The sequence below is a fragment of the Micromonospora sp. NPDC049900 genome, assembly GCF_044461025.1.
Taxonomy (GTDB): domain Bacteria; phylum Actinomycetota; class Actinomycetes; order Mycobacteriales; family Micromonosporaceae; genus Micromonospora.
Genome location: NZ_JBITKM010000008.1, coordinates 112,060 through 168,888, shown reverse-complemented (window position 1 = coordinate 168,888; position 56,829 = coordinate 112,060). Strand labels below are relative to the sequence as shown.

Annotated in this window: 54 protein-coding genes (2 of these 54 cut by a window edge); 38 read left to right on the top strand and 16 right to left on the bottom strand. The window is 72.1% G+C overall.

Annotation, left to right across the window (positions count from 1 at the left end; all coding sequences use genetic code 11):
• Window positions 1–365: the start of an ATP-binding cassette domain-containing protein gene (locus ACIBMZ_RS19590; RefSeq protein WP_396695656.1), read on the bottom strand. Its footprint begins 1,909 nt before the window's first position; 365 of the gene's 2,274 nt are visible here — the first part of the coding sequence; its start codon is at window positions 363–365; its stop codon lies beyond the left edge, outside the window.
• A gap of 181 nt (window positions 366–546) precedes the next feature.
• Here ACIBMZ_RS19590 and ACIBMZ_RS19585 point away from each other — a divergent pair, with 181 nt between their 5' ends.
• Window positions 547–1,275 (top strand): MerR family transcriptional regulator, encoded by a 729-nt coding sequence (locus ACIBMZ_RS19585; RefSeq protein WP_396695654.1) that lies wholly within the window; start codon window positions 547–549, stop codon window positions 1,273–1,275.
• Window positions 1,276–1,309: 34 nt separating this feature from the next.
• Here ACIBMZ_RS19585 and ACIBMZ_RS19580 read toward each other — a convergent pair whose 3' ends face one another.
• Window positions 1,310–2,041 (bottom strand): class I SAM-dependent methyltransferase, encoded by a 732-nt coding sequence (locus ACIBMZ_RS19580; RefSeq protein ID WP_396695652.1) that lies wholly within the window; start codon window positions 2,039–2,041, stop codon window positions 1,310–1,312.
• 161 nt (window positions 2,042–2,202) lie between these two features.
• On the bottom strand, window positions 2,203–3,411 hold the full coding sequence (locus ACIBMZ_RS19575) for a hypothetical protein (protein ID WP_396695650.1): 1,209 nt from the start codon (window positions 3,409–3,411) through the stop codon (window positions 2,203–2,205).
• Between the two features lie 313 nt (window positions 3,412–3,724).
• Between ACIBMZ_RS19575 and ACIBMZ_RS19570 the strand changes: the two genes are divergently transcribed.
• The 15 genes from ACIBMZ_RS19570 to ACIBMZ_RS19500 all read left to right on the top strand — a co-directional run bounded on the left by ACIBMZ_RS19570 (window position 3,725) and on the right by ACIBMZ_RS19500 (window position 20,463).
• Window positions 3,725–5,002: a D-alanyl-D-alanine carboxypeptidase family protein gene (locus ACIBMZ_RS19570; protein ID WP_396695648.1), complete on the top strand. Its 1,278-nt coding sequence runs from the start codon at window positions 3,725–3,727 to the stop codon at window positions 5,000–5,002.
• Window positions 5,003–5,104: 102 nt separating this feature from the next.
• Window positions 5,105–6,322, top strand: coding sequence for a D-alanyl-D-alanine carboxypeptidase family protein (locus ACIBMZ_RS19565; protein WP_396695646.1), 1,218 nt, complete (start codon window positions 5,105–5,107; stop codon window positions 6,320–6,322).
• Between the two features lie 16 nt (window positions 6,323–6,338).
• Window positions 6,339–7,187: a M15 family metallopeptidase gene (locus ACIBMZ_RS19560; RefSeq protein ID WP_396695644.1), complete on the top strand. Its 849-nt coding sequence runs from the start codon at window positions 6,339–6,341 to the stop codon at window positions 7,185–7,187.
• A gap of 365 nt (window positions 7,188–7,552) precedes the next feature.
• Entirely contained in the window at window positions 7,553–8,482 is a 930-nt protein-coding gene (locus tag ACIBMZ_RS19555) for an ion transporter (protein WP_396695642.1), read from the top strand.
• A 202-nt stretch (window positions 8,483–8,684) separates the two neighbouring features.
• On the top strand, window positions 8,685–11,507 hold the full coding sequence (locus ACIBMZ_RS19550) for a Na+/H+ antiporter subunit A (RefSeq protein ID WP_396695640.1): 2,823 nt from the start codon (window positions 8,685–8,687) through the stop codon (window positions 11,505–11,507).
• Window positions 11,504–11,974: a Na(+)/H(+) antiporter subunit C gene (locus ACIBMZ_RS19545; protein ID WP_396695638.1), complete on the top strand. Its 471-nt coding sequence runs from the start codon at window positions 11,504–11,506 to the stop codon at window positions 11,972–11,974. The genes ACIBMZ_RS19550 and ACIBMZ_RS19545 overlap by 4 nt, the downstream gene beginning before the upstream one ends.
• On the top strand, window positions 11,971–13,545 hold the full coding sequence (locus ACIBMZ_RS19540) for a Na+/H+ antiporter subunit D (RefSeq protein ID WP_396695636.1): 1,575 nt from the start codon (window positions 11,971–11,973) through the stop codon (window positions 13,543–13,545). Before ACIBMZ_RS19545 ends, ACIBMZ_RS19540 begins: the two co-directional genes overlap by 4 nt.
• Window positions 13,542–14,171 carry a Na+/H+ antiporter subunit E gene (locus ACIBMZ_RS19535; protein WP_396695634.1) on the top strand — a complete coding sequence of 210 codons (630 nt, stop codon included), beginning with the start codon at window positions 13,542–13,544 and terminating at the stop codon, window positions 14,169–14,171. The genes ACIBMZ_RS19540 and ACIBMZ_RS19535 overlap by 4 nt, the downstream gene beginning before the upstream one ends.
• The gene (locus ACIBMZ_RS19530) at window positions 14,168–14,431 is read left to right on the top strand and encodes a monovalent cation/H+ antiporter complex subunit F (protein WP_396695632.1); all 264 of its coding nucleotides are present in this window, start codon (window positions 14,168–14,170) and stop codon (window positions 14,429–14,431) included. The genes ACIBMZ_RS19535 and ACIBMZ_RS19530 overlap by 4 nt, the downstream gene beginning before the upstream one ends.
• A complete protein-coding gene (mnhG, locus tag ACIBMZ_RS19525) occupies window positions 14,428–14,805 on the top strand; it encodes a monovalent cation/H(+) antiporter subunit G (protein ID WP_396695630.1) in 378 nt (125 codons plus the stop codon). The genes ACIBMZ_RS19530 and mnhG overlap by 4 nt, the downstream gene beginning before the upstream one ends.
• A gap of 403 nt (window positions 14,806–15,208) precedes the next feature.
• Window positions 15,209–16,408 carry an RtcB family protein gene (locus tag ACIBMZ_RS19520; RefSeq protein ID WP_396695628.1) on the top strand — a complete coding sequence of 400 codons (1,200 nt, stop codon included), beginning with the start codon at window positions 15,209–15,211 and terminating at the stop codon, window positions 16,406–16,408.
• Between the two features lie 135 nt (window positions 16,409–16,543).
• The gene (locus tag ACIBMZ_RS19515; protein WP_396695626.1) at window positions 16,544–17,770 is read left to right on the top strand and encodes a glycosyltransferase 87 family protein; all 1,227 of its coding nucleotides are present in this window, start codon (window positions 16,544–16,546) and stop codon (window positions 17,768–17,770) included.
• Window positions 17,767–18,792: a glycosyltransferase family 2 protein gene (locus ACIBMZ_RS19510; protein ID WP_396695624.1), complete on the top strand. Its 1,026-nt coding sequence runs from the start codon at window positions 17,767–17,769 to the stop codon at window positions 18,790–18,792. Before ACIBMZ_RS19515 ends, ACIBMZ_RS19510 begins: the two co-directional genes overlap by 4 nt.
• The gene (locus ACIBMZ_RS19505) at window positions 18,789–19,784 is read left to right on the top strand and encodes a lysylphosphatidylglycerol synthase domain-containing protein (protein WP_396695622.1); all 996 of its coding nucleotides are present in this window, start codon (window positions 18,789–18,791) and stop codon (window positions 19,782–19,784) included. Before ACIBMZ_RS19510 ends, ACIBMZ_RS19505 begins: the two co-directional genes overlap by 4 nt.
• Window positions 19,785–19,839: 55 nt before the next feature.
• A complete protein-coding gene (locus tag ACIBMZ_RS19500; protein ID WP_396695620.1) occupies window positions 19,840–20,463 on the top strand; it encodes a class I SAM-dependent methyltransferase in 624 nt (207 codons plus the stop codon).
• A 14-nt stretch (window positions 20,464–20,477) separates the two neighbouring features.
• On the opposite strand, the gene ACIBMZ_RS19495 is transcribed toward ACIBMZ_RS19500, so the two are convergent.
• Genes ACIBMZ_RS19495 through ACIBMZ_RS19485 form a run of 3 tightly spaced genes read right to left on the bottom strand, consistent with a single transcriptional unit; the run spans window position 20,478 to window position 23,031 of the window.
• The gene (locus tag ACIBMZ_RS19495; RefSeq protein WP_396695618.1) at window positions 20,478–21,284 is read right to left on the bottom strand and encodes a BTAD domain-containing putative transcriptional regulator; all 807 of its coding nucleotides are present in this window, start codon (window positions 21,282–21,284) and stop codon (window positions 20,478–20,480) included.
• Complete coding sequence (locus ACIBMZ_RS19490; protein ID WP_396695616.1) at window positions 21,284–22,033, bottom strand: polysaccharide deacetylase family protein; 750 nt, start codon at window positions 22,031–22,033, stop codon at window positions 21,284–21,286. Before ACIBMZ_RS19490 ends, ACIBMZ_RS19495 begins: the two co-directional genes overlap by 1 nt.
• On the bottom strand, window positions 22,030–23,031 hold the full coding sequence (locus tag ACIBMZ_RS19485; RefSeq protein WP_396695614.1) for a glycosyltransferase: 1,002 nt from the start codon (window positions 23,029–23,031) through the stop codon (window positions 22,030–22,032). Before ACIBMZ_RS19485 ends, ACIBMZ_RS19490 begins: the two co-directional genes overlap by 4 nt.
• Window positions 23,032–23,308: 277 nt before the next feature.
• Between ACIBMZ_RS19485 and ACIBMZ_RS19480 the strand changes: the two genes are divergently transcribed.
• From ACIBMZ_RS19480 to ACIBMZ_RS19455, 6 genes are read left to right on the top strand one after another with little or no spacing between them, the layout of a single operon-like run.
• Complete coding sequence (locus ACIBMZ_RS19480) at window positions 23,309–24,619, top strand: aspartate aminotransferase family protein (RefSeq protein WP_396695864.1); 1,311 nt, start codon at window positions 23,309–23,311, stop codon at window positions 24,617–24,619.
• Window positions 24,613–25,632, top strand: coding sequence for an NAD-dependent epimerase/dehydratase family protein (locus ACIBMZ_RS19475; RefSeq protein ID WP_396695612.1), 1,020 nt, complete (start codon window positions 24,613–24,615; stop codon window positions 25,630–25,632). Before ACIBMZ_RS19480 ends, ACIBMZ_RS19475 begins: the two co-directional genes overlap by 7 nt.
• 9 nt (window positions 25,633–25,641) lie before the next feature.
• A complete protein-coding gene (locus ACIBMZ_RS19470) occupies window positions 25,642–26,607 on the top strand; it encodes a UbiA prenyltransferase family protein (protein ID WP_350694181.1) in 966 nt (321 codons plus the stop codon).
• A complete protein-coding gene (locus ACIBMZ_RS19465; RefSeq protein WP_396695610.1) occupies window positions 26,607–27,620 on the top strand; it encodes a glycosyltransferase family 2 protein in 1,014 nt (337 codons plus the stop codon). Before ACIBMZ_RS19470 ends, ACIBMZ_RS19465 begins: the two co-directional genes overlap by 1 nt.
• Window positions 27,617–28,654, top strand: a complete 1,038-nt coding sequence (locus ACIBMZ_RS19460; protein ID WP_396695608.1) for a glycosyltransferase family 2 protein — start codon at window positions 27,617–27,619, stop codon at window positions 28,652–28,654. Before ACIBMZ_RS19465 ends, ACIBMZ_RS19460 begins: the two co-directional genes overlap by 4 nt.
• Complete coding sequence (locus ACIBMZ_RS19455) at window positions 28,651–29,754, top strand: endonuclease/exonuclease/phosphatase family protein (RefSeq protein WP_396695606.1); 1,104 nt, start codon at window positions 28,651–28,653, stop codon at window positions 29,752–29,754. Before ACIBMZ_RS19460 ends, ACIBMZ_RS19455 begins: the two co-directional genes overlap by 4 nt.
• A gap of 6 nt (window positions 29,755–29,760) precedes the next feature.
• Here the strand turns inward: ACIBMZ_RS19455 and ACIBMZ_RS19450 are convergent, their stop codons facing one another.
• Both ACIBMZ_RS19450 and ACIBMZ_RS19445 read right to left on the bottom strand, forming a co-directional pair.
• Window positions 29,761–30,555: an NPP1 family protein gene (locus ACIBMZ_RS19450; RefSeq protein WP_396695604.1), complete on the bottom strand. Its 795-nt coding sequence runs from the start codon at window positions 30,553–30,555 to the stop codon at window positions 29,761–29,763.
• A gap of 143 nt (window positions 30,556–30,698) precedes the next feature.
• Entirely contained in the window at window positions 30,699–31,325 is a 627-nt protein-coding gene (locus ACIBMZ_RS19445) for a hypothetical protein (RefSeq protein ID WP_396695602.1), read from the bottom strand.
• A 263-nt stretch (window positions 31,326–31,588) separates the two neighbouring features.
• On the opposite strand from ACIBMZ_RS19445, the gene ACIBMZ_RS19440 reads away from it, so the two are divergent.
• On the top strand, window positions 31,589–32,623 hold the full coding sequence (locus ACIBMZ_RS19440) for an ion transporter (protein WP_396695600.1): 1,035 nt from the start codon (window positions 31,589–31,591) through the stop codon (window positions 32,621–32,623).
• Between the two features lie 65 nt (window positions 32,624–32,688).
• On the opposite strand, the gene ACIBMZ_RS19435 is transcribed toward ACIBMZ_RS19440, so the two are convergent.
• Together ACIBMZ_RS19435 and ACIBMZ_RS19430 are read right to left on the bottom strand one after the other, a co-directional pair.
• Window positions 32,689–33,453, bottom strand: coding sequence for an ABC transporter permease (locus ACIBMZ_RS19435; protein WP_396695598.1), 765 nt, complete (start codon window positions 33,451–33,453; stop codon window positions 32,689–32,691).
• A complete protein-coding gene (locus ACIBMZ_RS19430) occupies window positions 33,450–34,193 on the bottom strand; it encodes an ABC transporter ATP-binding protein (RefSeq protein WP_396695596.1) in 744 nt (247 codons plus the stop codon). Before ACIBMZ_RS19430 ends, ACIBMZ_RS19435 begins: the two co-directional genes overlap by 4 nt.
• A 110-nt stretch (window positions 34,194–34,303) precedes the next feature.
• Here ACIBMZ_RS19430 and ACIBMZ_RS19425 point away from each other — a divergent pair, with 110 nt between their 5' ends.
• From ACIBMZ_RS19425 to ACIBMZ_RS19410, 4 genes are all read left to right on the top strand, one after another.
• Entirely contained in the window at window positions 34,304–35,407 is a 1,104-nt protein-coding gene (locus tag ACIBMZ_RS19425) for a sensor histidine kinase (protein ID WP_396695594.1), read from the top strand.
• On the top strand, window positions 35,404–36,048 hold the full coding sequence (locus ACIBMZ_RS19420) for a response regulator (protein ID WP_396695592.1): 645 nt from the start codon (window positions 35,404–35,406) through the stop codon (window positions 36,046–36,048). Before ACIBMZ_RS19425 ends, ACIBMZ_RS19420 begins: the two co-directional genes overlap by 4 nt.
• A 194-nt stretch (window positions 36,049–36,242) precedes the next feature.
• On the top strand, window positions 36,243–37,427 hold the full coding sequence (locus tag ACIBMZ_RS19415) for a snapalysin family zinc-dependent metalloprotease (RefSeq protein WP_396695590.1): 1,185 nt from the start codon (window positions 36,243–36,245) through the stop codon (window positions 37,425–37,427).
• Between the two features lie 151 nt (window positions 37,428–37,578).
• A complete protein-coding gene (locus ACIBMZ_RS19410; protein ID WP_396695588.1) occupies window positions 37,579–38,607 on the top strand; it encodes a TRM11 family SAM-dependent methyltransferase in 1,029 nt (342 codons plus the stop codon).
• A 50-nt stretch (window positions 38,608–38,657) separates the two neighbouring features.
• Here ACIBMZ_RS19410 and ACIBMZ_RS19405 read toward each other — a convergent pair whose 3' ends face one another.
• Window positions 38,658–40,415 (bottom strand): sulfatase-like hydrolase/transferase, encoded by a 1,758-nt coding sequence (locus ACIBMZ_RS19405; protein ID WP_396695586.1) that lies wholly within the window; start codon window positions 40,413–40,415, stop codon window positions 38,658–38,660.
• Between the two features lie 14 nt (window positions 40,416–40,429).
• Window positions 40,430–41,233, bottom strand: a complete 804-nt coding sequence (locus ACIBMZ_RS19400; RefSeq protein WP_396695584.1) for a CDP-alcohol phosphatidyltransferase family protein — start codon at window positions 41,231–41,233, stop codon at window positions 40,430–40,432.
• A gap of 94 nt (window positions 41,234–41,327) precedes the next feature.
• Here ACIBMZ_RS19400 and ACIBMZ_RS19395 point away from each other — a divergent pair, with 94 nt between their 5' ends.
• The 7 genes from ACIBMZ_RS19395 (at window position 41,328) to ACIBMZ_RS19365 (ending at window position 47,133) form a co-directional block, all read left to right on the top strand.
• Window positions 41,328–42,308, top strand: a complete 981-nt coding sequence (locus ACIBMZ_RS19395) for a zinc-binding alcohol dehydrogenase (protein ID WP_396695582.1) — start codon at window positions 41,328–41,330, stop codon at window positions 42,306–42,308.
• A gap of 3 nt (window positions 42,309–42,311) precedes the next feature.
• The gene (locus tag ACIBMZ_RS19390; RefSeq protein ID WP_396695580.1) at window positions 42,312–42,737 is read left to right on the top strand and encodes a 6-pyruvoyl trahydropterin synthase family protein; all 426 of its coding nucleotides are present in this window, start codon (window positions 42,312–42,314) and stop codon (window positions 42,735–42,737) included.
• 40 nt (window positions 42,738–42,777) lie between these two features.
• Window positions 42,778–43,815 (top strand): glycosyltransferase family 4 protein, encoded by a 1,038-nt coding sequence (locus ACIBMZ_RS19385; RefSeq protein WP_396695578.1) that lies wholly within the window; start codon window positions 42,778–42,780, stop codon window positions 43,813–43,815.
• A gap of 120 nt (window positions 43,816–43,935) precedes the next feature.
• Window positions 43,936–44,760, top strand: coding sequence for an SAM-dependent methyltransferase (locus ACIBMZ_RS19380; RefSeq protein WP_396695576.1), 825 nt, complete (start codon window positions 43,936–43,938; stop codon window positions 44,758–44,760).
• 62 nt (window positions 44,761–44,822) lie between these two features.
• Window positions 44,823–45,785 carry a lysylphosphatidylglycerol synthase domain-containing protein gene (locus tag ACIBMZ_RS19375; RefSeq protein WP_396695574.1) on the top strand — a complete coding sequence of 321 codons (963 nt, stop codon included), beginning with the start codon at window positions 44,823–44,825 and terminating at the stop codon, window positions 45,783–45,785.
• An 11-nt stretch (window positions 45,786–45,796) separates the two neighbouring features.
• The gene (ribA, locus tag ACIBMZ_RS19370) at window positions 45,797–46,429 is read left to right on the top strand and encodes a GTP cyclohydrolase II (RefSeq protein ID WP_396695572.1); all 633 of its coding nucleotides are present in this window, start codon (window positions 45,797–45,799) and stop codon (window positions 46,427–46,429) included.
• A complete protein-coding gene (locus ACIBMZ_RS19365; RefSeq protein ID WP_396695570.1) occupies window positions 46,426–47,133 on the top strand; it encodes a RibD family protein in 708 nt (235 codons plus the stop codon). The genes ribA and ACIBMZ_RS19365 overlap by 4 nt, the downstream gene beginning before the upstream one ends.
• Window positions 47,134–47,253: 120 nt before the next feature.
• On the opposite strand, the gene ACIBMZ_RS19360 is transcribed toward ACIBMZ_RS19365, so the two are convergent.
• Together ACIBMZ_RS19360 and ACIBMZ_RS19355 are read right to left on the bottom strand one after the other, a co-directional pair.
• Window positions 47,254–47,817, bottom strand: a complete 564-nt coding sequence (locus tag ACIBMZ_RS19360; protein WP_396695568.1) for a GNAT family N-acetyltransferase — start codon at window positions 47,815–47,817, stop codon at window positions 47,254–47,256.
• Window positions 47,810–49,870, bottom strand: coding sequence for a penicillin acylase family protein (locus ACIBMZ_RS19355; RefSeq protein WP_396695566.1), 2,061 nt, complete (start codon window positions 49,868–49,870; stop codon window positions 47,810–47,812). Before ACIBMZ_RS19355 ends, ACIBMZ_RS19360 begins: the two co-directional genes overlap by 8 nt.
• Before the next feature lie 566 nt (window positions 49,871–50,436).
• Here ACIBMZ_RS19355 and ACIBMZ_RS19350 point away from each other — a divergent pair.
• The 4 genes from ACIBMZ_RS19350 to ACIBMZ_RS19335 are packed head-to-tail and all read left to right on the top strand — an operon-like array spanning window position 50,437 to window position 55,697.
• Window positions 50,437–51,987, top strand: coding sequence for a pyridoxal phosphate-dependent decarboxylase family protein (locus ACIBMZ_RS19350; protein WP_396695564.1), 1,551 nt, complete (start codon window positions 50,437–50,439; stop codon window positions 51,985–51,987).
• A gap of 34 nt (window positions 51,988–52,021) precedes the next feature.
• Window positions 52,022–53,302, top strand: a complete 1,281-nt coding sequence (locus ACIBMZ_RS19345; protein ID WP_396695562.1) for a lysine N(6)-hydroxylase/L-ornithine N(5)-oxygenase family protein — start codon at window positions 52,022–52,024, stop codon at window positions 53,300–53,302.
• A 5-nt stretch (window positions 53,303–53,307) separates the two neighbouring features.
• On the top strand, window positions 53,308–53,877 hold the full coding sequence (locus ACIBMZ_RS19340) for a GNAT family N-acetyltransferase (RefSeq protein WP_396695862.1): 570 nt from the start codon (window positions 53,308–53,310) through the stop codon (window positions 53,875–53,877).
• On the top strand, window positions 53,874–55,697 hold the full coding sequence (locus ACIBMZ_RS19335; protein ID WP_396695560.1) for an IucA/IucC family protein: 1,824 nt from the start codon (window positions 53,874–53,876) through the stop codon (window positions 55,695–55,697). The genes ACIBMZ_RS19340 and ACIBMZ_RS19335 overlap by 4 nt, the downstream gene beginning before the upstream one ends.
• A gap of 36 nt (window positions 55,698–55,733) precedes the next feature.
• Here ACIBMZ_RS19335 and ACIBMZ_RS19330 read toward each other — a convergent pair whose 3' ends face one another.
• A complete protein-coding gene (locus tag ACIBMZ_RS19330) occupies window positions 55,734–56,738 on the bottom strand; it encodes a phosphotransferase (RefSeq protein ID WP_396695558.1) in 1,005 nt (334 codons plus the stop codon).
• A gap of 30 nt (window positions 56,739–56,768) precedes the next feature.
• Window positions 56,769–56,829, bottom strand: partial view of a hypothetical protein gene (locus ACIBMZ_RS19325; protein ID WP_396695556.1) — the final stretch only. 2,648 nt of this gene lie beyond the right edge of the window; the window shows 61 of its 2,709 coding nt (coding positions 2,649–2,709); its start codon lies beyond the right edge, outside the window — the gene reads right to left on this strand; it ends in the stop codon at window positions 56,769–56,771.

The following is a 56,829-nucleotide window of genomic DNA, read 5'->3' as shown; positions in this document are numbered from 1 at the left end:
ACGATGCGCAGCATCGCGTACGCGTCGGTGGCGGTGCCGACGGTGGAGCGGGAGTTGGCGCCCATCCGCTCCTGGTCCACCACGATCGCCGGGGTGAGATTGCGCAGCGAGTCCACGTCCGGCCGGGAGAGGTTGGGCATGAACGACTGGAGGAACGCACTGTAGGTCTCGTTGATCATCCGTTGCGACTCGGCGGCGATGGTGCCGAAGACCAGCGACGACTTACCGGATCCGGAGACACCGGTGAAGACGGTCAGTCGACGCTTCGGGATGTCGACCGAGACGGAGTCGAGGTTGTTCTCCCGGGCTCCGCGTACCTCGATCACGTCGTGACTGTCGGCGGCGGACCGTGCTGGCTGCTGCATGCGAACCCTTTGCGAGATCGTGGACGGACTCCTGCCCCGGAAAGGAGGAGCGGGGGATGGCCTGGCCAGGTTCAAGTGTCTCATTGACCTCCTCGTGGAGACTTCTGCCGACTCCCCGCCGGTAGGCAGGGCGAAATGAGCCTTCAAGTCTCAAACGAACGTGAGGCGCTAGGGTGAACCGGTGACGGGACGGCGGTCGACCGGGCGGCTGCGCGCGGTGGACCTCGCCGCGTCGGCCGGCATCTCCGTGCAGCAGGTGCGCAACTATGTCGATCTCGGCGTGCTGCCGCCGGTGGCGCGCACGCCGAGCGGCTACCGGATCTTCACGGCGGCGCACCAGCGCGCCCTGACCGTCGCGCGGACGGTCGCCGACGGGCACGGCTGGGGGCGTACCCGCCAGATCATGGCGGCGGTGCACGCGGGTGACCTCCCGGCGGCGCTGGCCGCGCTGGACGCCGGGCACGCGGAACTGGACCGGGAACGCGCCGAGATCCGGCGGGTGCTCGGGGCCTTCGAGACCGTGGTGGCGAACCCCGGCGCACCGGTCCCGACGCCCCGTCGGGCCGCCCGGGTCGGCGCGGTCGCCGACCTGGTCGGGGTCCGCACCTCGCAGCTACGGTCCTGGGAGACGCGCGGGCTGCTGCGGCCGACCCGCGAGCCGGGCACCGGCTATCGGCGTTACGACGAGGCCGAGCTGCGGGCGGCCCAGGTGGTGGCGCTGCTGCGCCGGGGCGCCTACCCGTTCGAGATCATCACTGCGGTGCTCGACGAGTTGCGGAGCACCGGCAGCCCGCAGCGGGTCCGCGCGGAACTCGCCCGACGGGAGCAGGAACTGCACCGGCGCAGCCTGCGCCGGCTGGCCGGCTCCGCCGCGCTGTACGACTACCTGCGGTATCTCGGTCCGCGCTGACTCGCTTTCGGATTCGCTGACCGCTTCTGGATTCTCAGCGCAGCACCAGCAGGTCGAGGTGGTCGACCACCGGTGCCGGGGTGCTGCCCTCGACCGCCCGCCTCAGCCGGGCCATACCGGCCCGGAACTCGGACTCGCTGATCAGGTGCAGGGGAGTGTGCGCGCGCCGGTCGATCCGGTCGGCGTACTCGGCCAGCGAGGTGGCCACCGTCTGCGCGACCGGCTCGACGCTGCTCACCGGGAAGCCGGCGACGGCGAACGCCGAGCGCACCCGGGACAGGCTGGGAAACCGGTCGAGCACCCGGATCGCCTCGGGAAACCACTCGAACAGGGCGACGAGCTGGTGGCGGCCCGGAAAGGGCGAACGGATCAGCACCGGCGCGCCCGGACGCAGCACCCGGCGCAACTGCCGGGCCACCGCGTCGAGATCGGGTACGTGGTGCAGCATCGTCGACAACCAGGCCCCGTCCACACTGGAGGCGGCCAGTGGGAGCGCGGTCGCCTCGCCGGCCACCATCGGCCGGTGCGGGCATCGGTCGCGCATCGCCGGGGCCGGTTCCACCGCCAGCACCCGTACGCCGTACCAGCCGGTGAAGGTGGTGGCCCACGCTCCCGTACCGGCCCCGAGGTCGAGCAGCGTGGACCCGGGCCGTGGCCGCAGGTGCTCCTGGACGGCGTGCCGCCAGTGGGTCAGGCCGGCGGGCGCCAGCTCGCGGGTGGCGGCGAAGGCCGCCGCCTCGGCGTCGTCGTACGAGATCAGACCCACGGTCACCCCTCCGACCGCAGCCGGCGGATCCGGCCCAGCGCTGTAACGTGTTGTAGTCGTCCGGTGACTGAGGGGTCAACCAGTTTGTGAATGATGCCGCAAAAATAGACGGTGAGCGATGGCCAGAGCCGTCGCCCACCGTCCGTGGGGTGTCGCCGAGGTCAGCTCACCGAGCAGGGGGCCAGGTCGACCAGCTCGGCGGGCCGGTTGCCGTCGACCCGGCCGATCGCGGTGGCGATCCGGTTCAGGGCGGCGACACGTCGGTCCTTCAGCGGGCCGACGACCGTGTTCTGCACGAAGTTCGGTCCACCCTCCGGGCGTACCGCGAGCTGGGCGAGACGGGCGTTGGCGTCCGCGATCTGGTTGTCCAGGTTGGCCAGCTCACGCTGCACCTCGGCGGCGGCCTGCGCCGGTACGGTCGGCAGTCGGTCGGCGACGCTCGGGCAGTTCACCCGCTGCGCCACGCCGGCACCGGCGTTGCCGTTGTTACCCGCGTTGCCGTTGTTACCGGCGTTGCCGTTGCCCGCGTTGCCGTTGACGGCGCTCGGGGTGCCTGCGGCGTTGAGGCCGCAGGTGGCGAGGCTGGCCAGGTCGGGGCGTTGTCCGCCGGCCCGGTTGATGTTGATGCCGATCCGGTCCAGGGCAGCGGTGCGCTTGCTGGCCAGCGGGCCGAGGATGGCGTTCTGGATGAAGTTGGCGCCGCCCTGGGGGTTGGCGGCCTGTGCGGCGAGGCGGGCGTTGGCCTCCTCGATCTGCTTGTCGAGGTTGGCCAGTTCCTGCTCGACCCCGGCGACGGCGGCGGCTGGTACGCCGGAGAGCTTGTCGCGGACCGTCGGGCAGTTCGCCGTCTGCGCCGCACCGGCTCCGGTGTTGCCGCCGGTGTTGCCGTTCCCGGCCGCGATGTCACCGTTGCCCGCGCCGCCGTTGACGGCGCTCGGGGTGCCTGCGGCGTTGAGGCCGCAGGTGGCGAGGCTGGCCAGGTCGGGGCGTTGTCCGCCGGCCCGGTTGATGTTGATGCCGATCCGGTCCAGGGCAGCGGTGCGCTTGCTGGCCAGCGGGCCGAGGATGGCGAGCTGGATGAAGTTGGCGCCGCCCTGGGGGTTGGCGGCCTGTGCGGCGAGGCGGGCGTTGGCCTCCTCGATCTGCTTGTCGAGGTTGGCCAGTTCCTGTTCCACTCCGGCGACGGCGGCGGCTGGTACGCCGGAGAGCTTGTCGCGGACCGTCGGGCAGTTCGCCGTCTGCGCCGCACCGGCGCCGTCGTCGGCGGAGGCCAGCGTCAAGCCCGCGCCGAGCAGCGCCACCGCGAGGATGCCGACCCCGCCGACTTTCAGGGCGGCCTGCTTCCGCTGGTTCTGGGTACGCCTGACCATGCTCTCTCCTCATGAATGACCGCCGGGCGGGCCGACCGCGTCGGCGGCCGCCGGCTGAAGCGCCGTGGGAAGCCCGGGTGGCTCGACAGCGGCGGCCGGTCCGCGTGCCGGAGCCTGTCCCGGGATGACCGTCGGGCGAGCTTCGGGAGCGCTCCCGTCGCAGGTCCGAACGTTGTGCTGTGTTCGGCTGTGGATACGGGGGGCGCTCGGGATCGGTTCAACCGGTGCGGGTGGAAGATCGGCGCGATCGAGTCGAGTCGGCGGTCCGACCGATCGGATTCGACTGTCGATCGTGCCGTTAGTCTGCGTCTTCATGAGAGTCCGGGCCTTCTCCGTCGCCGTCGTCGTCCTCGCGATCGTGGTGGTGCCCGCGACTCCGGGTGCGGCTGCGGTCACCGAACGTGCCGCGATGCCGTCCGTGTCGACGCCGACGGTCGTACCGGTGGCGGTGCCCTGCCCGAAGGCGGTCGCGCCGAAGGTGACCCGTTCGCCGCGACCGACGCCGCCACCGTCCGATCCGGAGCATCAGGTGGTCGGCGGGGACCTGCTGGCGACCCCGGGACTCGTCGTGCCGCCGGGCGCACCGGTCCCGCCGAAGGTCACCGCGACCTCGTGGCTGGTGGCCGACCTGGACACCGGAGCGGTGCTGGGCGGTTGCGGTCCGCACGAGTACGCCACTCCGGCCAGCGTGCAGAAACTCCTGCTCGCCGCGACCATGCTGCCCCGGCTCGATCCGCAGCAGGTGATCCGGGTGACCCGGGAGGACCTGGACATCGCGCCCGGATCCTCGGCGGTCGGGCTGCTGCCCGGCGGCCGGTACCGGGTGGAGACGCTCTGGTTGGGCCTGCTGTTGCAGTCCGGCAACGAGGCGGCCAACGCGCTGGCCCGCCTCGGCGGTGGCCCGGACGGCGCGGCGGGCGGGGTGCGGGCGATGAACGAGTACGCCCGCCACCTCGGCGCGTTGCAGACCCACGCGGTCACGCCGTCCGGGTTGGACGGCCCGGGACAGTTCACCAGCGCGTACGACCTGGCGCTCATCGCCCGGGCGTGCTTCGCCGACCCGACGTTCCGCCGGTACGCGCTCACCGAACGCACCCGGATCCCGGCCCAGCGGGGGCTGGGCGCCAGGGGCTTCCAGATCCAGAACGAGAACCAGCTCGTCTACCGCTACCCGGGTGCGTTGGGCGGCAAGACCGGTTTCACCGACTACGCCCGGCACACCTACGTCGGTGCCGCCGAGCGGGACGGTCGCCGGTTGGTGGTCACCCTGCTCGGTGCCGAGCCCCGACCGCAGCGCGGCTGGGAGCAGGGGGCCGCGCTGCTCGACTGGGGTTTCCGGCTGCCCCGCGAGGCGGGCGTGGGTCGGCTGGTGGAGCCGGGGGAGTGGGACGCGGCACGTACGCCGGCTCCGCCGTCCCCGGCCGTGCCCGCGCCGGCCGGGGCACCTCCGGTGAGCAGTACCACCTCGGCCGCCGTCGACGACCGTCCGGGTGCGGGCCTGTTCGTGGCGCTGACGGTCGGCGTGGCCGCGATCGCGCTGGCGGTGGTCGCCGCCCGTCGGGTCCGCGCCTCGCGTCGCCCTCGCGGCTGACCCGACGAGCCGTACCACCTGCCGGTCGTCGGGCGCGCCGCTGGCGTACTCGATGGTCGATTTGCCGGACCAGTCGGTATTCACCCGATAGTGTCGCTGGATGTGAGAGTCCGAGCCCTCGTCGTCGCGGTGGTGACGGCGCTCATGACCACGCCGCTGCCCGCGACCGCCGCCGCGGCGGCACCGGTGCCCTGTCCACGTCCTGCGCCGCCGGCGCCCGGGCCGTCGCAGCCGGTCACACCGTCACCGGACCCGGTGCAGCGGGCGGTGGGCGGCGCGCGGCTGGCCACCCAGGGGCTGGTCGTCCCCTCGGCGGTGTCCCGACCGCCGAAGGTGGCCGCCACCTCGTGGCTGGTGGCCGACCTGGACACCGGAGCGGTGCTGGGCGGTTGCGGTCCGCACGAGTACGCCACTCCGGCCAGCGTGCAGAAACTCCTGCTGGCCGCGACCATGCTGCCCCGGCTGGACCCGTACGACCTGGTCACCATCACCGCCGGTGACCTCGACATCGAACCGGGCAGCTCGGCCGTGGGGCTGGTGGAGGGCGGCCGGTACCGGGTGGAGACGCTCTGGCTCGGGCTGCTGCTGCGCTCCGGCAACGAGGTGGCGAACGCGCTGGCCCGGGCCGGTGGGGGGCCGGACGGTCTGGCGGGTGGCCTGCGCGCGATGAACGAGCAGGCGCGGGCGCTCGGCGCCTACCAGACGCACGCGGCGAACCCGTCCGGACTGGACGGTCCGGGGCAGTTCACCAGCGCGTACGACCTGGCGCTGATCGCCCGAGCGTGCTTCGCCGACGAGCAGTTCCGCCGGTATGCGGCGACCCGGGAGGCGACCATCCCGCCCCAGCCGGGGCAGGGCGCGAAGGGCTTCACCATCGACAACGACAACCAGTTGCTCTACCACTACCCGGGGGCGCTGGGCGGCAAGACCGGGTACACCGACCTGGCCCGGCACACCTACGTGGGCGCGGCCGAGCGGGACGGGCGTCGGCTGGTGGTCACCCTGCTCGGTGCGGACGTCGTGGACAAGCGGGGCTGGGAACAGGGCGCCGCGCTGCTCGACTGGGGTTTCGGGCTGCCCCGGGACGCCTCGGTCGGGGTGCTGGTGAGTCCGGGCACCGCCACGTCCGCCGTACCGTCGGCCTCGGTGCCGCCGCAGGCGCTGCCGGGTGGGGCCGCCGGTGAGCCCGCACCGCGTACCCTCGGCGCACCGCTGCGCTGGGCCTCGCTGGCCGTACTCGTCGTCGGTGTGGCGCTGTTGGCCGGCGCGGTCGTCGCCCGGCGTCGCCGCGCAGCCCACCGTGGCCGTCCGGCCCGCTGAGCCGTCCCGAGCGGCCGTGGCGACGGTGTCGGCCCGACCCGCCCGACGCGGGCCCGGCCGGTGGGCGGTCGGCCCGGCGGTGGCGGTGGTACTGGGCGCCGGGGTGGTCGGGTGCGGGCGGGACGCGCCGACCCCCGAGCCGTCGCAGCCGCCGCCGGTCTCGGCTCCGGCGCGGCCGGGCCTGGTGCTCCTCTCCGACGTGGACGGACGCATCCTCACCGACATCCGGTACGCCACCGCGCACAACTTCGTCGGGCGTCCCGTCGACGGCTACCAGGAGCCGCTCTGCCTGCTCACCGCGCCGGCCGCGACGGCGCTGCGCCGGGTGCAGGACGCCGCCCTGGCCACCGGTCACCGCCTCAAGGTGTACGACTGCTACCGCCCGCAGCGTGCGGTGGACGACTTCGTCGCCTGGGGCGCCGACCCGGGGCGGCAGGAGACCAAGGCGGAGTTCTATCCCCGGGTTGCCAAGTCCGCGCTGTTCGACCGGGGCTACCTCGGCGCGCCGACGTCGCACAGCCGGGGCAGCACGGTCGACCTCACGCTGGTCGGCCAGCCGCCGCCCGAGCAACCCCGGCACGTACCGGGGCAGCCCTCGGCCGCCTGCACCGACCCGTACGGCCGGCGCTCTCCGGACGACAGCGTGGACATGGGGACCGGATTCGACTGCTTCGATCCGCTGTCGCACACCGACTCGACCGCGGTCGGCCCCACCGCGCGGGAGAACCGGCGGTTGTTGCGGGACCTGATGATCGACGGCGGCTTCGTCGGTTACGACCGGGAGTGGTGGCACTTCCGCTACCGCGACGAGCCCTGGCCGGACACCTACTTCGACCTGCCGGTCACCCGTTCCTCGGCGGGCTGACCGGGGCGAGGTTCTCGGCGGTGGCGGGGTCGGCGGGGTGGCCGCGAAGCTCGTCGTGCAGCGCGGAGGGCACCGCGTGGCTGGTCGTCTGGGCCTGGTGACACCGCCGTCTGAGCAGGTGGACACTCCACTGTGTCAGGTCGAGGGACGCGCGGTGCAGTGCCGTCGGGACGCAGGCTGAGCCGCGGCACGTCGACCGGTGGGTGAGCAGGCGCGCCGGTGCGACATCGCGCTCCGCGACGGCGGGACGATCCGTCCACGGCGTCCCGTACGCTGTGGGCCATGACTGCCGTACGTCGATGTCGCCGTGACGCACGGTGGCCGGCCTCGCCGGTCCCTGACCCTGAGTCGAGGTCGGTCGCGAGGTGACCGTCACGAGTGTGCCGGTGCAGCGAGGTGGCCCGGCCGACCTGCCGCCCGACTCCCGGCTCGCCCGCGCCTGCGCCGAGATCGCCGCCTCGCGGTCGTTCGAGGTCACCATCGTCGCGGTGATCCTCGCCAACGGGGTGGTGCTCGGCCTGGAGACCTACCCCGACCTCGGCACGGCGGGCACCGCGCTGCACGGCGTCGAGTGGTTCTTCCGGACGGTCTTCGTGGTCGAGATCGCCATCCGGCTGCTGGCCTACGGCCGTCGTCCGCAGGACTTCTTCCGGCACGGCTGGAACGTCTTCGACTTCCTGGTGATCGCGGCGATCTTCGTCCCGGCCCTGCACGGCGACTCGGCGCTGTTGCGGGTCGTCCGGGTGTTGCGGATGGTACGGCTGGTGCGGTTCTCACCCGGTCTGCGCATGATCGTCGCGGCGTTGTGGCGCAGTCTGCCCGGTATCGGCGGGTTCCTCGCGCTGGCGATGGTGACGCTCTACGTCTACGGCATGGCCGGATGGTTGATCTTCAAGGACGTGTACCCGGAGGAATACGGGGACATCGGGCGGTCGTTGTTGACACTGTTCGTGTTGCTCTCTCTGGAGACCCTGCCGGACCTGATCGAGCAGGGCATGGAGTTCTCGCCGTGGACCGTGCTCTACTACGTGAGCTTCGTGGTGATCACCGTCAACCTGCTGTTGAACATCCTGATCGCGGTCTTCGTCAACTCGATGGAGGAGGCCCGGCGGTTGGAGATGACCGAGGGCCTCGCCCCCGGCTACGACGAGGACGGTGACGGGGTGCCCGACGAGCTGGACCGGATCGCGGTCTCCCAGCGGCTCGACGACCTGCGCAGGCTCATCGTCGAGCTGGAACGGGAACTTCGTATCGACCGCGACGACGGGCGACTCCGACGTGCGGGACGTGACTGAACGTCCGTTAAGGTGAGAGTGGATCTCCTGGTGGGCAGCGGGTTTCGGGCGTGGGTCCGGTTGTGAACCGCACGTGAACTCGCACACGAGCCGGGGCGGTCTGTCAGGGTGACACACCTTTGATCCGGATCACGGCAGATGCGGATTGCGGTCCTTACCGGATAGGGTCGTCACACCGACGAATGATCTCTGGGGAGGGTGTGTGCTGGTACTGGTGGCGGTCCATGCGCTGACAGCCGTGATCGCCCCGGCGCTGGTGCGGACCTGGGGACGGCACGCCCTCTACCTGGTGGCACTGGTGCCTGGCGCGACGCTGGTGTGGGCGTTGACTCACACGAGCGGGGTCCGCTCCGGTGAGCCGGTGGTGGAGACCGTCTCCTGGGTACCGCAGCTGGGGCTGGAACTCGCGCTACGGATGGGCACACTGTCCTGGCTGATGGTCGTCCTGGTCGGCGGAGTGGGTGCGTTGGTGCTGGCGTACAGCGCCCGCTACTTCCGCTCCGACGACCCCAGCCTGGGACGCTTCGCCGCCGTGTTCGTCGCCTTCGCCGGCGCGATGCTCGGCCTGGTCGTCTCCGACGACCTGCTGTTGCTCTACGTGTTCTGGGAGCTGACCACGGTCTTCTCCTACCTGCTGATCGGCTACGACCCGGCCAAGCGGGCCAGCCGACGGGCGGCCATGCAGGCACTTCTGGTCACGACGCTGGGCGGCCTCGCGATGCTCGCCGGTTTCGTCATGCTCGGCCAGCACGCCGGCACCTACCGGTGGTCCGAGATCGCCGAGAACATGCCCGGCGGTGGCTACCTCGCGGTGGCCATGGTGCTGGTCCTGCTGGGCGCGCTGAGCAAGTCGGCGATCTTCCCCTTCAGCTTCTGGTTGCCCGGCGCGATGGCGGCACCGACGCCGGTCAGCGCCTACCTGCACGCCGCGGCGATGGTCAAGGCCGGCGTCTTCCTGGTCGCCCTGATGGGCCCGGCGGTCGCCGAGGCCGGGCCGTGGCGCCCGGTGCTGCTGGTGTGCGGGCTGCTCACCATGTTCTTCGGTGGCTGGGCCGCGTTGCGCCAGGCCGATCTCAAGCTGTTGCTGGCCTACGGCACGGTCAGTCAACTCGGCCTGCTGATGGTGATCCTGGGTGGCGGCACCCGGGACACCGCGCTGGCCGGGGTGGCGATGGTGCTGGCCCACGCCCTGTTCAAAGCGACGCTGTTCCTCACCGTCGGTGTGGTCGACCATGTCACCGGCACCCGTGACCTGCGCGAACTCAGCGGGCTCGGGCGTCGGGCACCCGCCCTGGCCGTGGTCGCCGGTCTCGCCGCCGCGTCGATGGCGGGTCTTCCGCCGATGGCCGGGTTCGTGGCCAAGGAGGCGGCGGTCGAGGCGCTGCTGCACGGCGGCACCGCCGACCTGGTCGTCCTCGCCGGGGTGATCCTCGGCTCGGTGCTGACCGTGGCGTACACCCTGCGGTTCATGTGGGGCGCCTTCGCCGACAAGCCCGACACCCCGGCCACCGAGTCCCGGCCGGTGTCCTGGTCCCTGCTCGCCCCGGCCGCGGTGCTGGCGGTCGTCGGTGTCACCGCCGGCCTGTTCGCCCCGGCGGTGGACCGCCTGCTCGCCCCGTACGCCGACCTCTACCGCTCCGCCGAGCCCGGCTACCACCTGGCGCTCTGGCACGGGCTGACGCCGGCACTGGGCCTGTCGGCGCTGGCCGTCGCCGCCGGTGCCGGTCTGTTCCACCTGATGCGGCGCGAACGGGTCCGGACGACGCTGCGCCTGCCGTTCGACGGCGCCTCCGTCTACAAGAAGGCCATCAGCGGCATCGACCGCCTGGCGGTCGAGCTGACCGGTGCCACCCAGCGTGGTTCGCTGCCCTTCTATCTCGGCGTCATCCTGGTGGTGCTGGTCGTCCTGCCCGGCGGCACCCTGATCGCCGGCAGCCCCTGGCCACAGCGCTTCCACCTGTGGGACACGCCGTTGCAGGGGGTCGCCGCCGCGGTCGTCGTGATCGCCGCCGTGATGGCCGCCCGCGCGCTGCGCCGGCTCACCGCGATGATCCTGGTCGGCGTCGCCGGCTACGGCATCGCGCTGCTGTTCGTCCTGCACGGCGCGCCCGACCTGGCGTTGACCCAGTTCCTGGTGGAGACCGTCACGATCGTGATGTTCGTGCTGGTGCTGCGCCGCCTGCCGGAGAAGTTCTCGGAACGGCCGATCCGGTCCAGCCGCCGGGGGCGTGTCGCCATCGGCGTCGCGGTCGGCGCGGTCACCGCCGGCATGGCGTACGTCGCCACCGGCGCCCGCCAGGCCATCCCCATCTCGGTGGACTTCCCCGACGAGGCGGTCTCCTACGGCGGCGGCAAGAACGTGGTCAACGTGACCCTGGTCGACATCCGGGCTTGGGACACCATGGGGGAGATCGCGGTGCTGGTGGTGGCCGCCACCGGTGTGGCCAGCCTGATCTTCCGGCACGCCCGTGACCTGGACCGGCGCGGTCAGATCCCCGGCGGGGACCCGACCGAGTCGGCCCGGCCCCGTTGGCTGACCACGGGGGCCACCGCGCGTTCCCAGTCGGTCATCCTCCAGGTGGTCACCCGACTGCTGTTCCACGCCATGGTGCTGTTCTCCATCTACCTGCTGTTCAGCGGCCACAACGCCCCGGGCGGCGGTTTCGCCGCCGGTCTGGTCGCCGGTCTCGCCCTGGCCGTGCGGTACCTGGCCGGTGGGCGTACCGAGCTCAACGGCGCGGCACCGGTCGACGCCGGTGCGGTCCTCGGCGCCGGACTCTTCGTCGCGGTCGGCACGGGCGTGGCCGCGATGCTGCTCGGCGGAGAGTTCCTCCAGACCGCGCTGCTCGACTTCCACCTGCCGGTGCTGGGGCACATCCACTTCGTCACCTCGGCCTTCTTCGACGTCGGTGTCTTCCTGATCGTCGTCGGGCTGGTGCTGGACATCCTGCGCAGCCTGGGTGCCGAGATGGACCGCCAACACGAGACCGAGGACGCCGAGATCCGCGAGAAGGAGCTGGTGTGACCCCCAACCTCACCTACGTCATCGTGGTGGGCGTCCTCGTCGCCGCGGGTGTGACGTTGCTGCTGGAGCGCAGCCTGACCCGGGTCCTGATGGGCGTCATCCTGCTCGGCAACGGCGCCAACATGCTGCTGCTCACCGGCGGTCGTGCCGGCACGCCGCCGATCGTCGGGGACAGCCCGCAGGAGGAGATGAGCGATCCGTTGCCGCAGGCGATGATCCTCACCGCCATCGTCATCACCCTGGGCATGACCGCCTTCCTGCTCGCCCTGGCCTACCGGAGCTGGCACCTCAACGGGCACGACGAGGTGCAGGACGACGTCGAGGACCGCCGGATCATGGATCTCGCGGAACGCGACGAGGTCCCGGACGACGACGTCGACGGCGATGACGACGATGACGACGACGACGCGAACACCGAGACGGAGCGGTCCCGGACCGCCTCGGTCGACGCGGGGAGGGCCGGATGACCTACCTCGTTCCGCTGCCGGTGGTGATGCCGCTGCTCGGCGCGGCCATCACACTGCTCCTGCTGGGCCGTCCACGTGCCCAGCGGTGGGTCAGCCTCACCGTGCTCACCGCCACCGTCGCGGTCGCCGCGATGCTGCTGGTCCGCTCCAGCATCGACGGTCCGCTCGTGGTGGAGGTGGGCGGCTGGGCCGCCCCGATGGGCATCGTGCTGGTCGCCGACCAGCTCGCCGCGCTGATGCTGGTGGTCTCCGCCTCGGTCACCCTCTGCGTGCTGGTCTACAGCATCGGGCAGGGTATGGCCGACGGCAACGAGGAGACGCCGCTGTCGGTCTACCACCCGACCTATCTCGTGCTGACCGCCGGTGTCTGCAACGCGTTCCTCTCCGGTGACCTGTTCAACCTCTACGTCGGATTCGAGATCCTGCTGGTCGCCAGCTACGTGCTGCTGACCCTGGGCAGCACCGAGACCCGGATCCGGGCCGGCACCACGTACGTCGTGGTCAGCCTGCTCTCCTCGGTGATCTTCCTGGTCGCCATCGGTCTGGTGTACTCCTCGACCGGCACGCTCAACCTGGCCCAGCTCGTCGACCGGCTGGACGCCCTGCCCGACGACATGCGCCTGGTGTTGCAGGGCATGCTCCTGTTGGCCTTCGGCATCAAGGCGGCGGTGTTCCCGCTGTCGGCCTGGTTGCCGGACAGCTATCCCACCGCCCCGGCCCCGGTCACCGCGGTCTTCGCCGGCCTGCTCACCAAGGTCGGTGTGTACGCGATCATCCGGACCGAGACGCTGCTGTTCCCCGGTGGCCGTACGGCCACCCTGCTCCTGGTGGTGGCGGTGTTGACCATGCTGGTCGGCATCCTCGGTGCGGTGGCGCAGTCCGACATCAAGCGGTTGTTGTCGTTCACCCTGATCAGCCACATCGGGTACATGCTGTTCGGCGTGGGGCTCACCTCGTCGCTGGGCCTGTCCGCGGCGATCTTCTACGTGGTGCACCACATCACCATCCAGACGACCCTGTTCCTCGCCGCCGGCCTCGTCGAACGCCGCGGCGGCAGCACCGCCATGGACCGCCTCGGCGGACTGGCACGACTGTCGCCGGTGTTGGCCATCCTCTTCTTCGTACCCGCGCTGAATCTCGCCGGCATCCCACCGTTCTCCGGGTTCCTCGGCAAGATCGGCCTGGTGCAGGCGGGTATCGCCGACGGCGGTGTGCTGGCCTGGATCCTGGTCGCCGGTGGTCTGGTGACCAGCCTGCTCACCCTCTACGCGGTGGCCCGCGTGTGGAACCTCGCGTTCTGGCGGGCACCGCACCCGGACATGCCGGACTCCGGTGACTCCGACCGGGCCTCCCGCACGGAGGGTGCGGTCCAGCCGCAGGTGAACACCACCGGGCAGAGCGGTGCCGTGCTGCCCGGCCTGATGATCGCGCCGACCGTGGCCCTGGTGGCGCTCGGGCTGGCGCTGACCGTGGTGGCCGGACCGCTCTTCGACCTCAGCACCGACGCCGCCGACGACCTGCTGCGGCGCACACCCTATGTCGAGGCCGTCTTCCCAGGGGGTACGCCGTGAGCCCCGACCAGATGACCCCAGCCCCGCCGACCGACGCGCCGAACCCGCCACTGTCCCGGGCCGCGCGACGCCGCAACCGCATCGTCGCGGTGACCGTCCTGGTCGTCGTCTGGGTGCTCCTCTGGGGCACCTTCTCCTGGGCCAACATCATCAGCGGGCTGGTGGTGGCCGCGATCCTCATCGCGGTCTTCCCGCTGCCGCCGGTGACCTTCGCCGGTCGGCTCCACCCGTTGGGGATGCTGCGGTTCTGGGCACGTTTCCTCTATGACCTGGTGGTCGCCTCCGTCCAGATCGCCTGGCTGGCGTTCCGCCCCGGGCACGTCCCGCGCAGCGCCATCATCGCGGTGCAGCTCCGGGTGAACACGGACCTCAACCTCACCCTCACCGCCGAGGCGTTGTCGCTGGTGCCGGGGAGTCTGATCCTGGAGGCCGACCGGAACACCGGCACCCTGTTCGTCCACGTCATCAACGTGAACAGCCTCGACGAGGTGGAACAGTTCCGGCGCGAGGTGCTGGCCCTCGAGGCCCGCATCATCGAGGCCATCGGCTCCGCCGACGAGCTGCGCCGCGTCCGCCAGAACCCCGACCCGACCCCACCGGCCGACCTGGAAGGGGCCGCGACATGACCGTCGTCGCCGTGACCGTCACCGTGCTGCTCGCGGTGGCGGGCGGACTCACCCTGATCCGCATCATCCGGGGCCCGTCGATCCTCGACCGGGCCGTGGCCACCGACGTCCTGCTGGCCATCATCGTGACCGCGATCGCCGCCGAGGCCGCCTACAGCCGGGACGCCACCGCACTGCCGGTGCTGGTGGTCCTCGCGGTCCTCGGCTTCGTCGGGTCGGTCAGCGTCGCCCGATTCGCCGCGCGGAGAGACACCAAATGACCTCGGACGCCATCCTCGACATCGTCGCCGCCGTCTGCCTGATCAGCGGCGCGCTGCTCAGCCTCGCCGCCGGGGTGGCGCTGGTGCGCTTCCCCGACCTGCTCACCCGGATGCACGCCGCGGCCAAGCCACAGGTCCTCGGGCTGCTGCTGGTGCTGGTCGGCTGCGCGCTGCGGCTGCGGACCGGGGTGGACATCACCACCCTGGTGCTGGTGGGCGTCTTCCAGTTGGCCACCGCGCCGGTGGCGGCACACATGGTCGGTCGGGCCGCGTACCCGCACGACGAGATCCGTGCCGATCTGCTGCTCACCGACGAACTCGCCGCGCACCTGGACCGGGTCGGCGGCGACCAGGGCGACGGCGCCCGCGTCTGAGCGCCGTTCAATATCGTTTGCGGCCCACCGGCGGTGGTCCCTACTCTTCTCGGCATCAGGTCACATCGGACCGGAGCCGAGAGGAGTACGCCGTGTCGACGAACGTCAGACCGCAGGACGGTTGGCCGCCCCGGGGTGAACCCTGTCGGTCCGGGTATTCGGCGGCGCTGAGCGGCGCCCGCCTCCGTCCGCCTCGACGACCGGCGCGCCACCACTAGCGCGTCCGCCCGTTCGTCGAGGCCGCCCACCCGTCACGGGTCCGGGCGGCCTCGTCCTGTCCACCCATTTCTCCACTCGTCGCACCGGTGCCGGACGGCACCGGTCGCGCACCCCTGCCCGGCGTCGGCCGAGGTGAGGCCGTGCCCGGACGAGGAGGCTCAGACACACACTTCGGGGGTACGTCATGGGATTCAGCCTGCTCGCGGGAACGCGGGCGCCGGTACGGGTCTGGACCGACCCGTACGCCATCGAGCCGCAGGCCGCCCGGCAGCTCCGCAACATCGGGGCGCTGCCGTGGGTGCAGGGCGTCGCGGTGATGCCGGACGTGCACTACGGCAAGGGCGCCACGGTGGGTTCGGTCATCGCCATGCGGCAGGCCGTGTCACCGGCAGCGGTCGGGGTCGACATCGGCTGCGGCATGTCGGCGGTTCGCACCTCGCTGACCGCCGCGGACCTGCCCGACGACCTGGCCGGGCTGCGCCGGGCCATCGAGGACGCCATTCCGGTCGGCTTCGCCAAGCACGACGAGCCGGTGGATCCGCGCCGGATCCGGGGCCTGGAACAGCGTGGCTGGGACGACTTCTGGCGGGGCTTCGCCGACCTGGACCGGCGGGTGCAGCAGTTGGAGTCACGCGCCCGGCGGCAGCTCGGCACGCTCGGCGGCGGCAACCACTTCATCGAGGTCTGCCTGGAGCAGGGCGGGACGGAGCCGGGCCGGGTCTGGCTGATGCTGCACTCCGGCTCGCGCAACATCGGCAAGGAACTGGCCGAACGGCACATCGCGGTGGCCCGTCGGCTGCCGCACAACGCCGACCTGCCCGACCGGGACCTGGCGGTGTTCCTCTCCGGTACGCCGGAGATGGACGCCTACCGCCGGGACCTGTGGTGGGCGCAGGAGTACGCGCGGCGCAACCGTGCGGTGATGCTCGCCGTGCTGATGAACCTGGTGCGGGACCGGTTCCCGCACGTCGGCTACGACGAGCCGATCAGTTGCCACCACAACTACGTGGCCGAGGAGCACTACGAGGGGGTGGACGTGTTGGTGACGCGGAAGGGCGCGATCCGGGCGGGACTGGGCGAGCTGGGCATCATCCCCGGTTCGATGGGCACCGGTTCCTACATCGTGCGGGGCGGCGGCAACGACTGGGGGTACTGCTCGGCCTCGCACGGCGCGGGACGGCGGATGTCCCGGGCACAGGCGAAGCGGACGTTCAGCACGGCCGACCTGGCGGCACAGACGGCGGGGGTGGAGTGCCGTAAGGACGCCGGGGTGGTGGACGAGATCCCCGGTGCGTACAAGGACATCACCGAGGTGATGGCACAGCAGCAGGACCTGGTCGAGGTGGTCGCCCACCTCAAGCAGGTGGTCTGCGTCAAGGGATGAGACGCCGGCCGGCGTCCGCGGGGGGCGGACGCCGGCCGGGGGCCGACCCGCACCGTCGGTAATCCAGATCAGTTACAGAAATCGTTCCCGCATCGATTGTTACCGTCGTCCCGCCGACCTCTGAAGGGGGATGCGGTGACGACCCTCTCGCCGACGACCGGCTCCCGGCCGGCCCGCCGACGCTCCACGGTGCTGCCGGCCGCCGCGCTGTCGGTGCTCGCGGTGCTGGTGGCCGTGGCGGCGGTCGTCGTGCACCGCGGCACCGGCCGGTTCTGGGGCGACCTCGCCGTCTACCGGGCGGGCGCGGTCGCCGCCGCCGGCGGTGACGGCGCCCTCTACGACGTGATCCACCGGGGTACCGACGGCATCGCGTTGGGCTTCACGTACCCACCGTTCGCCGCGTTGTTACTGCAACCGCTGGCGTACCTCGACGTCGCCACCGGGATCGGGCTCTGGACGCTGGCCTCCGTCGCCGCCGTGGCGGCCGTGGTCCGGATGACGCTGCGGGCCGCCGGTGTGGACACCAGCCCCGGACCGGTCCTGCTGGGCACGGTCGCGGTGCTGCCGGTCTTCCCGGTGGCCGGGCACCTCCAGGTCGGCCAGGTGGGCCTGTTCCTGGCGCTGCTGGTGATGTGGGACCTGACCGGCGATCCGGACAGCCGCTGGCGCGGCCTCGGGGTCGGCGTCGCGGCCGGTATCAAACTCACCCCGTTGCTGTTCGTGGTCTACCTGCTCTGCCTGCGTCGCTGGCGGGCCGCCGGGGTCGCGCTGGTCGCGTTCGCCGCCACCGTCGGGCTCGGTCTGGCGTGGCGGCCGGTCGACTCGATCCGCTTCTGGGGCGGCGGCATGCTCGACACCGCCCGGGTCACCGGTGATCCCCGGACTGTGCTGAACCAGTCGCTGCACGGCGCGGTGGCCCGGATCGGCGACACCGCCGACGTGCGGGCGGTCTGGCTGCCCCTGGCGGCGCTGACGACGGTGGCCGGGCTGGTCGTCGCGGTCCGCTGCGTCCGCGCCGGATCCGAACTCCTCGGGGTGCTGGCCGCCGCGACGACCGGCCTGCTCGTCTCGCCCATCTCCTGGCACCACCACTGGGTCTGGTGCGTACCGGCCCTGGTGCTGCTCGTGGTGCGTGGCCGACGCAACCGCCTCGCGGTCGCGGTCGCGGTGCTGCTCTGGACCGCGCTGGTGGCCAGCGCCGCCTGGACGGTGATCGGGCTGCTCGGCGTCGACCTGCACTTCCACGGCTGGCAACTGCTGCACAGCAACCTGTACGTGCTCGTCGGGTACGCGGCGTTGGGCTGGCTGGCGTGGCGGCCGGACGGTGCCCGGGCCGACGGCGAAGAGGGGTGGGGCCGGTGAGGGTGTCCGTGGTGGTGCCCAACTACAACAAGGAACGGACCCTCGGCGACTGCCTGTCGGCGGTCTACGCGCAGACCGAGTCGCCGGCCGAGGTGATCGTGGTCGACGACGCCAGCACCGACCGGTCCCGGCGGATCGCCGCCGGGTTCGGCTGCACCGTGCTGGCCCTGCCGGTGAACGGGGGAGTGTCGGCGGCCCGTAACGCCGGTGCCGCCCGGGCGACCGGTGACGTGCTGCTCTTCGTCGACTCGGACGTCGCCCTGGCCCCCGGCACGCTGGCCACGGCGGTACGCGTACTGCGGCAGCATCCGGACTGCGGCGTGGTGCAGGGCATCTACGACCTGCGTCCGCTCTACGACGACGGGCCGGTCGAGGCGTACAAGACGCTGTTCGAGCACTTCTGGCGACGTCGGGCCACCGGGGTCACGTCCACCACGATGTTCGCGCTGACGGCGGTGCCGAAGACGGTCTTCGAGCTGGTCGGGGGCTTCGACGAGCGGCTGCGCGACGCCGAGGACGTGGAGTTCGGCACCCGGCTGCCGGCCCGCTACGAGATCCGGGTCAGTGCCGAGATGGTCGGCCGCCACGACGACGTGGACCGGCTCCGGCCGTACCTGTCGGAACTGTTCCGCCGCGCGGTGACGTACGCCGACGCGGTCGTGGCCGCCCGCTGGGAGCCGTCGGTCGCCGACGGACGCCCGCCGCACCGGGTCGACGTCGGCGCGGTGGTCGGCATGGCCGGCACCGGACTCGCCGTGCTCACCGCGCCGCTGGTGGCGGTGGCACCCGGGCTGGTGGTGCTGCCGCTGGCCCTGCTGGTGGCCGTCGGCGTGGCCGACCGGGACCTGTTGGCGTTCGCGGCCCGGCACCGGGGTCCCCGGTTCGCGTTCTTCGCCGCCGGGATGCGCCTGCTCACCCACCTGACCGAGTTCGTCGGGATGGGCCTGGGGATCTGTGTCGCGCTGGCGCGTCGGGTACGCGCCCGTGCCTCCCGCCCGACCACCGTGGGATCGCGCCGGTGAGCGGCGGCTGGTGGCGGTGGCTCAACCGGGCCTTCACCGTCGCCTTCGTGGTGGCGCTGACCGTCGGGTTGGTGCTGTTCGTGCGCTCCCAGGACTGGACTCCGGTGGCGACGCTGGCCGGTCGCCTGGACCCGTGGCGGGTGGGCGCGGCGGTCGGTGCCGCCCTGCTGGTCAACGCCGTCGGGCTGCTGCTGGGGGTGGCGTCCTGGCGGGCCGTCTTCGTCGACCTCGGCGCGCCGGTGGACAGGTGGACCGCGTACCGGCTGTTCTTCGTGGGGTTCCTGACCAAGTTCGTGCCCGGCCGCTTCGTCGCCCTCCCGGTGCTGCTGCGGATGGGCCGGGAGATCGAGGTCGGGCCGGTCCGGCTGGCCGGGGTGTTCCTGCTGAGCTGGGCGGTGGTGGCGATGACCGGCATGACGCTGGGGGTCGCCGCCGGTCCGGCGGTGCTCGACGGCGCCACCTGGTGGCTGCTGCTCGCCAGTGTCCCGTTGCTCGTGCTCGTGGTCCGGCCGGACCTGCTCGACAAGGCGCTGGTCCTGGCGACCCGGCTGCTGCGGCGTCCACCACCGCAGGTGCACGCCACCCCGGCGGGTTTGCGGCGGGCCGTGGCCGCGCAGTCGCTGTCCTGGTTCGTCTCCGGGCACCACCTGTGGCTGCTCGCGGTGGCCGCGGGCGCGCCGCCGCTGCGGTCGTACCTGGTCTGCGTGGCCGGTTTCGCCGCCGCGACCGTCGCCGGGCTGGCCGTGATGGTCGCCCCGGACGGCCTGGGAGTGCGGGAGGCGGTGCTGATGATCGGGCTGTCCACCGTGCTGCCGGTGGCGGTGGCCACCCCGGTGGTGCTGGTCAGCCGACTGGTCTGCGCGCTCAGTGAGGTGGCCGTCGGAGGGGGAGGGCTGCTGCTGGCCCAGTACCTGCACCGGCGTCGGTTGCGGCGCGACGAGCCGCTGCTCAGCGGGCCGGTACCGGTCGAGCGGTCGGCGCCGGTCGGGTGAGTCGTTCCAGTTGGCAGCCGCCGGGTGGGCCCGGCGGGGGAGGTCGGTGAGGGACGTGTCGAAGCTACGGACGACGGTGGGGTTGCTGGGCGCACCGGTCCGGGCGCTGGTCCGGCGCAGTCCACGGCTGAACGCAGCGCTCTGGGACGCCCAGTACGCGCTGGGCATGTGGGGTTACCTCGACCGGGCCGGCGACGGCAGCGTGCCGCTGTCGCTGATCGAGACGTGGGCGCCGCAGCCGGCGATCCTGGACCTGGGCTGCGGCACCAGCGTCAACATGGCGTTGCGCCGGGGCAGTTACCGGCACTACCACGGGGTGGACATCAGCCGCCGGGCGATCGGGACGGCCCGGGCGTTGCGGCGGCCGGACGCGTCCTATGCGGTGGCCGACATCCGCACCTACGTGCCGCCGGACCGGTACGACGCGATCCTGTTGCGGGAGGTCATCTACTACCTGTCGGTGGACGAGGCGGCGGACCTGCTGCGCCGGCTGCCGGGGTGGCTCACCACGCGGGGTCGGATCCTGGTGCAGATCTACGACGTGCAGCGCTCGCAACAGTTCGTGGCCGTGATCCGGGACAGCGGGCTGGACGTGGCCGTCTGGCGAGGGTCGCAGGCCGGTGACGCCGGGCGGGACGCGTTCTTCGTGCTCACCCCCGCCGCCGTCGCGGAGCCCTGAGCACCGGCTGGTGCCTACACCGGCACGCGCCGCTCCCACCAGGGCCACACCGTCACCGGTTCGCTGCGCAGCAGCCGACGGTGCAGGTCCTGAAGGCGGTGTCCCGGTTCGACCCCGAGTCGGTCGGCCAGCGTGGTCCGGGCGTCCTGGAAGGCGGTCAGCGCCTCGGCCCGCCGCGACGTCTGACCGAGCGCGATGAGCAGCAGCTCCCACAACCGCTCCCGCATCGGGTGCTCGGCCAGCATCCAGCGCAGCTCGGCGACGACGTTCTCGATGTCGCCGAGCAGCAGCCGTACGCCGGTGGCCTCCTCCCGGACGTCCTGGCGCAGCTCGGTCAGCCGGATCCGTTCGGCCTCGGCCAGCGGGCCGGTGGCCTCGTGCAGGGCCCGCCCCGACCAGCGGGCGAGGCTGCTCTGGAACAGGTACAGCGCGTCGGTCAGGTCGGCCTGGGCGCGGGCCGCGCGGGCCCGGCGGACGTCCTGCTCGAAGCGGACGGTGTCCACCGCGTCGGGCGGCACGTCCAGGGTGTAGCCGGGCCGAGTGGAGCGCAGCACCCGGGCCACGGCCGGCCGGTCGCCGGGCGGTTCGAGGGCCCGGCGTAGTCGGCCGATGTAGGTGTGCACCATGTTCTCCACCGAATCGGGTCGTCGGCCGACCCAGATCGCCTCGACGATCTGGGCGACGGACATCACCATGCCGCTGCGCATCGCCAGCACCGCCAGGACCTCCCGCTGTCGGGGGGTGCCCAGGTAGAGGACGGTGTCTCCCCGGCGGGCCCGTACCGGACCCAGGAGCAGGATGGACAGTTCACCGTGCGACATCAGGGGCCTTCTCCCACCCGGCGCGGCCGGGGCGTCACGTGTGCGGGGACGGTGGCGAAGCGCAGCCCACGGGCGGTCAGCCGGGGCAGCACCTCGGCCAGGGCGGCGACGGTCTGCGACCGGTCACCACCACCGTCGTGGCAGAGCATGATCTGCCCGGGCCGGGTACGCGACAGCGTGCGGGAGATCCGCGCGACACCTGGACGACGCCAGTCGCTGGGGTTCACCGTCCAGTCGACGGGGGTGAGGCCGAGCTCGGCGACGGTCCGCAGGACCGCCGGTGACCAGTTGCCGCCGGGTGCGCGGAACAGTCGTGGGGAGATGCCGAGGGCGTCCTCGATGTCACGTTGGGTCTGCGCGATCTCCGCGACGATCTCGGGTCGGGACAGCGCGGCGAACGGCTGCGGGTGCGACCGCGAGTGGTTGCCGATCAGGTGACCGGCGGCGAGGACCCGTCGGGCCAGGTCCGGGTGCTCGCGGACCCGGTCGCCGATGAGGAAGAAGGTGGCGCGTATCCGGTGCCGGTCGAGCAGGTCGAGCAGTGCGGGGGTCCACTGCGGGTGCGGCCCGTCGTCGACGGTGAGCGCGATCTCCTCACCGGCCAGGCCGAACACCGGCCAGTGCGGGCCGCCGAGGGCCGCGCGACGGCGCAGCGTCTGCCCGCCGCGATAGGCGAACAGGAGGTAGTGCAACGCCTGTGCGTGCAGGTGCGCGCCGAGCCGGGTGACGGGTCCTCGGCGGCTGCTCATCGGGACGGCTTCGCGACGGTCGTCCGGCTCGGTCCGAAGTCGCGGTCGGCGAGGTGACGGATCCCGCCGATCACGGCCCCGGCGACGACGGCGAGCTGGACCAGCAGGTGCACGGCGAAGAAGAAGACCGTGAACGGCAGCCCTCGTCGGCGCAGGACGAACCGCAGCAGCGCCGGTTCGGCGATGGTGAACAGGATCAGGAACAGCAGCGACAGCACCGGCCAACCGCCGGTGAGCGGTGCCGTCGGCACCAGCGCAGGCACCGCCGCCGCAGTGAGCAGACCCAGCGGGCTGTTGGCGCGGATACCGGCCGGCCCGCGCTCGGCCAGGGCCACCGGGATCAGCATCTGCGAGCGGCGGAACTGTTTGGCCAGCAGAGCCCCGAGTCGGCTGTCGTCGTCGTGTCGGCAGACCACCGTGTCGGTGAGGACGATGCCGTACCGGTCGCCCATCCGGTCGCCGAGCTCGACGTCCTCGGACGCGCGCAGTCGCTCGTCGAAGAGGCCGACGCTGCCGAAGACCTCGCGGCGGATGAGACAGATCGCGAAGAGGGTGGTGCGGACCCGCCCGACGTGGCGTAGCCGCCAGTAGTGCCCGTGCGTGAGCCGGTACGCCTCGATCGGACCGTCGTCGAAGAGCGGTTCCAGCGCGTAGATGCCGTGCACGCAGGCGACGTCGGGCTGCTCGCGCAGGACGGCGAGGGCGTTGCCCAGGGCGTCCGGTTCCGGGGCGCAGTCCGAGTCGAGGAAGAACAGCAGGTCGCCGGTGGCGGCCCGGATGCCGCGGTTGCGGGCGGCGGCCGGACCGGCGTTGCGGTCGGTGACCAGCAGTCGGCACGGGAAGCGCCGGGCGACCTCCCGGGTGTCGTCGGTGCTGGCGTCGTCGACCACGATGACCTCGGTGACCGGGTGACGCTGTCGGAGGACCGCCGCGAGGCACGCACCCAGGGTCTTAGCGCTGTTGTGGGTGGGAACGATTACCGACACCGTCGGCGGCATGACGGGCACCTCAACGAGTGTTGGCTAATGTGCAGAGGAATTGACTGGCGGCAATTGTGTTGCGCCTTGACCAAGTTATCCATCCGACGCCCGCCCTGGCAAGGGTTGCCTTGCGTAGTCAAGGTTGCATCCAGCCTCGGTCCAGGAAAGATCGCGAGGCAATAGATAGCGTCGCGTCATGCCCAATCTCGTCAGTGTCGAGGAATGCGAGCGGTTCACCGTTCGCGAGGTGCACGACCTCTATCGACGGTACGTGAACGCGAGCCAGGTCAATCTGATGACGTCGTTCGGGTTCGGCCGGGAATTGGTGGAGCAGGCCGAGGGGGCGTACCTGACCCTGCGGGACGGCCGGCGCGTCCTCGACCTGACCGGCGGCGTGGGAGTGCTCAACCACGGCCACAACCATCCACGGATCGTGGCGGCGCGGCAACGCTTCGCCGAGCGCCGGCGAATGGAGGTGCACAAGACGTACTTTTCGCCCTACCTCGCGGCGCTCGGCCACAACCTGGCCCAGTTGCTGCCCGGTGACCTGTCCATGTCGTTCCTGCCCAACTCCGGTGCCGAGGCGGTCGAGGGCGCGGTCAAGCTGGCCTACAAGTACCACGGTGGCCGACGGGGCACCATCCTTCGCGCGGACTGCGGCTTTCACGGGAAGTTGCTCGGTTCCGGTGGGCTCACCGGACAGCCGCACTTCAACTTTCCGACAATTCCGGGAATCGTCCCATTCGCGTACGGGGATCTGGAATCGGTCCGGTCCGCTATCGAACGCCATGCCGGCGACGTGTACGCCCTGATCGTCGAACCTTTCAGCGCCTCCACCATTCAATGGTGCGACGAAGACTTCCTTCGCGGCGTTCGGGAACTCTGCGATCGACACGACATCGTACTCATCTTCGACGAGATCTACACCGGCTGGGGCAAGACGGGCAGCCTCTTCTACTTCATGCGTTACCCGGATCTGATACCGGACGTGCTGACCACGAGCAAATCGTTCGGCGGCGGAAAGTCGTCCATATCCGCCTTCGTCGCCCGCAAGCCGGTGTTCCGGAAGGCGTACGACAACCTGACCGACGCGCTGTTGCAGAGCACCAGCACCACGTACTACGGCATGGGGGAGGAGTGCGTCACCGCCATCGAGGCGATCAACATCGTGGTGGAGGACGACTACCCGGCACGGGCGCGGGCGCTGGAACGGGTCCTCGAACCGGGGTTGCACCGGCTCGCCAAGGAGCATCCGGAGGCGGTCGGCCGAGTGGCCGGCGCCGGGGCGCTCTGGGGCGTGCAGATCGACGGCGGGCCGAAGATCCTCGACCTGGTGGGCCGGCTCGCCCCGGCCGGTGTCGCCCGCGACCCCCGCTTCAAGGCCAAGCTGGTCACCTGCGCCGTCATCAACGCGCTCTACCGGGACCACGACATCTTCACCTACTACACGCTCAACGGCCGCAACCCGCTGGTCATCGGACCGTCGCTGGTCACCGAACCGGCCGACGCGCAACGCGCCGTGGACGCCCTCGGCGATCTGCTCGACCAGGGGCTGACCCGGCTGGTGACCCGGTTCGTCACGCAGAAGGTGGGATCGCTGTGGTGATCGTGGTCACCGGCGCCGCCGGGATGCTCGGCTCCCGGCTGGCCGACCGGCTCGCCGCCGACGGCCACCAGGTCCGCGGCGTCGACCTGCGGCCGGAACCCACTGTCGGGTACGTCGGCGACATCCGGGACCCGGCCCTGCTGGACCGCGCCCTCACCGGCGCCACCGTGGTGATCCACTGTGCGGCGGCGCTGCCGAGCTATCCGTCCGACGAGATCCGGTCGGTGATCGTCGACGGCACGCGTGGGGTCTTCGACGCGGCGCGCCGGGCCGGGGTGGAGCGTGTCCTGCACGTCTCCTCGACCGCCGTCTACGGGCTGCCCACGCAGGTGCCCACCACCGAGGCGTACCCGCGCAGTCCGGTCGACACCTACAGCGCGGCCAAGGCCGCCGCCGAGGAGATCGCCGAACGGCACCGCGCGGACGGCCTGCCGGTGGCGGTGCTGCGGCCCAAGACCTTCGTCGGCCCCGGCCGGATGGGGCTGTTCGCCATGCTCTTCGAGTGGGCGGAGGAAGGCCGCAACTTCCCCGTCCTCGGACGCGGCGACGTACGGATCCAGATGTTCGCCGTGGACGACCTGGTGACCGCCGTGGTCACCGTCCTGCACGCCGACGACGACGTCGCCAACGACACGTACAACCTCGCCGCCGAGCAGTTCGGCACGCTGCGCGAGGACTTCCAGGCGGTCCTGGACGCCGCCGGTCACGGCCGACGGGTGATCTCGCTGCCCGCCCGCCCCGCGCTCGCCGCGCTCAGCCTGCTGGAACGCACCCGGCTCTCACCCGTCTACGGACGCCTGCTGCACAAACTGATGGCCGACTCGTACGTCAGCATCGACAAGGCCCGGGACCGGCTGGGCTTCCGGCCGAAACTCTCCAACCAGGACGCCATCCTGCGCACCTACGAGTGGTGGCGGGCGCAGCGACAGCGTCACCGACCGTCGCGGGGCGGTCGGACCAGCCGCGATCCGTGGCGACAGGGTGCCCTGGCCGCCGCGAAGATCTTCTTCTGACGGCCCGCGATGACCGCCGCCGAGACCGTGGTGGAGCCGGTCGCCCCGGTCGCCCCCGACCGGGTCGTACGCCCGCTCCTGCTGCCACGCCACCTGCTCGCCCTGGCCCGACCGGGGCACGTCGTCAAGAACCTCCTGGCCGTCCCGCTCGCCCTCGTCGACACCCCGGTCTGGACGGCGTCGGCACTGTGGCGGTGCCTCTGGGCGATCGTCGCGTTCACGCTCGCCTCGTCGGTGATCTACGTGCTCAACGACATCGCCGACCGCCACCTCGACCGGGAACACCCCGACAAGCAGCACCGACCGATCGCCGCCGGACACGTCCCGGTCCCGGTCGCCTGGGCGTACGCGGTGCTGCTCGCCGTCGGACTGGTCGCGGTGACCGTCACCGGCCCGCAGATGACCTGGTGGCCGCTGATCGCCTACCTGGCCCTGAGCGCCGCCTACAGCCGGTGGCTCAAGCACCTGCCGCTGCTGGACGTCTGCGTGGTCTCCACCGGCTTCGTGCTGCGCGTCCTACAGGGGTACGCGGCCACCGAGACGGTGCCCGCCAGTCTGCTGCTCACCGCCGTGTTCAGTGGCTGCCTGGTGCTCATCCTGGGCAAGCGACGGCACGAACTGGCCGCCCTCGGCACCCCGCACCGGCCGGCCCTGCACGGCTACAACCTGCTGCTCGCCGACCACCTGCTCGGCCTGACCACCTCGCTGGCCGGCACCACCTTCCTGCTGTACCTGCACCTGGACGCGCCGATCGCCGCCTATCCGCCGGCCGTGCTGGCGCTCGTCGTACCCCTGGGGTTGCTGGCCGCGTTCCGCTACCTCCAGGCGGTCCTGGTGCTGCGGACCGGCGGCGACCCGATCCGGATCCTGCTGCGCGACCGGACGATCGTCGGCTGTGCCGTGCTGATCGGCGTCGTGCTGGCCGTGGCACAGATCAACGCCCGCTATCCCCACCTGCTGACCTGGATGGACTGATGAGCCCTCCCCTGGTGTCGGTCATCGTGCCGAACTACAACTACGCCCGCGCGCTGCGGCTCTGCCTCGACTCCCTGCGGGCGCAGACATACCCGCGCCTGGAGATTATCGTGGTGGACGACTGCAGCACCGACGACTCGGTGGCGGTCGCCGAGGCCCACGGCGCGCGGGTCGTGCGGACGCCGAGCAACAGCGGCCCGGCCGCGGCCCGTAACCTCGGCGCGGCGGTCGCGGCGGGGGAGATCCTGTTCTTCGTCGACTCCGACGTGGCGGCCCGCCCGGACGCGGTGGCCAACGCGGTCGACCTGCTCACCTCGGACCCGGAGATCGGGGCGGTGTGCGGCAACTACGACCCGGTGCCGCTGATCCGGGACAGCCTGCTGGAGGAGTACCGCTGCCTCCAGCAGTCCTACTGGCTGATCGCCGACGAGGGGCAGATCATGACGCTCTACACCGCGCTGCTGGCCGTGCCGGCCCGGGTGTTCGCCGAGATCGGCCCGTTCAACCCCCGACTGCGGGAGACCGAGAACGCCGACTACGGCATGCGGCTCGCGCAGCACTACCGGATCCTGCTCTCGCCACGGGTGCGGGGTGTGCACGACCACGACCACGAACTCGGTGTCCTGGTCCGCAAGGTGTTCACCCGGACGGCGTTGCACATCCCGATGTTCGCCAGCAAGCCCGAGTTTCCCGGCGGACTGCGCAGCGGCCCCCGGGCCTGGGTCAGCATCGCCGCGCCGCTGACCCTGCTCAGCCTCGTGCTGCCGCTGCTGCTCGGCCCGGCGGCCCTGGTGGTGCCGCTGGCCGCGTTCGCCGCCTTCGTCGCCGGTGACCTGCCCATGTACCGCTTCGTCCGGGCCGAACGCGGCTGGGGATTCCTGGTCTACTTCGTCGCGATGCACTTCTTCCTGAACCTGGTCATCGCGGTCGCCGCCGCCTGCGGCGTGCTGGCCTGGCTGACCTCCGCCCGCTTCCGCCGGCTCTACGACCGCCCGGAGGTCGCCACCCGATGAACGCCCTACCCCTGGTCTCGGTGATCGTGCCGAACTACAACTACGCCGAGTCACTGGACCTCTGCCTGCGCTCCGTGCTCGACCAGACCTACCCGAACATCGAGGTGCTGATGGTCGACGACTGCAGCACCGACCAGTCCGTCGCGGTGACCGAGGCGCTCGGCGTCCGCGTGGTCAGCACCGGCGCCAACGGTGGCTGCGGCACCGCCCGCAACGTCGGTGCCGCGCACACCGTGGGCGAGCTGATCTGCTACGTCGACTCCGACCTGGCGTTGGCACCCGATGCGGTCGCCAACGCGGTCCGCATCCTGCGGGACGCACCCGACGTCGGGGCGGTCTGCGGGATCCAGGACGCCGAACCGCTGATCCACGACACGCTCGTCTCCCGCTACCGTGGGCTCCAGTATCACTACTGGTCGATCAGCTCGGAGGGCGACGTGTCGTTCCTCTTCCCCGCCGTCTGCGTGATCCGACGGGCCGTGTACGACGAGATCGGGCCGTTCAACCCGGCCCTGCGGCAGACCGAGGAGGTCGACTACGGCTACCGGCTGACCCGCCGGTACCGGATGCTGCTCACCTCCGAGGTGCGCGGCCGACACGACCACGACCACGAACTGCCCGGCCTGCTGCGCAAGCTGTTCCACCGGGGACGGTTGCGGATCCCGCTGTACGCCCGCGCCCGGCGCTTCGGCAAGGGCTTCGAGACCGCCTCCCGGGCATGGGGCAGCCTGGCTGCGTTCCTCGCCCTGCCGGCGCTGGTCGTACCGCTGCTGTTCTGGCCGTGGGGCGCGGTGCTGCCGGCGGCCCTGCTGGTGGCGTCGCTGGCCTGCGACGCCGGGATGTACCGCTTCGTCCTGCGGCGGCACGGGCCGCTGTTCCTGCTCGGCTTCGCCGGGCTGCACTTCCTGGTCAACGTGACGATCACGGCCGGGGTGGCGACCGGTGCCGTGCAGTGGCTGCTGTCCCGGCCGTTCCGGCAGCTCTACGACGCCTCGTTCCCGATCGACGGCACGCCCCGGTGGGAATCGGCGTGACCACTGCCGCGCCGGTCGCCGCCGACACCGCGACGCCACCCGGGCGCGCGGTACGGCGGCGCTGGCCGACGGTGCTGTGGCCGGCCGCCGCCGGGCTCTGGCTCGCCTTCACCGTCGCGCACCTGGCGCTGAGCGGACGGTGGTGGCTCTGGCTCGCGGTGGACACCGTACCGCCGCCGGTCTTCCTGCTGGTGCCCCTGGTGCTGGCGGCCGGAGCGGTGGTGAGCCACCGTCGGCGCGTGGTGTCGGTGCTCGCCGCCCTGGGCCTGCTGCTCGGTGCCGGGCTCGGCGGCGTCAACGTGCGCTGGTGGCAGGGCGGTGACGGACCCGCCCCCACCGACGCGGTACGGGTCTTCTCCTGGAACACCGGCTACTGGGACTCCGGCGGCGAGACCGAGACGATGTACCGCGTGCTGCGCGACGCCGACGCCGACGTCTACCTGTTGCAGGAGTACTGGTACGAGCAGGGGCGGCCGACGGAGGCGACGCTCGACCGGCTGCGCGCCGAGTTCCCCGGCTTCCAGGTGGTGGTCGTCGGCGAGCTGGTCACCCTCTCCCGGCTGCCGGTGCTGCGGCAGGCACCGCTGGAGCCGGTCGGCCTGCCGCCCGAGGTCGCGGCGGCCGGTGACGAGTGGCGCTACAAGACCCTGCGGACCGACCTGGACCTGGGCGGCGGTCGGGTGCTCTCGGCCTACAACCTGCACCTGCCGGTGCAGCTCTCCCCACAGCACGGACCGTTCGACGCCGCCTTCTACCGCATCCTGCGCGAGCAACGGGCGCAGCGGGAGCCGCAGTGGCGCGCGCTGGCCCGCGACGTCCGCGACAACCCGCATCCGGTGCTGCTCGCCGGTGACCTGAACACCACGCCGGCAATGGGCGACCTGCGCAAACTGCCCGACGGCCTGCGCGACGCCGCCCACGCCATGACGACGCCGTACCCGGCCAGCTTCGCGGCCCGGCCCGGCTGGCCGCACTGGTGGCGACTCGACTGGGCGCTGGCCTCGCCGCAGGTCCGGGTGCACTCCTACCGATTCGGCGACGCGCGGGGCGTCTCCGACCACCGCACCCAGGAGCTGGTGGTGTCGCTGGGCGACCGGTGAGCCGGTTCAGGCGTACGGGTCGAACGGGATGCCGGCGGGCCTGGCGACGCCGAGCAGGTACTCGAACGCACCGTCCTTGATCTTGATGCTGGCCGCACCGAAGTCGGCCGCCATCAGACTGTTCCGCAGGTCCAGGCTGGGCCAGCCGTTCCAGTCCACCACCGGCGGGTAGTGCCAGGTGCCGTAGTGGTTCTCCGGCGGTTCGTCGTTGGCGTTGGCGAGCCGGAAGAAGTGCGTCGACGCGCCGTCCTTGTGATAGACCACCTTGGGATGCGTGCCGTCGAAGCGCACCTGGGCGCGCGGGTAGGTGCGCCGGCTGCTGTGCTGCGTGGTGGTCACGTACTCGACCCGGTCGGCCGCCTGGTCGACCCAGGAGATCACGTGCTCCCAGTCGTGCCGGTGACCGCCGAGACCGCTGCCGTGCACCGCCTGGTCCTTCTCGAAGTAGCTGGCGTAGACGATCGCGCACCAGCCGTTGTTGCACTTCGACCGCGCGTACGTCTGCGACATGTCCAGGTCGGAGCGGTCCCGGCAGCTACCGTTGATCGCCCCGGTGGTCCGCAACCCGCCGTTGATCCGTCCGTCCGGGCTGATCGCCGAGACCGCGTAACAGCCGTCGGTGTCGTAGTCGTAGGCGGGGGAGAAGGACGACTCGTAGCCGCCCGCGTGGTGCGGCAGATTGGGCAGCGAGTTGGCGTACGCGGGCGCGGCGGGCACGAGGACCGCGAACGCGGCCAGCCCGGCCAGCGCTCGGGCCAGGGTGCGACGTCGCCGGACCGGCGGGTGTGCGTGCGGTGTCATCTCTGGCCTCTCCGGACGGCGGCTACCGGGCCGATGTCTCCATCGACGTGCGGCCATGTATCTCATGGTCGACGGGCGCGAGTCAACGAGAACGCGAAGAATCCTCGGCAGCGTGGGAGTGTCCGGTGTGGTGAGGTCGGGCGCTAGAAGGCCGCGACGGCGTAGCGGCCGGTGCGACGGCGGACGTGGCCCCGCCAGCCCGCGAGCAGGGCGATAACGGTCCAGCCGACGACGCCCAGGGCGAGGCTGGTCACCTTGCCGGCGGAGTCGACCCGGTCGGCGTCCTGCAGGGCGATCCGTCCGTCCGGGTCGGTCAGCACCGTGAGGGTGTCACCGACCCGGTAGCCGGGGGAGCTGCCCTGGTAGACGAGCGGTTCGTCGAGCGGGCCGGTAGTGCCGTGCAGGGTGAAGGTGTGCCGCTTGCCGTTGGCCTCGGCGTCGACGATCGTCACCTGCTGGCGGAGGCCGCGCTGCTCCAAGGCCAGGTCGGGGGCGAGCTGCACCGAGCCGACGAGGACGAACAGGGCCGGCAGCAGGGAGAGCAGGGCCAGCCAGGTCGCCCGGTGCAGGAGATGCACGCCGGTGGCGAAGGCCAGGCAGAGGAGTACGCCGGTGACGATGGGGATCGCCCGGGTGCCGGCGGTGGCGTACCCGATGCCGGTGTTCAGCGCGACGGCGAGCAGGCCGAAGATCATCAGCAGCATGGTGCGGCGGACCGACCGTCCGGCGGTCCAGGCGCCCGCGAACTCGGTTGCGGCGGTGGTAGACACGACGAAGATCGTAGGGTCCGCCGTCCAGACCACCACCGCGCGGTCGAGGCCACCGCAGCGGGGGTGGCGGCCGACCCGCCGGGCAGAGACCGATCCGCGAGGTCACCAGCGGCCCGCGCGGGAGGTCGCCACCAGACCGGATCGCCGTGCCGGACGACGCGCCGGGGTGACCAGGCATCCGTCCTATGTGGCCGGTCCGGCTGCCCGGCCTGTCCCGGGATGTCATAGGCTGCCGTCCGGTCGTGAGCCGGTCGAGGAGTGGCATGACGCGTACTGTCCGTGGTCCGTTGCGCCGGCTCGCCGTACGCTGCGGGGTCGTCGTCGGCGCGCCCTGGTTCAACCTGGCCAGCTTCGCCGTGGTCATCGTGAACGCGGTGGCCTTGGGCCTGGAGACGTACGGGAACGTGGTGGCGTCGGTGGGTACGGCGCTGCGTGCCGTGGAGTACGTCTGCATCGCGCTGTTCGTGCTGGAACTGCTGATCCGGTTCGGTGCGCACGCCACCTCCCCGGCCGGCTTCTTCCGGGACCGGTGGAACGTGTTCGACCTGGTGATCGTGGCCGCGCCGCTGCTGCCCGGGGTACGGGAGAACGTGACCCTGCTCCGGTTGCTGCGGCTGGCCCGGATCGTGCGCGCGTTCCGGCTCTTTCCCAGCCTGCGGGTGATCCTGGTGGGCATCCGGCGCAGCCTGCCCGGACTGGCCAGTTTCCTGCTGGTCACCGCGCTGCTCCTGTACGGGTACGCGATGCTCGGTTGGATGCTGTTCGGCACCGCCTACCCGGAGGAGTACGGCACCGTCGGGCAGGCCATGCTCACGTTGTTCCTGCTGCTGTCGCTGGACGGGATCACCGACACGCTCCAGGCGGGCCGTGACGTCACCGAGTGGGCGGTGCTGTACTACGTCTCCTACATGGTGGCCGCCTGCTATCTGTTGACCAATCTGCTGGTCGGACTGGTGCTGACCGCGTTGCAGGAGGCGCACCAGGACGAGCAGGTCGCCGCCCAGCGGGCCGGTCGGCCGACCGGTGGTCACGCCGAGGACGAGCCGTCGGTGCGGGAGCAGTTGGCCCGCGTACAGGCGATCATCACGGACCTGGAGCGGCGGCTGCCGGAACCGGTCCCGGTCGGTCCGCCGACCGCCGCGCGCGCCGGGGCCGTGCCGGAGGTCGGGACGCTCGTCCTGCCGCCGGTGCCACGGCCGACCAGGGAGGCCGACGCCGCCGGGACCGCCTCCGCACTGCCGGGCGGCGTGCGTGACCAGCGACGGGCCCGGACCAGGAACCGCCGCAAGCGGCGTTGACGGTGCCGCCGGGGCACCCGCCGTGGCGGCTGCTCCGGGACGGCCCCGGCCGCGCGGCGCGGCGGTCACTCCCAGCGGAACAACAGGCCCGCCACGGTGGCGCCGAGTACGACCGTGACGCCCAGACCCGCCAGTTGCCCGACCCCGATCGGCGTGCCCTCCCAGGCGGCGCCGAGAGCCTCCACGGTGGCACCGAACGGCAGCCAGCGACCGATGTCGGCGAGTGGGCCCGGCAGTGCGTCCGGTCCGCCGAACATCCCGCCCAGGGCACCGAGGAGGAAGAACACGACCAGACCGATGGCGACGGCGGAGTTCGGGGTGGGCGCGACCGCCGCGACGATCATGCCGGTGCTGTACATGGCGGCCATCGCCAGCGCCGTCACGCCGAGCGCCGCGCCGACGTCGACCGGTGCGTTCGCGCCGAACACCAGGAAGGCGAGCGCGACGGCGGCGGCGATGCCGACGACCGCCTGAAGCACGCTGACGATCACCTGCGCGGTCAGCACCATGGCCGGTGAGGCGGGCGTGACACCGAGCCGGCGCAGGATGCCGGAGCGCCGGTAGTAGGCCAGGAAACTCGGCATGTTGATGATGCCGATCAGCGCGATGACCATGGTGAGCACGAGCGGGAGGACGAACAGGTCCAGCGCGGTCAGCCCACCCGCGACCTCATGTTCGTTCGCCGAGCCGGCGCTGGTCAGCATGATCAGTAGGGGCAGGCACAGCGGGACGACCAGGCCGGGGGTGTCCCGTACGACCATCTTCGCCTCGCAGCGGATCAGCGTCAGCAGCGCGCGTGTCCCCGGTCGGTGGGCGACGACGGTGGTCATGCGGCTTCCTCCAGGTCGAGTTCCTTGCCGGTGAGCGCGACGAACGCGTCGTCCAGGTTGGCGGTGCCGGTCTGTGCGACCAGCCCGGCGGGAGTGTCGGTGGCGATGACGCGGCCTGCGTCGAGGACGGCGACCCGGTCGCAGAGCCGCTCCACCTCCTCCATGGCGTGGCTGACCAGCAGCATGGTCATCCCCTCGGCGCGGAGCCGCTCGATCGTCGCCCACATGCGGCGGCGGGCCTTCGGGTCCAGGCCGGTGGTCAGCTCGTCGAGGATCACCACGCGCGGGCGGCCGACCAGCGCGAGGGCGATCGAGAGCCGCTGCTGCTGGCCGCCGGAGAGCTTGTCGAACGTCGTCCTCCGCTGTCCGGTGAGGTCGACCATGTCCAGTAGCTCGTCGGTCGGCCGGGGGTCGGGATAGAAGCTGCGGTACAGGTCGACCAACTCGGTGACCCGCAACGCGCCGTGCAGGTACGCGTGCTGGAGCTGCACGCCGAGCACCTGCCGTACGCGCCGCCGGTCGGCCCGGGGATCGAGTCCGAGTACGCGTACCCGCCCCCGTTCGGGTACGCGTAGCCCGGCGATCATCTCGACCGTCGTCGTCTTCCCGGCGCCGTTGGTGCCGAGGACACCGACCGCCTCCCCGACGTCGACCCGGAGACTCACCTCGGCCACGGCCCGGGTCGATCCGTAACTCTTGACGAGGTTCTCGGCGAGGATCGCCGGTTCGGCGTTGGTCATGCCCCGACGCTACGGACGCCCCGACCTGGCCACCTGTCCCAGAAGTCACCTCTCGGGGGCATGACTTCCGGCACGGGTACGCCTGCGGCGGGCCGACCTAGAGTGGGGGCGTGCGACGCGTCGGGACGGAGGAGTGGTCCGGCATCGCGATGCTCGTGGTCGCGATCGCCGTCGCCGCGCCCGTGTTGTTCGGGGCCGTCGGCCCCGAGATCCCCCTGGTCCTGTGGACCGCGCTGTTCGTCCTCTACCTCGTCGCGTTGCTCACCTCGGTCGCCGTCGAGCGGCCCGGCCCGCTGCGGACCGGGTCGTTCGCGGTGGCCGTGCTGGCGTCCTGGGCGGTGCTGCTGGCACTGCCCAACTCGGGACTGCTGCCGGTGCTGCTGGTGCTCACCTCGGCGGTCAGCGTGTACCTGGCGCCGCTGCGGGTGGGGCTGGTCCTCGTCGCCCTGAACACCGTGGTGATCGCGGTGAGCCTGCCGTCGGCCGTGTTCCGGTCACCGGAGGCGGTCGTGGTGATCGGCTTCTACCTGCTGATCCAGTTGGCCAGCATGCTCAGTTCGAGCACCCTGCTCCGGGAACAGCGGATGCGCCGCGAGCTGGCCGAGGCGCACGTGGAGTTGCAGGCCGCGAGCGTGCTGCTGTCCGAGTCCGCCCGGACGGCCGAACGCCTGCGGATCTCCCGCGAGCTGCACGACCAGATCGGTCACCAGTTGACCGTCCTGACGCTGGAGTTGGAGACGGCCCGGCACCTCGACGGCGAGGCGTCGCGGACCCACGTGGAACGGGCCAACCGGGTCGCCCGCGAGCTGCTCGGCGACGTACGCGCCACGGTCGGCCGGCTGCGGACCGAACCGCCCGACCTGGAGCAGGCGTTGCGGCGGATGGCCCGTGACCTGCCGGGGCTCGACGTGTCGGTGGACGTCTCGCCGACCGTACGGGTGGACGAGGAGGAGAGCGCGGCGTTCGTCCGGGCCACCCAGGAGATCGTCACGAACACCATCCGGCACGCCGGGGCACGCGAGTTGTGGATCTCGGTGTCCGCCGACGCCCGGGGCACCGTGCTGGAGGCCCGCGACGACGGGTGCGGCGCACCGGACCTGGTGCTCGGCAACGGGCTGCGGGGGTTGCGCGAACGCTTCCAGGCGCTCGGCGGTGACCTCGCCGTCGACGGGCGGGCCGGGTTCCGGGTGACCGCGCGGGTGCCGGCGGCATGACCCGGGTGGTGGTGGTCGACGACCAGACGCTCATCCGGCAGGGCATCCGGGGGCTGCTGGAGGTCGCCGACATCGACGTGGTCGGCGAGGCCGACGACGGGCGGGCCGCGTTGACGGTCGTCGCCGAGACCGCGCCGGACGTGATCCTGCTCGACCTGCGGATGCCCCGCTTCGACGGCATCTGGACGCTCGAACGACTCCGCGCCGCCGAGGTCGAGATCCCGGTGCTGGTCCTGACCACGTTCGACGACGACGACCTGGTGCTCGCCGCGCTCCGGGCGGGCGCCCGTGGCTACCTGCTCAAGGACGTGACGCTGGACCAGCTCACCCGGGCCATCCACACGCTCGCCGACGGCGGGACGCTGATCGCCCCGTCGATCACCGACCGGATGCTGCGGGCGATCCGTTCGGGACCGTCACCGGCCGGGCCGCACGCGGGACCCGTCCCCGGCCTGACCGAACGCGAGCAGGAGGTGCTGCGGCTCGTGGCGCAGGGCTACAGCAACCGGGAGATCGCCGAGGTGCTGTTCCTGGCGGAGGGGACCGTCAAGAACCACGTCTCCACCATCCTCACCAAGCTCGGCGCGCGGGACCGGACGAACGCGGTGCTGCGCGCCCTGCACGAGGGCATCCTCGACTGACGTCGAGTTGGCAGGGGTCCCCTGCCATACCTCAGACGTCAGCAGGGGTCCCCTGCTTGCGCGTGACACGCGGTTGACAACTCCCGGGCGGTATGACGCTTTCGCGATGACATCGGATGGGAGGTGGCCATTAATATTCACGGACATCGATCGCGGCGTATCGGCGCGCCGCGCAGTCCGCAGGGGAGTACCTGATGATCCGACGACAACTGCTGCGCGCGGCCACCGCCGCGCTCGCGGCGGTGCTGGCGGCGACCGGCGTGCAGGTGGTCACCGCCACCGGCGCCGCCGCGGCCCGGACCGTGTACTACGACGCCAGCCGGGCCGGCGAGTTCCGGACCAACTTCGACCAGGCCGCGCAGATCTGGAACAGCCGGGTCAGCAACGTCCGGCTGGTCCCCGGCACGCCGGCCAACGTCACCATCCTGGTCGACACCGGCTGGCCCCGGGCGCAGGTCACCGGGCTGGGCTCCGGCCGGATCTGGATGGGGTGGCAGGCCGTCGACCAGGGCTATAACCGCACCCGCATCGCCACCCACGAGTTCGGTCACATCCTCGGGCTGCCCGACCGGCGTACCGGGCTCTGTTCCGACCTGATGTCCGGCAGCAGCGCGCCGGTCTCCTGCACCAACGCCAACCCCAGCGCGGCCGAGGCCAGCCGGGTCAACCAGCTCTTCGCGGGCAGCCTCAGCACCGCCGGGGTGGCGCAGTCGTACACCTGGACCGAGGACGGCGACGTCGGCACCTTCGTGGTCGGCGGTCGGCCGGCCACCGAGAACTACCCGTGGCTGGTCTACACCTCCGGCTGCACCGGCACACTGATCAAGGCGAACTGGGTGGTCACCGCGAAGCACTGCCCGACCCCGTCGTCGGTGCGGGTGGGCAGCGTCAACCGCAGCAGCGGCGGCGTCGTGGTCGGCGTGAGCCGGGCCGTCAACAACCCCACCATCGACGTGAAGCTGTTCCAGCTCTCCAGCTCGGTCAGCTACGCACCGGCGGTGATCCCGTCCACCTCCGGCGCCGTCGGCACCGCCACCCGCATCATCGGGTGGGGTCAGACCTGCGCACCCCGTGGCTGCGGCTCGGCGCCGCTGGTGGCCAACGAGCTGGACACCTCGATCGTGGCCGACAGCCGGTGCAGCGGCATCAACGGTCCGTACGAGATCTGCACCAACAACACCAACGGCAACGCCGGGGCCTGCTACGGCGACTCGGGCGGCCCGCAGGTGCGCCGGGTCAACGGTGTGTGGCAGGTGATCGGCGCGACCAGTCGGGCCGGCAACAACAGCTCCACCTGCGCCACCGCGCCCTCGATCTACGGTGACCTCCCCTCCATCCGTTCCTGGATCAACACCCAGGTCGGCGGCCTCCCCGTCTGACGAGTCCCCGTGATCATGGAGTTGTGGTGCCCGGAAGGCCGCGAGGTGCGGCGTCCGTGGTACCACAACTCCATGATCGCGTTGGCAGGCCGGGGGCGGCGTCGGCGGGGCGCTGGGCGTGGGATAGTGCCTGGTTGTGGAGCGGTATGGGGTGTTGATCCTGCCTTCGAGTAACCGGGTGTACTCGGGGGCGGCGGTGGAGCTGACGCGGGCCGAGCTGGAGATCTTCGGCGGCAGCGTGCTCGGTGGACGGATCGGGGCGGTCGAGACGGTCGCCGTCGGCGGGGTGCCGTACGTGACCTTCGAGGTCGACGGCGGGCTGAGCGAGCGGGACACCGCGCTGCTGGCCAACCTGTCCAGCGCGTACGCGCTGTTCGAGTTCGTCGGTGACCTGCTGCGGCCGGTGCCGCTGAGCCGCCTGGACCGCTTCGACGACGACCTGGTCACCATTCAGAAGTACCCGGGCAAGACCAACGAGCAGTTCACCAAGCTGCTGCTCAACGTCACCCTGCTCGCCTCGGCCTGGGCCGACGACCTGCTCACCCGGCGGTTCCGGGTGCTCGACCCGCTCTGCGGCCGGGGCACCACGGTCAACCAGGCGATGATGTACGGCTTCGACGCCGCCGGCCTGGACCGCGACAGCAAGGACTTCGAGGCGTACCAGACGTTCCTCAGCACCTGGCTCAAGCGCAAGCGGGTCAAGCACCGGGTGTTGGAGTCCGGGCCGGTCCGCCGGGAACGCAAGGTGGTCGGCAAACGGCTGCGGGTGGAGGTGGCCGCCTCGAAGGAGGCGCAGCGGGCCGGTGACGTGCAGACCGTGGACGTGGTCAACGCCGACACCACCCGGGTCGGGGAGTTCTTCCGCCCGGAGAGCGTCGACGTGGTGGTGGCCGACGCCCCGTACGGGGTGCAGCACGGCAGTCGTACCGCCGAGACCGGCCTGGCCCGCGACCCGCTCGCGCTGCTCGACGCCGCCGTGCCCGGCTGGGTGCGGCTGCTGCGCCCCGGCGGCGCCCTCGGCATCTCCTGGAACACCAACGTGGCCCGGCGGGAGGCCGCCGCCGAGCGGCTGGCCGCAGCCGGTCTCGACGTGCGCGACGAGGGCCCCTGGACGGGGCTGTCCCACCGGGTCGACCAGGCGATCGTCCGCGACGTCCTGGTCGCCCGCAAACCCGGCTGAGTCGTGTTCCCGCACCGGCCGCCGACGGCCGGTGCGGGAACACGGACCGGTCAGCGGCCCTGTGCGTGGGAGCGGGAGTTGCCCGGGCCGAAGGCGGTCAGGAACCGGTCGCGGAAGGTGTCCATCCGCCAGACCGGGGCGTCGGCGTCCGGGGTCAGACCCTCCTGCCACTTCCAGTCCTCGATCTGCGCGAACACCGCCGGGTCCTTGGCCACGATGTGGATCGGTACGTCCGGGCTGGGGTTCTCCCCGGTCACCACCGGAGCCGGCTGGTGGTCACCGACGATGACCATCACCGTGTCGTCATTGCCGTACCGCTCCAGGTAGGAGATCAGGGTACGCAGTGTGTAGTTGATCGAGTGCCGGTAGCCGGTGCGGGCCTGCGCGGCCGGGGTGCCGATGATGCCCCGCTGGAACACCTCGCCGTCGTCGATGTCGTCCCAGTCCACCACCGACGGCACCCTGGTCCAGGGGGAGTGGCTGGAGACCAGCGCCAACTCGGCCATCACCGGGCGGTCCCGGGGGCCGGTCAGCTCCCGCTGGTGGAACTGGTGGATGGCGAACTGGTCGGGCATCGGGGCGAAGGCGAACTTCGGCCCCTGGTAGCCGAGATCGGGGCCGCTGTAGAACTTCTCGTACCCGTAGAACGCCCCCTCCGGCCACGCCTGGTTGACCGCCGGCATCACCCCGACCGTACGCCACTGGGCGCGCTGGAACGCGTCACCCAGGGTGAACCGGTCGGTGGCGAGCAGGTTGCGGTGCCGCTGGTTGTTGTCGATCCAGAGCCCGGAGAGCAGCGTGGCGTGCGCCAACCAGCTCGCCCCGCCGATGGTCGGCGAGGTGAGGAAACCGCTGCGGGACGAGAAACCGGCTGCCGACAGCCGCCCGGCCCCCTCGTCGAGCACCCGCTGGATCGAGGCGAAGTCGGGGTCGGCGACGGCGTCCCGGCCGTAGCTCTCCACGAAGGTGATCAGCACGTTCTTGCCGCGCAACCCGGTCAGCAACTGGTCGCCGGGTACGTCGCGGAACGGGTCCACGTTGATCTCGTCGGTGAACGCCGCCCGGTCGTGCAGCCGCGCGTGCACCTCGACGGCGTGCTCCTGGACCAGGGTGGTCGCGTTGGAGTCGGCCACGTACACGCCCGGCACGATCCGGGCCCCGAAGGCGGCGAGCACCACCCAGACCACCACCAGCGACGCGACGGCCCGGGTGGTGCCGGTGCGGTTGCGGGCCAGCACCCCGGACAACCGGACCGTGGACATCGCGGTCAGCACGGGGATGCCCAGCAGCAGCAGGCCGACCCCGACGGCGATCGCGATGGCACCCGGACGACCGATCGACTCGGCCACGAACGAGAACGCCGGCCCGAGCAGCGACCAGTCCAGCACCAGGTCGAAGGGGCGACCCAGCGACGAGTAGAAGCCCAGGTCACCGACCTTCACCATGGCGACGAGGCCGAGCAGCACACCGGAGACGGCGGCCACCACCCGGCGCGGTCGGCCGGGCAGCGCCAGCAGCAGCGCGGCCAGCAGCAGCGCCTCCAGCGGGATCCGCAGGAACGTGCCCGGCTCCAACTGCCACGGCCGGTTGGGCAGCGTCAGCGTGGCCAGCACCAGCAGGGCGGCCAGCACGGTCACCACCCGGGCCAGCACCGCCCGCCGTCGGCTGGGCGCCGTCGTCGGCTCGTCGGCCGTCCCGGCGACCTCCGGTGCGGGCGGGGTCGCTGTCGCGTCGTCCGGTCGCTCGGTGGGCTCGGTGGTGCGGGCGTGGTCGGTGCCCGGCGTGGGGGCCGGGTCGGAGATCGACAACTGCTTCTCCCGGGTCAGCGCAGCGACAGGACAGGCGCGGGTGGCATGTCGCGGTCCTCGATCCGGTCGACCCGACGGGCGACGACCGGTGCCGGCAGGACCACCACCGCGGGTACGACCCGAGGCGCGCGTTGCCGCCACAGCCATCCGACGTCGCGCCCGAACGACTCGACCAGCATGCCGAGCGCGGCGACCAGCACGAGGGTGGTCAGCGGCCCGGGCAGCACCTGGGACGCGGCGACCGCGAGCATGATCCCCTGGACCGCGGCGACCACCTTACGCCAGTACCGGGGCGGCAGTTGCCGGTCCATCCAGGGCAGTGCCCAGCTCGCGACCAGGAAGGCGTACCGCATCAGGCCGATGGCGAGCACCCACACCCCGACCGACGGGGCGACGTAGCAGCTCAGCATCAGCACCAGGAACGAGTCGACCTCCATGTCGAACCGGGCGCCGAGCGCGCTGGAGGTGCCGGTGTGGCGGGCCACCTTGCCGTCGACGGCGTCCAGTGCCAGCGCCACCCCGGTCATCGTGACCAGCAGCACCACCGGCGCCGGGCGGCCGGCGATCAACGCGTCCGCGATCAACGCGGTCACCCCGCCGACCAGCAGCCCCCGACCCATCGTCACCCAGTCGGCCGGTCCGAGCCGGTCCGAGCCGGACCCGCGCAGGCCACGTACGAGAACCACGCAGGTCACCGTGCCGTACGCGAGCCCGGCCACCCAGCCGGTGACGCCGAGACCGACGCTCGCGGCGAGCCCCGCCAGCAGGACGATCTGAACGATCAGCCCGATTTGCGGACCGGTTCGAACTGTGGACACCGTGCCTCCGTGTTTATGATCGACGACCCCTGTCAAGGATGTACGGAAAACATGACGGATCGGTTCGGTCCGGACCCAGGCAAAGGAGAACTCGGTGACCCGAACGGCTCGCGCCTTCTGGCTCACCCTGCCAGGCCAGGGTGAGATCCGCTCGGCGGAGCTACCGGCACCCGGCCCGGAAGAGGTGCTGGTCCGGGCCCTTTTCTCGGGCGTGAGCCGGGGCACCGAGACGCTCGTGTTCACCGGCGCGGTCCCCGAGAGCCAGTACGACACCATGCGCGCCCCGTTCCAGGAGGGCGACTTCCCGGCCCCGGTCAAGTACGGCTACCTGAGCGTCGGCACCGTCGAACAGGGGCCGGAGAAGCTGCGCGGGCGTACGGTGTTCTGCCTGCACCCGCACCAGAGCGCGTACGTGGTGCCGGTCGACGCGGTCACCGTCGTACCGGAGAACGTGCCGGCGGCCCGTGCGGTGCTGGCCGGCACGGTGGAGACCGCCGTCAACGCGCTCTGGGACGCGCCGCCGCTGGTCGGCGACCGGGTCACCGTGATCGGCGGCGGCATGGTCGGCTGCGCGGTGACCGCCCTGCTGGCCCGCTTCCCCGGGGTACGGGTGGAACTCGTCGACACCGACCCGAGCCGCGCCGAGGTGGCCGCCGCGCTCGGTGTGGACTTCGCCACTCCGCAGACCGCCACCGGGGGACGTGACCTCGTGGTGCACGCCAGCGCCACCGCCGCCGGGCTGCAACGCGGCCTGGACCTGCTCGCGCCCGAGGGCACGGTGCTCGAACTGAGCTGGTACGGCGACCGCCCGGTGCAGCTCTCACTCGGTGCCGCGTTCCACTCGGGACGACTCACCATCCGTAGCAGCCAGGTCGGCATGGTCGCCCCCGCCCGGCGCAGCAGCCGCAGTTACGCCGACCGGATGGCCCTCGCGCTCGACCTGCTCGCCGACCCGGCGTTCGACGCGTTGATCACCGGACGGTCGCCGTTCGGGGAACTGCCCGACGTCCTGCACCGCCTGAGCGGGGGCACCCTGCCCGCGCTCTGCCATCTCATCACCTACGACGGGGAGTGAACCGTGTTCAGCGTGACCGTCCGTGACCACATCATGGTCGCCCACAGTTTCCGGGGCGAGGTCTTCGGCCCCGCCCAGCGGCTGCACGGCGCGACGTTCGTGGTCGACGCCTCCTTCAGCCGCCCCGACCTCGACGCCGACGGCATCGTCGTCGACATCGGACTGGCCACCGACCAGCTCAAGGCGGTACTCGGCGAGCTGAACTACCGCAACCTCGACGACGAGCCGGCCTTCGCCGGCACGAACACCACCACCGAGGTGCTGGCCCGGACCATCGCCGACCGGCTCGCCGACGCGGTGGCCTCCGGCGCGCTCGGCGCGGGCGCGCACGGGCTGACCGGCATCACCGTCACCCTGCACGAGTCGCACGTGGCGTGGGCCGCCTACGAACGGTCACTGCCGGGCGGGACCGGCGGGGGCGCCGCCTGACGTGCTCGTGCCGCATACACCTCCGTCGGGCGAGGATCACGTGCCGACCCTGCACGTGATCCTGCCCGGCGACATCGACGACCCGGCCGCACCCAGCGGCGGCAACGGCTACGACCGGCGCGTCTGCGCCGGTCTGGCCGCCGCCGGTTGGCCGGTCCGCGAACACGCCGTGCCCGGCGGCTGGCCGCAGCCGTCCCCGGCCGAGCACGCCGCGCTGGCCGAGGTGCTGGCCGGGCTCCCCGACGGTGCGCCGGTCCTGATCGACGGACTCGTCGCCTCGGTGGTCCCGGACGCGCTCGCGGCACACGCCCGACGGCTGCGCCTGGTCCCGCTGGTGCACCTGCCCCGTGACGACGACGCCGAGGCCCGCGCGCTGGCGACGGCCAGCACCGTCGTCGCCACCAGCGCCTGGACCCGCGACCGGCTGCTGGAGCGGTACGCGTTGCCCGCCGAGCGGGTGCACGTGGCCGCACCCGGCGTCGACCCGGCTCCGCCCGCGCCCGGGTCGCCGGAGGGCTCGGCACTGCTCTGCGTCGCGGCCGTCGCCGCGCACAAGGGCCACGACGTGCTGGTCGAGGCGCTCGCGGCGGTCGCCGACCGGAACTGGACGCTGACCTGCGCGGGACCGCTGCACCGGGACCCGCCCTTCGTCGACCGGCTGCGGACCCGGCTCGCCGCGCACCGCCTCGCCGACCGGGTACGGCTGGCGGGTCCGCTCACCGGCGACCGGCTCGCCGCCGCGTACGCCGCCGCCGACCTGCTGGTGCACCCGTCCCGGGGCGAGACGTACGGGATGGTGGTCACCGAGGCGCTGGCCCGTGGCGTGCCGGTGCTGGCCTCGGCCGTCGGTGGGCTGCCTGCCGCGCTCGGGCACACCCCCGACGGCGTACGGCCGGGGCTGCTCGTGCCGGCCGAGGACCCGCAGGCGCTGGCCGACGCGCTGCGGCACTGGCTGGACGACGCGGCGCTGCGGGTTCGCCTGCGTACCGCCGCCCTGCGACGTCGCGACACGCTCGACGACTGGACGGCCACCACCACCCGGATCACCACCGCCATCGAGGAGGCATTGGCGTCATGAACGAGCGTCAGCGAGTGAATCATCAGGTCAGGGCACTGGTGCTTCATGGTGGCACGCAGCGGAGCGGAGTGCCGGCATGAACGAGCGTCAGCGAGTGAATCATCAGGTCAGGGTGGTGGCATGAGCATCGCGCTTCCGCCGGGTTTCGCGCAGTGGCTCTCGCTGCGCGAACCCGCCGACGTGGCGGCCCGGTCGACGGACCTGGTCGACGCGGTCCGGGCCACCCTGACCGGCGACGGCCCGCACGTCGTACACGATTTCGGCGCGGGCACCGGCTCGCTGGGCCGCTGGCTGGCCCCGCTGCTGCCCGGACCGCAGCACTGGGTGCTGCACGACCGGGACCCGGACCTGCTGGCCCGGGCCTGCGCGGACATGCCCGACACCGCCGCCGACGGCAGCGCGGTGACGGTACGGTCCGAGGCGGGGGACCTGACCCGGCTGACCGCCGACGACCTGGCCGGCACCGCCCTGGTCACCGCCTCGGCGCTGCTCGACATGCTGACCGCCGAGGAGGTCGACCGCGTCGTGGCGGCCTGTGTCGGCGCCGGCACCCGGACGCTGTTCCTGATCTCGGTGACCGGCGGGGTACGGCTGACCCCGTCCGACCCGCTCGACGACGAGGTGGCGGAGGCGTTCAACGCCCATCAGCGGCGCGCCGTGGCGGGCCGGCACCTGCTCGGCCCGGACGCGGCCGAGGCCTGCACCGCCGCCTTCGCCCGGCACGGGGTGCCGGTGCGGGTGCAGCCCAGCCCGTGGCGGCTCGGCCCGGAGCACGCCGACCTGGCCGAGCAGTGGTTCACCGGCTGGTTGGACGCCGCCCGTGAGCAGCGGCCCGAGCTGACCGACCGCACCACCGAGTACGAGCGGCGTCGGCGCGAGGAGGCTAGAACCGGTCGTCTCGGGGTACAGGTCGATCACGTCGACCTGCTGGCGCTGTGCCATTGAACCGGTGGCCGTCCGACTACGTGCGTACAGTCAGGGAAGATCGCCATGCCGGGGAGGCACGCGTGGGGGAGTTAGCTGGTGGCGCCGTCTCCACGGCCGCCCCGGCGGGTCGGTCGCTCTGGGGATGGGCGCGACTGGCGCTGGGGCTCGCCGTGATCGTCGGCCTGCTCCTCTGGCTGGGAACGGGACCGTTCCTGGCCGGGCTACGGCTGATCGACGCGCCCGCGCTGGCCGCCGCGCTCGCCATCGGCCTGTTCACCACGGTCTGTGTCGCCTGGCGGTGGAGCCTGGTCGCCGGTGGTCTCGGCGTCGGGCTGCCGCTGCGGGAGGCGGTCGCGCACTGCTACCGGGCGATCTTCCTGAACGCCACCCTGCCCGGCGGGATCCTCGGCGACGTGCACCGGGCGGTACGCCACGGCCGTGACGTCGGTGACGTGGGACGCGGCATCCGGGCGGTGGTCTGGGAGCGCGTCGCCGGCCAGGTGGTGCTGGTCGCGGTCGCGGTGGTGCTGTTGTTCGTGTTCCCCTCGCCGGTGCGGCCGTACCTGCCGGTGGCGACCGCGGTGGCGGTCGCGGTGCTGCTCGGCGTGGTGCTGACGGCCCGGGTGCTGCCGCAGTCGGGCGCCACCCGGATCACCCGCGCGATCGGTACGGCCGTCTCCGACGTGCGCCACGGCCTGCTGGGCCGGCGTACCTGGCTGGGTGTGCTGGTCGCCTCCGCGCTCGCGATCGGCGGACATCTGGCGACGTTCCTGCTGGCGGCGCGGACGGCGGGCTCCACCGCGCCGCTGACCCTGCTGTTGCCGCTGACCCTGCTTGCCCTGCTCGCGATGGCCGTGCCGGCGAACGTCGCCGGTTTCGGTCCGCGCGAGGGGGTGGCCGCGTGGGCGTTCGCCGCCGCCGGCCTGACCGCCGCCGAGGGGGTGGCCGCGGCGACCGTGTACGGCGCTCTCGTGCTCGTCGCGAGCCTGCCCGGAGCGGCCGTGCTGCTGGCTCGACGTGTCCGTGTACCCGCCACCGTATGACGAGGAGACCCATGTCCGACTCACTGCCTCTCGCCACCATCCGGACGCAGGTCACCGTGCCGCTGCGGTTCCCCGACGGCTACGCCACCACCGCCCGGTTGTTCACCTTCGACGGCCTGGTCGACGGCCGGGAACACCTCGCGTTCGCGCTCGGCGACGCCGAGCAGGGTGGGGCGGTGCCGCTGGTCCGTCCGCACAGCGAGTGCCTCACCGGCGACGTCTTCGGCAGCCAGCGCTGTGACTGCGGCCCCCAGTTGCGGGAGGCGGTGCAGCGGATCGCCGAGGTCGGTGGGTACCTGCTCTATCTGCGTCAGGAGGGCCGGGGCATCGGCCTGTACGCCAAGCTCGACGCGTACGCGTTGCAGGACGCCGGGCTGGACACCTTCGAGGCCAACGTGGCGCTGGGGCACGAGGAGGACGAGCGCGACTACACGGTGGCCGCGCAGATGCTCGTCGCGCTCGGCGTCGGGCCGATCGCGGTGCTCAGCAACAACCCGGAGAAGACCGAGCAGTTGGGACGCCTCGGGGTGACGGTCACCGAGCAGGTGCCCACCGGTGTCTTCCTCTCCCCGGCCAACGCCGACTACCTCGCGGCCAAGGCCAGCCGGGCCGCCCGCGCCGTCGATCTTCCCTTCGTCCGGTGACCGCCCCGGCGACGGCGCAGCGCCCGTACGTGCTGCTGAGCTGCGCGACCTCGATCGACGGCTACATCGACGACGCCACCGAGGAACGGCTGCTGCTCTCCAACGACGCGGACCTCGACCGGGTCGACGCGGTCCGCGCCGACTGCGACGCGATCCTGGTCGGGGCCGGTACGGTCCGTCGTGACGACCCCCGACTGCTGGTCCGCTGCGACCGGCGTCGGGCCGACCGGGTGGCCCGGGGCCTGCCGGAGTCACCGACCCGGGTGACCCTGACCGGCTGCGGTGACCTGGACCCGACCGCCCGGTTCTTCACCGTCGGCGACACCGACCGGATCGTCTACTGTGCCAGCGGGGCGCTGGAGAAGACCCGGCACCGCCTCGGTGACCTGGCCACCGTGGTCGACGCCGGTGACCCGATCGACCTGGGTCGGGCGCTGGCCGACCTCGCCGGCCGGGGGATACGTCGACTGCTGGTGGAGGGCGGGGCGGTGGTGCACGGTCAGTTCCTCGCCGCCGGGCTGGCCGACGAACTGCACCTGGTGGTGGCGCCGTTCTTCGTGGGGGACCGGCGGGCACCCCGGTTCGTCGGCGAGGGCCGGTTCCCCTGGCACCCGGGGCGGCGGGCCCAGGTGGTGGAGGCGCGCCAGATCGGGGACGTGGTGCTCACCCGCTACGCCCTGTCGGAGCGCTGCCAGACGGCCTGAGCGCCGACGTGCTCAAGATCACGCTCGATCCAGGATCCAGTGGCATCGGGCCCGCGGGCTGACCACTCGATCCTGGATCGAGTGCGCGACCACACGGACAGGGCGGTGGTGAGCTGATGGTCAGATGGGGCCGGCCTGGTCATCGGGGCGGTCCAGGAGCATCAGGCGGGCCTGCTTGTGCGGCAGGTCGATCAACGGGCCCTCGACGAAACCGGCCCGCCGGAGCCGGGCGATCGCCTTGTCGTTGCGGGCGTCGGGCTCCATGATGAGCCGCTGTCGGGTGGGGTCGGTGAAGACGAACGCGACGAACTCGGCGAGCAGCGTGCCGGTGAAGCCGGGCTCGGGGCGTACCGGGGTGCCGATCAGCAGGTGGCCGCCGTAGTCGCCGGGGCGTACCGGGTAGCACTCGCCGACCGGGTCGTGTTCCGGCTGGTAGCCCTGGAACAGCGCGACCGGGTCCCCGTCCCGCAGCGTCAGGTACGCGTGGTGGGTGGGCAGCGAGTCGACGTACCGGTAGACCTCCGCGACCCGGTCGCGGTCGGCGTCGCGCATGCCCCAGAAGCGGGCCCGGTCCTGGCTGACCCAGCCGTGGATGACGTCCGCGTCGGCGTCCGGGTCGACCGGCCGGAAGGTGACGGTGCCGAAACCGGGGACGTGTCGCGTGTGGTGGTGCGGGTCAGTCATCGTGCTCCTCGGTGAGGCGGTCCCAGTCGCAGGTCACCTCGACCAGTTCGCCGCGCAACCAGTGGGTGAGCTGGTCGTCGCGGTGCTCTCCGGTGCCGGTGGCGCCGAGCGGCACCACCCACCGGCTGTCCTCGCGGCGGGCCAGGTCCCACACGTAGCGGGCGGCCGGGCCGCGTAGGCACAGGTCGGTGACGCCGGGCACGCTGGAGGTGGCCAGCACGCAGTCGCCGTCGCCGGACAGCTCCGGACCGGGTGGGGCGGCCGGATCGGGCAGGGCCCGCCACGGCAGCAGCCGGTGCCGCTCACCCCACCGGCGGCTGTCGCCGGTCGCGGCGACCTCCTCGGCCGCCGCCCGCACCAGCGCGTCGCGGTCCACGCCCGGCAGATCGGCGTGCAGCAGCGGGACCACCGCGTACCCGACCCGGGGCACCAGCGCCAGCCAGGGGTGGAACACCTCCGGGTGGGCCGGCGGCTCGGCCAGCACGGCCAGCGCCGGGTGGGCGGCGAGCCGCCGGGCCACCGCCGAGCGCAGGTCGGCGAAGGCCGCCGCGTCGACGCTGTCGGCGGCCATCCGGCGGTCCCACGCCAGCAGCCGGGTCCGCAGGGCGTCGGCGTCGGCGCTGAGCCCGTCCAGGTCGGCGAGCACGGCGAGCAGCGGTTCGGCTCCGGCCAGGTGGGTGTCGGTGTGTACGGCGGCCATCTGCTCCGCCCGCCAGCTTGTGCCGGCGGTGAGCAGCGTACGGATCCGGTCGGCCCGGTACGGCGGGGCGAACTCGACCCCGAGGTCGGCGGAGATGCCGCGTTCGTTGGCCATCACCGCCACCCCGTCGACCGGGGACTGCGGGGTGTCGTGCCAGCCGTGCCAGGTGTGCTCCGCCGACCAGCCGGGCACCACCCGCAGCCCGTTGTCCTCATGCCGTCGGGGCACCCGCCCGGCGACCCGGTGCAGCAGCCCACCGTCGGTGTCGGCGGCGAGCACCACGTTGACCGGCTCGACCCAGCCGTCCAGCGCGGCGTCCAGGTCGCCGACGGTGCGGGCGCGCAGCAGCGCGGGCAGCACGGCGAAGCCGAGGTCACCGGTGACCCGGGGCGGGTGACGCAGGCTGACGGCCAGCTCCGGGTCGTGGTCCGGGCCGCCGGAGACCACCGGCCCGCGCTCGGTCTCGATCACCTCGACCTCGACCGGGTCGGCACCGGCCACCTCGACGGTCTCGACCTGCCGGTACGCCGGTCGCCACCCGTCCGGCCCGTACGCCTCGACCGCGTCGCCGACCCGGCGCAGCCGCTCGGCGTACAGGTCCTGGTAGTCGGACATCGCGTTGGTGATGGCCCAGGCCACCGCACCGGCGTGCCCGAAGTGCGGCAGGCCCGGCACGCCGGGCACGGCGAAGCCGAGCACGTCGTACTCCGGGCAGGCCAGGCGGATCTGCTGGTAGATGCCGGGCGCCTCGATGAACCGGTGCGGGTCACCGGCGATCAGCGCCGCACCGGTGGCGGTCCGGTCGCCGGTGACCAGCCAGCCGTTGCTGCCGGAGGTCACCTGCCCGTCGACGGCGAACAGGCGGGCCGCCGCCGGACCGAGCTTTCGCGCCACGTGTTCGCGCCAGAGTTTGGTGGGCAGCCCGGCGAAGAGCACGTGGTGGCCGAGCCAGACGGCCAGCGGTGTCCACGGCTGCCAGGTGCCGGGGGACAGGCCGGTGGTGGCGAACTCGGGCGCCCGGGCCGCGCCCTCGGCGAGACCGCTGTTGACGCCGTCGACGTACCGGCCGACCCACTCGGCCGTGGCCGGGTCCAGCGCCGCGTGGCAGCGGCGCGCGGTGTCGGCGAGCCGGACCTGCCGCGCGAACCGGTCCCAGGCGAGCGCGTCCGGGCCGAGGAAGGCGGCGCTGGTGCCCTGCGAGCGGTGCCGCTCCACCTCGATCTGCCAGGCCCGGTCCAGGGCGGTCACCCGACCCTGCGCGTACGCCAGCGAGCCGGGGTCGTCGGCGCGTAGGTGCGGGATGCCGTACCGGTCCCGGTAGCGGCGTCCACTGTGCGCGGATGGTCCGGTCATCCGCCGCTCGTCCACGGCGTAACCGTACCGGTGCGCAGGACAGCGGCGGGGACCGGCGGTGGGGGGATCGGGTGGTGGCTCGATGACGGACAGTGTGAGCTCCTGTGTGGTGCGAAACGCCGAGCGGGACTTGACAGCCGGTTAGGTTAGGTTAACCTAACCGCGGTTGTCCAAGGTCCTCTCGACCCTGATCGAAAGACGACGCGATGCCTGATCCCGTCTCCGTCCGCCGCTCCCCGTCCAGGGGCCCACTCGCCGCCGGCACTGCTGCCGCATTCGGCGGGACCACCGGTCGTGATGGAGCCGACTCGCCGATCACTTTCGGTCTTCCGCGAAGCGCTCACATCGGTCGACCTCGCTTCGCATCCGCCATTTCCGGCCTCGTGCCGACCGCCACCCCGCCGCCGGGTGCGCGACTGCTCGCCTGACGCCTCCGGGCGACCCGCGCCTCATCCCGCCGGCCGTCCATGCCACCACCCGCCGAGACCGCAGCGCCCCGCCGCTCGACGTACGAGCGGCGGCTTCCGCCTGCCCGACACCTGATCCGCCGAGCGTGGAGGACGTCCATGACCCTGCCGGTGCACACCGCCGAGGCAACGCCGACCCGGCCGCCGAACGGGCCCACAACAGCCCGTACCCACCTGTTCCACGCCGGCACAGTCGAGGAGTACCAGCGTGTCGTGGCGGCCGGCACCGAGCGGGTGGCCCGGCGGGTGGCCGAGGCGACCGGACCCTGCACCGGCGTACGCCCGGACGAGTTGGCGCCGCTGGTCGACGCGGTCGACCTGGACCGCCCGCTGGGTGACGCCACCGCCGCCCTGGACGAGTTGGAGGAGGTCTACCTGCGTGACGCGGTCTACTTCCACCACCCCCGCTACCTGGCCCACCTGAACTGTCCGGTGGTCCTCCCGGCGCTGCTCGGCGAGGCGGTGCTCAGCGCCGTGAACTCCTCGATGGACACCTGGGACCAGAGCGCCGGCGGCACCCTCATCGAGCGGCGGCTGGTCGACTGGACGGCCGGCCGGATCGGGTTCGGCCCGACCGCCGACGGGGTGTTCACCAGCGGCGGCACCCAGTCCAACCTGCACGCCCTGCTGCTGGCCCGGGAGGAGGCCCTGGCCGGTGCCACCCCCGCCGACCGGCGCATCCTGCTGCCCCGGCTGCGGATCATCGCCTCCGCGGCCGGTCACTTCAGCGTGCAGAAGGCGGCCAAGCTGCTCGGTCTGGCCCCGGACGCGATCGTGCTGGTGGAGACCGGCCCGGACCGGCGGATGCGGTCCGGCGCGGTCCGCCACGAGATCTCCCGCTGCCGACGCGACGGCCTGCCGGTGATGGCGGTCGTGGCCACCGCCGGCACCACCGACTTCGGCACCATCGACCCGCTCGACGAGATCGCCGAGGTGTGCGCCACCGCCGGGGTGTGGCTGCACGTCGACGCCGCGTACGGCTGCGGGCTGCTGGTCTCGCCGACCCGCCGGCACCTGCTCGACGGCATCGAGCGGGCCGACTCGGTGACCGTCGACTACCACAAGTCCTTCTTCCAGCCGGTCAGTTCCAGCGCGGTGCTGGTCCGCGACGGGCGGACGCTGCGGCACGTCACCTGGCACGCCGACTACCTCAACCCGGCCCGGATGGTCGCCCAGCGCATCCCCAACCAGGTCGACAAGAGCATGCAGACCACCCGGCGCTTCGACGCCCTCAAGCTCTGGCTGACCCTGCGGGTGATGGGCCCGGACGCGGTCGGTGAGCTGTTCGACGAGGTCTGCGACCGGGCCGACGACGCCTTCGAGATGGTCGCCGCCGACCCCCGCTTCGAGGTGCTGACCCGCTCGCCGCTGAGCACCGTGGTGTTCCGCTGGCTGCCCGGCGGCCCCGGCCGGGACCTGGCGGACGCGGCCAACCTGCGGGCCCGGGAGGCACTGGCCGCCTCCGGCCTGGCCGTCGTCGCGGGGACCAAGGTGGACGGTCGGCAGTACCTCAAGTTCACCGTTCTCAATCCGCACACCACGCGCGAGGATGTCGGGTACGTGCTGGACCTGATCGCCGAGCACGCCGGCCGGTACGTGCACGCCCACGCCGGCACGCCCGCCGTTGACCTGACCTGCCCGGTCGGCTGACATGCCGCCGGAGAACCCGAGCCTGGAGGGCCGGATGTCCAGCTACGACTTCATCGGGATCGGTCTCGGCCCGTACAACCTCGGCCTGGCCTGCCTGACCGCGCCGATCGCCGACCTCGACGGACTGTTCCTGGAGGCCCGCGACGACGTGTCCTGGCACCCCGGGATGCTGCTGGAGTCGTCCCGCCTACAGACCCCGTTCATGGCCGACCTGGTGACCCTGGCCGACCCCACCTCGCCGTACTCCTTCCTCAGCTATCTGAAGGAGATCGGTCGGCTCTACCCCTTCTACATCCGGGAGAACTTCTACCCGCTGCGGGTCGAGTACGACGCGTACTGCCGGTGGGCCGCCGGGAAGCTGTCCAACCTGCGCTTCGGCCACCAGGTGACCGCCGTCGAGTACGACCCGGCCGACGACCGGTACGTGGTGAGCGCCACCGTCGACGGCAGCACCGTCACGCACCGGGCCCGGCACGTGGTGCTCGGCACCGGCACGCCGCCGCACCTGCCGCCCGCCTGCGCCGGGCTGACCTCCGACGCGGTGCACAACTCGCGCTACCTGCCCAACCGGGACGCGCTGCGCGCGAAGCGCAGCATCACCGTGGTCGGCAGTGGCCAGAGCGCCGCCGAGATCTACCACGACCTGCTCGGCGACATCCACACCTACGGCTACCGGCTGAACTGGGTGACCCGCTCACCCCGGTTCTTCCCGCTGGAGTACACCAAGCTCACCCTGGAGATGACCTCACCGGACTACGTGGACTACTTCCACGCGCTGCCCGAGGCGACCCGCTACCGGTTGGAGTCCGAGCAGAAGGGCCTGTTCAAGGGGATCTCCGCCGACCTGATCGACGGCATCTTCGACCTGCTCTACGCCACCAGCGTGCACGGGCCGGTGGACACCCGCCTGCTGACCAACACCGAGCTGACCGGGGTGCGCTACGACGAGGCCGCCGGGGTGCACACGCTGGCGCTGCGCCACGTCGAGCAGGAACGCGACTTCACGCTGGAGACCGAGGGGCTGGTGCTGGCCACCGGCTACCACTACCGGGTGCCGGCATACCTGGACCCGATCCGGGACCGGCTGCGCTTCGACGGGCACGGTCGGCTCGACGTCGCCCGCAACTACAGCATCGACCAGACCGGACGCGGCGTCTTCCTCCAGAACGGTGGCACGCACACGCACAGCATCACCTCGCCCGACCTGGGGATGGGCCCGTACCGCAACGCCTGGATCATCCGTGAGCTGCTCGGTCGGGAGCCGTACCCGATCGAGAAGTCGATCACGTTCCAGGAGTTCGGGGTGCCCGCGTGACCGAGATCGTGTTCACCCGGCACGATCCGGGGCTGGGCGAGTTCGCCCTGCGTACGCTCGACGTGGCCGCCGACGCGCCGCTGCTGCACCGCTGGGTCACCCACCCGAAGGCGGCGTTCTGGATGATGCAGGACGCCGACGTGGACCGGGTCGCGGCCGAGTACGGCACGATCGCCGCCCACCCGCACCACGACGCGTACCTCGGGCTGTGGCGCGGCGAGCCGGCGTTCCTCGCCGAACGGTACGACCCGGCCCGGGTGGAGCTGGTCGGCCTGTACGACGCGCAGCCCGGCGACGTGGGCATGCACTTCCTCTGCGCGCCCACCGACACCCCGGTGCACGGCTTCACCACCGCTGTGATCACCACCGTGCTGGCCTGGCTCCTCACCGACCCCGCCACCCGTCGGGTCGTGGTCGAGCCGGACGTGCGCAACACCGCCGTGCACGCGCTCAACGCGGCGGTCGGGTTCGAGGTGGTCGGCCCGATCGCCAAGCCGGAGAAGACGGCCCTGTTGAGCATCTGCACCCGGGAGCGGTTCGTCGCCGCGACCCGTAACGAAGGAGCGTCATCGTGACCACCCCCGCCTCGTCCGCACCGGTCGCGCACCTGCGTCCGCAGACCTGGGAGCGGGTCAACCGGCTGCTGGTGCGCAAGGCCCTCGCGGAGTTCACCCACGAGCGGCTGCTGACCCCCGAGCCGGTCGACCCGAGCGCCGGGCCCGCCGACGCGTACGGCCGCCGGTGGTACGCGGTGAGCGGCGACTCCGGCGCGGTGCGGTACCGCTTCGCGGCGCGGGTGCTGGCGCTGGAGCACTGGGACATCGACCCGGGCAGCATCACCCGGCACCGGGGTGACGAGTCGCTGCCGCTGGACGCCGTCGACCTCTGTCTGGAACTGCGCGACGCGTTGGGGCTCGCCGACCGGATCCTGCCGGTCTACCTGGAGGAGATCACCTCCACGCTGGCCGGTGCCGCGTACAAGCTGGACCGCGCGCTGCCGAGCGCCGCCGAGCTGGTCGAGGCCGACTTCCAGGTGATCGAGACGTCGATGACCGAGGGCCACCCGTGCTTCGTGGCCAACAACGGCCGGCTCGGCTTCGGCGTCGACGAGTACCACCGGTTCGCCCCGGAGGCGGCCCGGCCGGTACGCCTCGTCTGGGTGGCCGCGCACCGCGACCACGCCCGCTTCACCTGCGCCGCCGACCTGGAGTACGCGAGCTTCCTGCGGGCGGAACTGGGCGAGGCGACCCTGGACCGGTTCAGCGACACGATGCGCGAACTCGGCCTGGACCTGGACGACTACCTGCTCATGCCGGTGCACCCGTGGCAGTGGTGGAACAAGACGTCGGTGACCTTCGCCGGTGAGGTGGCCCGCCGCCGCCTGGTGTACCTCGGCGAGGGGCCGGACGAATACCTGGCCCAGCAGTCCATCCGGACCTTCTTCAACGTCAGCGCACCGCAGCGGCACTACGTCAAGACCGCCCTGTCGGTGCTGAACATGGGCTTCATGCGGGGGCTGTCGGCCGCGTACATGGAGGCCACTCCGGCGATCAACGACTGGCTCGCCGAGTTGGTCGCCGGGGACGCGGTGTTCGGCGCCACCGGCCTGACCATCCTGCGGGAGCGGGCCGCCGTCGGCTACCGGCACCGGCAGTACGAGGCGGCGACCGACCGCTACTCGCCGTACCGCAAGATGCTGGCGGCGCTCTGGCGGGAGAGCCCGGTGCCCGGCCTCGCCCCCGACGAACGGCTGGCCACCATGGCGTCGCTGCTGCACGTCGACGCCGACGGCCGCTCGTTCGCCGCCGAACTCGTCGCCGCCTCGAAGCTCGCGCCGACGGAGTGGCTGCGCCGCTACCTGAACGCCTACCTGACCCCGCTGCTGCACGCCTTCTACGCCTACGACCTGGCCTTCATGCCGCACGGCGAGAACGTCATCCTGGTGCTGCGCGACGGCGCGGTCGAACGGGTGATCTTCAAGGACATCGCCGAGGAGATCGTGGTGATGAGCGCCGACGCGGAGCTGCCGGCGACCGTGGAGCGCATCCGGGCCGACATCCCGGAGGACATGAAGCTGCTCTCCATCTTCACCGACGTCTTCGACTGCTTCTTCCGCTTCCTCAGCGCCACCCTGGTCGCGCAGGGCGTGGTGGACGAGGAGACGTTCTGGCGGGCGGTCGCCGACTGCGCCACCGCGTACGCCGACCAGGTGCCGCACCTGGCCGACCGGCTGGCCCGCTACGACCTGTTCGCCCCGGAGTTCGCGCTGTCCTGCCTCAACCGGCTGCAACTGCGCGACAACCAGCAGATGGTCGACCTGTCCGACCCGTCGGCCGCCCTGCAACTCGTCGGCGCCCTGCCCAACCCGCTGGCCCCCTTCGCGCCCGCGCGGTGAGCCGGTGACCCGTCCTGCCGACCGTGGCAGGGCGGGTCAGTCGTCGGACAGGTCGGCCAGGTCCCGCGTCAACAGGTCGGCCAGGATCGTGTGCCGCCCCGGGTCGTTGTCGGGCGTGATGCCCCGGCTGGGCATCTCCACGGTCATCAGCAGGTGCAGGTGCATCCGGTACAACGCCAACCGGCGGCGTACCCCGTCGTCGAAGACCAGTGGCGTGCCGGTGGCCTCGGCGTACCCGCGCAGGAACGGGTGCGTCGGCTCGTCCTCGGCGCGCCGGAACAGCAGCGGTGAGACCAGGTCCAGCAGCGGGTCGCCGTAGAGGAACCGTTCGCCGTCGACCAGCCCGCACATCCGGTACGCGCCGGTGTCGTCCGGCGCGGCCAGCACGTTGCCGTCCCAACAGTCGAAGTGCAGCAGCGCCGGTCGGCGTACCTGGTCGAGCAGGTCACCGTGCCGGGCGACCAGCGTGCGGAACCGCTGCGGCGGGACGGGCAGCGCGATGTCCCAGTCGGCGGCGTCGGCGAGCAGATCCTCGATGATCGCCGTGAACGCCGCCCGCCACGTCGTCCCGCCGGTCCGGTCCGCGTCGTAGCCGAACCGGTCGCCGGTGATGCGGTGCACGGCTGCCGTCGCCGCGCCCAGGTCGGCGCGGGCCGGTGCGTCGTCGACGTCCAGGTCGGGCAGGGCGCGGCCGGGCAGCCGGCTGGTGACCAGCCACTCGCCGAGGCGCGGGTGCACCCCGTGGTGCAGCACGGTCGGCACCGGCACCGTCGGCGCTCCGGTGGCGACCAGCCGGAAGTAGCGGGCCTCGGCGGCGAGCAGCCCGGTCTCGTACCGCAGCAGCCGGGCGGTGGGCGGCGGGCCCACCTTGAGCACGACTTCGCGGTCGTCGTCGAGGTGGACCCACCACACGGTGGCGAAGCCGCCGCCGGTCAGCGGCGCGCAGTCGCGGACCTTGCGGTCGGGGCCGAACGAGGCCCGGACGTAGTCGGTCACGTCGTCGGCGGTGAGGATCTGTTGGGTGGGGCTGAGCGGCGGCACCGGACCAGGGTATGCGTCCGGTGCCGCCGCTCAGCCGCCGGTCACCACTCCGGTCAGCACCACGTCCACGATCGGCCCGCCCTCGGGCTCG

Bases quoted from the DNA above. Each gene is read 5' to 3' on its own strand.
- ACIBMZ_RS19490 (WP_396695616.1), bottom strand. From the start codon at position 22,033: ATGAGCAGCCGCCGAGGACCCGTCACCCGGCTCGGCGCGCACCTGCAC.
- ACIBMZ_RS19450 (WP_396695604.1), bottom strand. From the start codon at position 30,555: ATGACACCGCACGCACACCCGCCGGTCCGGCGACGTCGCACCCTGGCC.
- ACIBMZ_RS19540 (WP_396695636.1), top strand. From the start codon at position 11,971: ATGACCTACCTCGTTCCGCTGCCGGTGGTGATGCCGCTGCTCGGCGCG.
- ACIBMZ_RS19355 (WP_396695566.1), bottom strand. From the start codon at position 49,870: ATGACCGGACCATCCGCGCACAGTGGACGCCGCTACCGGGACCGGTAC.
- ACIBMZ_RS19460 (WP_396695608.1), top strand. From the start codon at position 27,617: ATGAACGCCCTACCCCTGGTCTCGGTGATCGTGCCGAACTACAACTAC.
- ACIBMZ_RS19570 (WP_396695648.1), top strand. From the start codon at position 3,725: ATGAGAGTCCGGGCCTTCTCCGTCGCCGTCGTCGTCCTCGCGATCGTG.
- ACIBMZ_RS19520 (WP_396695628.1), top strand. From the start codon at position 15,209: ATGGGATTCAGCCTGCTCGCGGGAACGCGGGCGCCGGTACGGGTCTGG.
- ribA (WP_396695572.1), top strand. From the start codon at position 45,797: ATGTCCGACTCACTGCCTCTCGCCACCATCCGGACGCAGGTCACCGTG.
- ACIBMZ_RS19470 (WP_350694181.1), top strand. From the start codon at position 25,642: ATGACCGCCGCCGAGACCGTGGTGGAGCCGGTCGCCCCGGTCGCCCCC.
- ACIBMZ_RS19465 (WP_396695610.1), top strand. From the start codon at position 26,607: ATGAGCCCTCCCCTGGTGTCGGTCATCGTGCCGAACTACAACTACGCC.
- ACIBMZ_RS19420 (WP_396695592.1), top strand. From the start codon at position 35,404: ATGACCCGGGTGGTGGTGGTCGACGACCAGACGCTCATCCGGCAGGGC.
- ACIBMZ_RS19530 (WP_396695632.1), top strand. From the start codon at position 14,168: ATGACCGTCGTCGCCGTGACCGTCACCGTGCTGCTCGCGGTGGCGGGC.
- ACIBMZ_RS19380 (WP_396695576.1), top strand. From the start codon at position 43,936: ATGAGCATCGCGCTTCCGCCGGGTTTCGCGCAGTGGCTCTCGCTGCGC.
- ACIBMZ_RS19360 (WP_396695568.1), bottom strand. From the start codon at position 47,817: ATGACTGACCCGCACCACCACACGCGACACGTCCCCGGTTTCGGCACC.
- ACIBMZ_RS19345 (WP_396695562.1), top strand. From the start codon at position 52,022: ATGTCCAGCTACGACTTCATCGGGATCGGTCTCGGCCCGTACAACCTC.
- ACIBMZ_RS19350 (WP_396695564.1), top strand. From the start codon at position 50,437: ATGACCCTGCCGGTGCACACCGCCGAGGCAACGCCGACCCGGCCGCCG.
- ACIBMZ_RS19430 (WP_396695596.1), bottom strand. From the start codon at position 34,193: ATGACCAACGCCGAACCGGCGATCCTCGCCGAGAACCTCGTCAAGAGT.
- ACIBMZ_RS19575 (WP_396695650.1), bottom strand. From the start codon at position 3,411: ATGGTCAGGCGTACCCAGAACCAGCGGAAGCAGGCCGCCCTGAAAGTC.
- ACIBMZ_RS19440 (WP_396695600.1), top strand. From the start codon at position 31,589: ATGACGCGTACTGTCCGTGGTCCGTTGCGCCGGCTCGCCGTACGCTGC.
- ACIBMZ_RS19415 (WP_396695590.1), top strand. From the start codon at position 36,243: ATGATCCGACGACAACTGCTGCGCGCGGCCACCGCCGCGCTCGCGGCG.
- mnhG (WP_396695630.1), top strand. From the start codon at position 14,428: ATGACCTCGGACGCCATCCTCGACATCGTCGCCGCCGTCTGCCTGATC.
- ACIBMZ_RS19485 (WP_396695614.1), bottom strand. From the start codon at position 23,031: ATGCCGCCGACGGTGTCGGTAATCGTTCCCACCCACAACAGCGCTAAG.
- ACIBMZ_RS19480 (WP_396695864.1), top strand. From the start codon at position 23,309: ATGACGTCGTTCGGGTTCGGCCGGGAATTGGTGGAGCAGGCCGAGGGG.
- ACIBMZ_RS19495 (WP_396695618.1), bottom strand. From the start codon at position 21,284: ATGTCGCACGGTGAACTGTCCATCCTGCTCCTGGGTCCGGTACGGGCC.
- ACIBMZ_RS19435 (WP_396695598.1), bottom strand. From the start codon at position 33,453: ATGACCACCGTCGTCGCCCACCGACCGGGGACACGCGCGCTGCTGACG.